Genomic DNA, 46304 nt, shown 5'->3' on the forward strand with positions numbered 1-46304 from the left:
CCGCCAGCCCCGCCGGCGGGCCGCCCCCGCTGGCCGGCCGCCGCGGTCCGTGATGTACTCCCCGTAATCCGGGGCGGAGGGCGGCGGGACGGGGATGGCCGGGCGCGTGACTCCGCCCCGCAACGTCATGCGGCAGCGGGACGGCGTTCGGCGCCGGCCGCCGTCCCGCCGCGGTCGGGGGTGCGGGGATGCAGCGTAGGAACCTGATGCTCGGCGGGGCGGCCATGGCCATGGCGGCGCCCGGCCTGTCCATGCCGGGGCTGGCGCAGCCGGCCGGGACGCGGGTGCTGAAATTCATCCCGCAATCCGATCTCGGCATCCTCGATCCCATCATCACCACGGCCTACGTCACCCGCCACCACGGCTTCATGGTGTTCGACACGCTGTTCGGCATGGACGGCAATTTCCGCATCTCGCCGCAGATGGCCGAAGGCCATGCGGTGGAGGCGGACGGGCTGCGCTGGACCATCACGCTGCGGCCGGGGCTGAAATTCCACGATGGCACGCCGGTGCTGGCGCGCGACTGCGTCGCCTCCATCCGCCGCTGGGCGCCGCGCCACCCGCTGGGGCAGGAACTGGTCGCGCGGCTGGAGGAGATGTCGGCGCCGGACGACCGCCGCATCCTGTTCCGCCTGAAGCGGCCCTATCCGCTGCTGGCGGAGGCGCTGGGCAGCCTGGTCACCCCCTGCTGCTTCATCATGCCGGAACGCCTGGCGCAGACCGACGGCGCGCGGCAGGTGCCGGAGATGGTCGGCAGCGGCCCCTTCCGCTTCAAGGCCGATGAACGCGTGCAGGGCAGCCGCTTCGTCTATGAACGCTTCGCCGACTATGTCCCGCGCGAGGCGGGCGAGGCGAGCTGGACCGCCGGGCCGAAGCGGGTGAATCTCGACCGCGTCGAGTGGATCGTCACGCCCGATGCCTCCACCGCCGCCGCCGCGCTGCAGAATGGCGAGATGGACTGGTGGGAGGTGCCGACATCGGACCTGCTGCCGCTGATCCGGCGCAACCGCAACCTGGTGCTGGACATGCCGAACCCGACCGGGCTGCTCGGCTGGGGGCGGTTCAACCACCTGCATCCGCCCTTCGACAACCCGCGCATCCGCCGGGCGCTGATGGGCGCGGTCAACCAGGCCGACTACATGACTGCCGTGACCGGCACCGACCGCAGCCTGTGGCGGGAGAATGTCGGCTTCTTCCCGCCGGAGACGCCGCTGGCGAGCGATGCGGGCCTCGAGGCGCTGCGCGGCCCGCGCGACTTCGACAAGGTGAAGCGGGAGATCGAGGCGGCCGGCTACAAGGGCGAGAAGGTGGTGCTGCTGGCGGCGACCGATTTCCCCACCCTCAACGCACTCGGCCAGGTCGGCAACGACATGCTGCGGCGGGCCGGGATGAATGTGGAGTTCGTGGCCACCGACTGGGGCAGCGTGATCGCCCGCCGCGCCAGCCGGGAACCGCCGGAGCGCGGCGGCTGGAGTATCTTCTTCACCTTCTGGACCGGTCTCGACAACATCAATCCCGGCGTGCACCAGCCGATGCGCGGCAATGGCCGCGACGGCTGGTGGGGCTGGGCGACGTCCGAGCGGCTGGAGGCGCTGCGGCAGCGCTGGTTCGACGCGCCCGACCTGGCGGCGCAGCAGGCGGCGGCGCGGGAGATGCAGCAGGTCGCCTTCGAGGAGGCGCCGACCCTGCCGCTCGGCCAGTATTTCCAGGCGACGGCCTATCGCCGCAGCCTGACGGAGGTGCCGAAGGGCATGCCGCTGTTCTGGAGCCTGAAGAAAGCCGCCTGAGAGCTTGCGGGGCCATGCCCGTTCGCGCCGACATCGCCCGCACCGAACGGGTGGCGCCGCCGGGCATGCCTTCGCAACTTCGATCGCTTCGCCGACTGCCTGGAGGCCGGGATGCTTCGACGTGACCTGATCGCCGGCGCCGCTGCGGCGGCCGCCTTGCCGCGTTCCACCATCGCGCAGGGCAGCGCCGCGCGGGTGCTGAAATTCGTGCCCCAGGCGAACCTCACCAGCCTGGACCCGATCTGGACCACGGCGAATGTCACGCGCAACCATGCCTGGATGGTCTATGACGTGCTCTACGCCATGGACCAGCAATTCCGGCCGCAGCCGCAGATGGCGGCCGGGCATGTGCTGGAGCAGGACGGCAGGCTCTGCACCATCACCCTGCGCGACGGCCTGCGCTTCCACGACGGCGAGCCGGTGCGGGGCGTGGATTGCGTCGTCTCGCTCGAGCGCTGGATGAAGCGCAGCAGCATGGGCCAGAAGCTGGCCGGCGTGCTGGAGGAGATCGCGGCGCCGGACGACCGGACCATCCGCCTGCGGCTGCGCCGGCCCTTCCCAAGGCTGTTCGAGGCGCTGGCGACGCCGGCCAACCCCGCCGCCTTCATCGTGCCGGCGCGGCTTGCCCGCACCGACGCCTTCCAGCAGATAAGGGAGGTGGTGGGCAGCGGCCCCTTCCGCTTCCTGCCGCGCGAATACAATTCCGGCAGCTTCATCGCCTATGAGCGCAACCCGGACTACCGCCCGGTGGAGCGCGGCGAACCCAGCCTGCTGGCCGGGCCGAAGACCGCCCATTTCGACCGGGTGGAATGGCACATCATCGTCGATGCCGCGACGGCGGCCGGCGCGCTGCAGACCGGCGAGATCGACTGGTACGAGCAGCCGCCGCCCGAGATCCAGCAGCTTCTGCGTCGCAACCGGCAGATCTCGGTGGAGCCGATCGACCGCCTCAAGAACCCGGCGCTGCTGCGCTTCAACCACCTGCACCCGCCCTTCAACGACAAGCGGATGCGCCAGGCGCTGCTGCCGGCAATCAACCAGGTGGATTTCATGCAGGCCATCGTCGGCACCGACCCTGCGTTGTACGAGACCATGGGCATCTTCACCCCCGGCACGCCCCTGGTGACGGAGGCGGGGATGGAGGTGCTGACCGGCCCGCGCAGCATCGACCGTGCCAAGGCGATGCTGAAGGAGGCCGGCTACGACAACCAGCTGATCCGGCTGATCGGTCCGACCGACATCCTGGCGCCGGCGGCGCTGACCCAGGTGGCGGGCGACATGTTCCGCCGGCTCGGCGTCAACCTTGACTTCGTGCTGACCGACTGGGGCAGCGTGGTGCAGCGCCGGGCAAGCCGCGAGCCGCTGGACCGCGGCGGCTGGAGCGTGTTCCTCACCGCCTCCGCCAGCTTCGAGTATGCCGACCCGGCCAACAATTTCCCTTTGCGCGGCAACGGGACGAATGGCTGGTTCGGCTGGCCGACGGTGCCGAAGCTGGAGGAATTGCGGGATGCCTGGTTCGACGCACCCGACCTGGAGGCGCAACGCCACATCGCGCGGGAGATCCAGGTCACGGCGCTGGACGAGCTGCCCTATATCCCGGTCGGCGCCTATACCTCGATGACGTCGCTGCGGCGGAACCTGCAGGGGCGGGTCCCGGGCTTCGCGCTGTTCTGGAACCTGCGGCGCGCATGATCGCCCGGCGCAGCCTGTTGGCCGCCGGCGCCGCACTGCTCGCCGCCCCGGCCTTCTCCCAGGCGCAGTCCCGCGTGCTGCGCTTCGTGCCGCAGGCCGATCTCGGCGGGCTGGACCCGATCGCGATCTCCTCCAACGTCATCCGCAACCATGGCTACATGGTCTACGACACGCTCTATGGCGTGGACCACCAGTTCCGGCCGCATCCGCAGATGGCGGCCGGGCACCTGGAGGAGGAGGATGGCCGCAGCGTGACGATCACGCTGCGCGAGGGCCTGAAATTCCACGATGGCGAGCGGGTGCGGGCGGAGGATTGCGTCGTCTCCCTGCGGCGCTGGATGCGGCGCAGCCCGATGGGCCAGGTGCTGGCCGCGCGCACGGAGGAGCTTGCGGCGCTGGACGACCGGCGCTTCCGCTTCCGCCTCAAGTCGCGCTTCCCGCTGCTGATCGACGCGCTTGCGGTGCCGTCCAACCCGCAGCCCTTCATCATGCCGGCGCGCATCGCCGCGACCGATCCCTTCCAGCAGATCCGCGACCCCACGGGCAGCGGCCCCTTCCGCTTCGTGACCAGCGAGTTCCGCCAGGGCGCCCGCGCGGTCTGGGAGCGCAACGCGGATTATGTGCCGACCCAGGCCGGCGGCAGCGGCCTGACCGCCGGGCCGAAAGTGGTGCATTTCGACCGGGTGGAGTGGTCGATCATCCCCGATGCCGGCACCGCCGCGGCGGCGCTGACGGCCGGCGAGGTGGACTGGTTCGAGCAGATGCCGGCCGAGATCCAGCAATTGCTCGGCCGCAACCGCACCCTGCTGCTGGAGCCGATCGACCCGCTGCCGCTGCCGGGGCAGTTCCGCTTCAACCACCGCCAGCCGCCCTTCGACAACCCGGCCATCCGCCGCGCCTTCCTGCACGCCATCAGCCAGGAGGATTTCATGACGGCGATCGTCGGACCCGACCCGGCGAAATACGTCACCGGCGTCGGCTTCTTCACCCCCGGCAGCCCCTATGCGAGCGACGAGGCGCTGGCGCCGCTGCAGGGCCCGCGCAGCATCGAGCGCGCGAAGCAGGCGCTGCGCGAGGCCGGCTACAGGGGCGAGACCATCCGGCTGCTGGGCACCACCGACATCGTCTCCACCACCGCCCAGGCGCAGGTCGCGGCCGACCTGCTGCGGCGGCTGGAGGTGAATGCGGATATCGTCCTGACCGACTGGGGCACGGTGGCGCAGCGGCGGATGAATCGCGGCCCGCTCGAGCAGGGCGGCTGGTCCTGCGCCTGCTTCGCCACCTCCGGCATGGATTTCATCAACCCGATCACGCATCTGCAACTGCGCTCGGATGGCGAGAGTGCCGCGCCCGGCTGGCCCGACCTGCCGGCGGTCGAGCGGCTGCGCGCCGAATGGCTGGAGGCGCCGGACCTCGCCGCGCAGCAGGCCATCGCGCGGCGCATCCAGGCGGCGGCGATGGAGGGGCTGCCCTACATCCCGACCGGCGCCTACTACTCCATCACCGCCCATCGCCGGACCCTGGTGGACCGGGTGAAGGGCTTCGCAATTTTCTGGGGCATCCGGAGGGCCTGATCCATGCAACGCCGCACGCTTCTGCAGGCCCCGCTGGCCACTGCCATCGCCGCCCCCGCCCTGGCGCAGGGCGGTGCTGCGCGCACGCTTCGCGTGGTGCCGCAGGCGAACCTGACCAGCCTCGACCCGGTCTGGACCACGGCCGTCGTCACCCGCAACCACGCCTTCCTGGTCTATGACCAGCTCTGCGCCCAGGATGCCCAGGGCGAGATCAAGCCGCAGATGGTGGAAGGCTGGGTGCGGGAGGAGGACGGGCTTGCCTGGACCTTCACCCTGCGCCCGGGCCTGCGCTTCCATGATGGCGAGCCGGTGCGGGCGCAGGATTGCGTCGCCAGCATCCGCCGCTGGGCGCGGCGCGATCCCTTCGCGCAGGTGCTCTGGCCTGCGGTCGCCGAGGTCGCGGCGCTGGACGACCGGCGCTTCCGCTTCCGGCTGCACAAGCCGGTGCCCCTGCTGCTGCTGGCCCTCGGCCAGACGCAATTCCCCTGCTTCGTCATGCCGGAGCGGATCGCCAATACCGATGCCTTCCAGCAGATCCGCGACGCCATCGGCAGCGGCCCCTTCCGCTTCGTCCCGGGCGAATGGAATCCCGGGCAGCGCGCGGTCTGGACGAAGTTCGACAACTACGTGCCCCGCCAGGAACCGGTGGATGGGCTGGCGGGCGGCCGGGTCCCGCGCCTCGACCGCGTCGAGTGGACCATCATCTCCGACCCCGCCACGGCGGCCAATGCCATGGTGACCGGGGAGCAGGACTACTGGGAATACCCGCTGCACGACCTGCTGCCGCTGCTGCGGCGGAACCGCGAGGTGGTGGTGCAGCAGCGCCTGCTGGACGGCACCTATGGCATCTGCCGGTTCAATCAATTGCAGCCGCCCTTCAACAACCTCGGCGTGCGGCGGGCCGTCGCCATGGCGGTGGACCAGCGCGACTATCTCCGCGCCGTCGCCGGCAACGAGCGCGATGGCTGGGAGGCCTGCGAGGGCGTCTTCACCTGCGGCACCGCCCTGGCGAACGAGGCGGGCAGCGAGATCCTGAAGACCCGCAACATCGACCGCGCCCGCGCCGCGCTGAAGGAGGCCGGCTATGCCGGGGAGAAGGTGGTGCTGGTCGCCCCCGGCGACTATCCGCAGATCAACGCCCTCTCGCTCGTCACCGCCGACCTGCTGACGCGCATGGGGATGAACCTGGAACTGGTCTCGACCGACTGGGGCACGCTGGTGCAGCGCCGGGTCAGCAAGGAACCGGTGGAGCGCGGCGGCTGGAGCATTATCCATACCACCTCCTCCGGCCAGTCCCTGGCGCTGCCGGTGTTCCACCTGTTCCTCAGGGCCAATGGCGACAATGCCTGGTTCGGCTGGCCGAATGACCCGGAGATCGAGCGGTTGCGCGCGGCCTGGATCGATTCGCCCGACCTGCCGACGCAGAAGCGGGTGGCGGAGGCGCTGAACCGCCGCGCGATGGAGGTGCTGCCCTACATCCCGCTCGGCTTCTACTGGCAGCCCTCGGCCTGGCGGCGGAACGTCACCGGCGCCTTCCGCGCCCCGGCCACGGTGTTCTGGAACATGGCCAAGGGGTGAACCAGCGGTTGCGGCGGGCGGCCCGGCACGGCTAGGGATCGCCCCCCGCCGGAGGATTATCGCATGCGCCGCCGCCACCTGCTGCACGCCGCCCCCGCTCTGCTCGCCGCGCCGCGCCTGGCCGGTGCGCAGGGCGCGCGCACCCTGCGCTTCGTGCCGCAGGGCAACCTGGCGAATGTCGACCCGATCTGGACCACCACTGTCATCGCCCGCAACCACGGGCTGATGGTCTATGACACGCTGTTCGGCCTGGGGCGTGACTTCCAGCCGAAGCCGCAGATGGCGGCGGGGCATGACGTCTCGGCCGACGGGCTGCGGCACACGATCTCGCTGCGCGCCGATCTCCGCTTCCACGATGGGGAGAAGGTGACGGCGCGGGACTGCATTGCCTCCATCGCGCGCTGGTCGAAGCGGGACGTACTGGGCCAGCGGCTGAACGCGCTGCTGGAGGAGATGCGCGCCCTCGCCGATGACCGCTTCGAGATCGTGCTCAAGCGGCCCTGGCCCGGCCTGGCCTGGGCGCTCGGCAAGCCCTCGGCCAATATCTGCGCCATCATGCCGGAACGGGTGGCGCAGACCGATCCCTTCCAGCAGATCACCGAGCATGTCGGCAGCGGTCCCTTCCGCTTCCGCGCCAGCCAATGGGTGCCGGGCAGCATCGCGGTCTATGAGCGCAGCGCGCATTACGTGCCGCGCGACGAGCCGGCGGATTTTTTGGCCGGCGGCAAGCAGGTGTTCTTCGACCGGGTGGAATGGCGGATCATGCCGGACCCGGCCACCGCCGCCGCCGCGCTGCAGAACAACGAGGTGGACTGGTGGGAGACGCCGCTGGCCGACCTGCTGCCGGTTCTGCGCCGCAACCGCGAGATCGCGATCGAGGTGGTGAACACCGCCGGCAACCTGGGCGTGCTGCGCTTCAACCATCTGCACCCGCCTTTCGACAAGCCCGAGATCCGCCGCGCCATCTTCCCGGCGATCGACCAGAAGACCTTCATGCAGGCGGCGCTGGGCGAGGATGCGGCGCTGTGGCAGGTGCCGGCGGGTGCCTTCACCCCCGGCACGCCGCTGGCCAATGATTCAGGGCTGGAGGCGCTGACCGGCCCGCGCGACCCGGAGGCGGCGAAGCGCGCGCTGCGCGCCGCCGGCTATGACGGTCGCAAGGTGGTGATGCTGGTGCCGACCGACTTCCCGACGCTGAACGGCATGTCGGAGGTGGCGGCGGATGCGCTGCGCAAGATCGGCATGAATATCGATGCCCAGGCGATGGATTGGGGCACGCTGGTGCAGCGCCGCGCGAAGAAGGATCCGCCGGAGCAGGGCGGCTGGAACCTTTTCGTGACGAGCTGGGAGGGGCTGGACGTCTCCGTCCCCGGCAGCCACCAGCCGCTGCGCGGCAACGGGCAGGATGGCTGGTTCGGCTGGTCCAGCAGCCCACGGCGGGAGGCGCTGCGGGAGGCCTGGTTCGCGGCCCCCGACCAGGCGGCCGAGAAGCGCATCGCGGCCGACCTGCAGCAGGCGCTGTGGGAGGAGGCGCCCTTCGTGCCGCTGGGCCTGCTGCGCCCGCCCATGGCCTATCGCCGCAGCCTGTCCAACATCGTGGTCGGCGGTCCGGCGCTGTTCTGGAATGTGAGGCGGGGCTGACCCGTGGGGGCCAGGGGCCTTGCGGCTCCTGGCGGCGGGAGCGCGAGGGGTCGGACGCAGGCGTCCGACGAGCCTTCCGCGCATGGCACGCGATGTGCAGAGCCAGCCTGGAGTTCGGGTCGGCCCCGGCCGGGGGTGCTGGCGCGCTGCCCAAGGCTGCGGCAGTCTGGCCCGAAATGGGGCGGGGCAGGGCCGCCCTGCGGCTGGGAGAGAAGACCACATGGATCGCAGGACTTTCCTGAGGGCCGGCACGGCGGCCGGGGGCACGGCGCTGCTGGGCGGCATGCCCGCGCCGGCCCTGTCGCAGGGCGCCGCCGCGCGCACGCTGCGCTTCGTGCCGCAGGCGAATCTGGCGAATTTCGACCCGATCTGGGGCACCCAGTATGTCGTGCGCAATGCCGCCATCCTGGTCTGGGACACGCTGTATGGCTTCGACGACCAGCTCCGCCCGCAGCGGCAGATGGTGGAGTCGGAGGAGGTCTCGCAGGACGGGCTGACTTGGACCTTCCGGCTGCGCAGCGGGCTGAAATTCCATGACGGCAGCCCGGTGCTGGCGAAGGACTGCGTCGCCAGCCTGACGCGCTGGTCGGCGCGCGACTCCATGGGGCTGATGCTGCGGGGCCTGCAGGAGGAACTGGTCGCGGTCGATGACCGCACCTTCCGCTGGGTCCTGAAGAAGTCCTTCCCGAAGATGCTCATGGCGCTCGGCAAGAACTCAACGCCCATGGCCTTCATCATGCCGGAGCGGATCGCCCGCACCGATCCCTTCCAGCAGATCAGCGACTATGTCGGCTCCGGCCCCATGCGTTTCGTGCGCAACGAATGGGTGCCGGGCGCCAAGGCGGTGTTCGAGCGCTTCGCGGACTATCAGCCGCGGCAGGAGCCGGGAAACTGGCTGGCCGGCGGCAAGCGCATGCTGGTCGACCGGATCGAATGGCTGGTGATGCCGGATCCCGCCACCGCCTCCGCCGCGCTGCAGAATGGCGAGGTGGACTGGTGGGAGAACCCCATCACCGATCTGGTGCCGCAGCTGCGCCGCAACCGCAACATCCGCGTCGATATCGCCGATCCGCTCGGCAATATCGGCACCTTCCGGATGAACCACACCACCACGCCCTTCAACAACGTGAAGGCGCGGCAGGCGGTGATGGCGGCGCTGAGCCAGGAAGACTACATGCGCGCCCTGGTGGGCGACGACAACAACCTGTGGAAGACCTTGGGCGGCTTCTTCACGCCGGGCACGCCGCTCTACACGGAGGCGGGCGGCGAAGCGCTGAAGGCCGGGCCGCGCATGGACCTGGCGAAGCGCCTGCTGGCCGAGAGCGGCTACAACGGCACGCCGGTGCCCTGCATCGTCGCCCAGGACCAGCCCATCACCAAGGCGCAGGGCGACGTCACCGCCGACCTGCTGAAGCGCATCGGCTTCAACGTGGATTTCGTCGCCACCGACTGGGGCACCACCGGCCAGCGCCGCGCCATGAAGAACCCGGTCGGGCAGGGCGGCTGGAGCATGTTCCACAGCTGGCATGCCGGCGCCGACTGCACGATCCCCGCGACGCAGATCCATCTGCGCGCGAATGGCGAGCGGGCCTGGTTCGGCTGGCCGGAGATCCCGGCGGTGGAGTCCGCGATCGCGGAATGGTTCAACGCCCCCGACCTCGCCGCCGAGAAGGCGGCGGCCGACAAGATCAACCGCGCCGCGGTCGAGAACGTCCTGTATGTCCCGACCGGCTTCTTCCTGACCTACCAGGCGTGGCGGTCCAACGTCTCCGGCATCGTGAAGGGGCCCTTCCCGGTGCCCTGGGGCGTGTCGAAGGCCTGAATGGCGGAGCCCTGACGCAATGTTCGCCTATGTCGTCCGCCGCGTGCTGGCCACCATCCCGGTGATGGCCATCGTCGCGCTCTTCGTCTTCTCACTGCTCTATCTCGCACCGGGCGACCCCGCCGCGGTGATCGCGGGCGACCAGGCGACGCCGCAGGATGTGGAGCGGATCCGGGCCTCGCTCGGCCTCGACCGCCCCTATCTCGTGCGCTTCGGCTCCTGGGTCTGGGACATCCTGCATGGCGACATGGGGGTGTCGATCTTCACCAACCTGCCGGTCACCACCATGATCCAGCAGCGGATCGAGCCGACGCTGTCGCTGATGATCCTGACGCTGATCCTGGCGGTCAGCATCGCGGTGCCGATGGGCGTGCTGGCGGCCTGGAAGCAGGGCACCATCATCGACCGCGCGGTGATGGCCTTCGCCGTGCTCGGCTTCTCCGTGCCGGTCTTCGTCGTCGGCTACCTGCTGGCCTATGTCTTCGCGCTGGAACTGGATTGGCTGCCGGTGCAGGGCTACACCGCCTTCAGCAACGGCTTCTTCCCCTGGCTGGAGAACCTGATCCTGCCGGCCATCGCCCTGGGCGGGGTCTATATCGCGCTGATCGCCCGCATCACGCGGGCGACCATGCTGGAGGTGCTGGGGCAGGACTACATCCGCACCGCCCGCGCCAAGGGCGCCGGGCAGGGCAGCATCCTGTTCCTGCATGCCCTGAAGAACGCCGCCGTGCCGATCGTGACCGTCATCGGCATCGGCATCGCGCTGCTGATCGGCGGCGCGGTGGTGACGGAAAGCGTCTTCGCCATCCCCGGCCTCGGCCGCCTGACCGTGGATGCGATCCTGCGGCGCGACTATCCGGTCATCCAGGGCGTCGTGCTGCTGTTCAGCTTCGTCTACGTGCTGGTGAACCTGCTGATCGACCTGGTCTACACCCTCTTCGACCCGAGGATCCGGTACTGATGTCCTCCGCGACCGTCCTCTCCCCAACCGCCGCGACGGCGCCCCAGGGCGTCGCGGTGGCCGCGCCGACGCCCGATGTCCTGCTGCCAGTGAAGGCGCGCAAGGGGTTCATCGGCTTCCTCCGCCGGCACCCGACGATGGCGATCGGCGGGTCCCTGCTGCTGCTGATGGTGCTGGTCGCCATCTTCGCGCCGCTGCTCTGGACCACCGACCCGACCGCGCTGGCCCCGGCGCGGCGGACGCGGGAGCCCTCGGCGATGTACTGGTTCGGCACCGACATGCTGGGCCGCGACGTCTATTCGCGCGTGCTCTACGGCGCGCGGGTCTCGCTGATCGTCGGCTTCTCGGTCGCCATCCTCGCCTCGGTCGTCGGCCTGACCATCGGCATGATCGCCGGCTATATCCGCCTGGCGGATTCCATCATCATGCGGGTGATGGACGGGCTGATGTCCATCCCGCCGATCCTGCTGGCCATCGCGCTGATGGCGCTGACCCGCGGCAGCGTGCAGAACGTGATCATCGCCATCACCATCGCGGAAATCCCGCGCGTCTCCCGCCTCGTCCGCGGCGTGGTGCTGAGCCTGCGGGAGCAGCCCTATGTGGAGGCGGCGGTGGCGGCGGGCACGCGCACGCCGATGATCATCTGGCGGCACATCCTGCCGAACACGCTGGCGCCCATCACCGTGCAGGCCACCTATATCTGCGCCGCGGCGATGATCACCGAGGCGATCCTGTCCTTCATCGGCGCCGGCACGCCGCCCATCATCCCGTCCTGGGGGAACATCATGGCGGAAGGCCGGGCGCTCTGGCAGGTGAAGCCCTACATCGTATTCTTCCCCGCCGTGTTTCTCTCCATCACCGTGCTCGCCGTGAACCTGCTCGGCGACGGCCTGCGCGACGCGCTCGACCCGCGCATGGCGAAGAGGATCTGACGCATGCCCCCGCTGCTCGAGGTCGAGAACCTGCAGACCCATTTCCGCACGCCGGACGGAGTGAACCGCGCCGTGGACGGCGTCTCCTTCCACGTCAATGCCGGGGAGACGCTGGCCGTGGTCGGGGAAAGCGGCTGCGGGAAATCCGTCACCGCCATGTCCATCCTCCGGCTGATCCCGGAGCCGCCGGGCAAGATCGCAGGGTCCATCCGGTTCCAGGGCCGGGACCTGCTGACCCTCTCGGACCGCGAGATGCGCGACATCCGCGGCAACGAGATCAGCATGATTTTCCAGGAGCCGATGACCAGCCTGAACCCGGTGCTGACCGTGGGGCGGCAGATCGGCGAGACGCTGCGGCTGCACCAGGGCCTCTCGGCCAAGCAGGCTGAGGCGAAGGCGGTGGAGATGCTGACCCTGGTCGGCATCCCGGAGCCGGCGCGGCGGGTGCGGGAGTATCCGCACCAGTTGTCGGGCGGGATGCGCCAGCGCGTGATGATCGCCATCGCCCTGGCCTGCAACCCGAAGCTGCTGATCGCGGATGAGCCGACCACCGCGCTCGACGTCACCATCCAGGCGCAGATCCTGGAGCTGATGCGCGACCTGAAGCGGACGGTCGGCGCCGCCATCGTCCTCATCACCCATGACCTCGGCGTGGTGGCCGAGGTCGCCGAGCGCGTCATCGTCATGTATGCCGGCAAAAAGGTGGAGGAGGCGGCGGTCAGCCCGCTCTTCCGCAACCCGAAGCACCCCTACACCCAGGGCCTGCTCGGCTCGATGCCGAAGCTCGGCTCCTCCTTGCATGGCGACGAAGGTCGGCTGGCCGAGATCCCCGGCCTCGTCCCCAGCCTGAAGCAGAAGATCCCCGGCTGCGTCTTCGCCAGCCGCTGCCCGCACACCACGGATCTCTGCCGCCAGGTGGCGCCGGCGCTGGAGGAGAAGGAACCCGGCCACGTCGCCGCCTGCCACTACGCCGTCAAGGAAGGGGCCATCGCGGCATGAGCACCCCGCCGATCCTCGAGGTCACCGACCTCAAGAAGCATTTCCCGCTACGCGGCGGGCTGCTGGGCGGCACCACCGGCTATGTCTATGCGGTGGACGGCGTGTCCTTCAGCATCGCCAAGGGCGAGACGCTGGCGCTGGTCGGCGAAAGCGGCTGCGGCAAGTCCACCGTGGGCAAGGCCGTGCTGCGGCTGTTCGACATCACCGACGGCCAGGTGGTGCTGGACGGGAAGCGGATCGACGACCTGTCCAGCAGCGCGCTGCGGCCGATGCGGCGCCGCGTGCAGGTGGTGTTCCAGGATCCCTTCTCCTCGCTCAACCCGCGCATGCGGGTGCGCGACATCCTGGCCGAGCCGATCCGCAATTTCGGCCTGGCCAAGGATGCGAAGGACCTGGAGGAGCGGGTCGCCAAGCTGATGGACACGGTGCGACTGCCGCGGGACGCGGTGAACCGCTGGCCGCACGAGTTCTCCGGCGGCCAGCGCCAGCGCATCGGCATCGCCCGGGCCCTGGCGGCCGATCCGGACCTGATCGTCTGCGACGAGGCGGTCTCGGCGCTCGACGTCTCGGTCAAGGCGCAGATCGTGAACCTGCTGCAGGACCTGCAGCGGGAACTAGGGCTGGCGCTGCTGTTCATCAGCCATGACCTGGCGATCGTCGAGCACATGACGCATCGCGTGGCGGTCATGTATCTCGGCAAGATCGTCGAGGTGGCGCCGAAGCGCAGCCTCTTCGCCGCGCCGAAGCACCCCTACACGGAAGCGCTGCTCTCCGCCGTCCCGGTGCCCATGCCAGGCATGGCACGGGAGCGGATCATCCTGAAGGGCGACGTGCCCAGCCCGATCCGCCCGCCCAGCGGCTGCCGCTTCCACACCCGCTGCCCCTATGCCTTCGACCGCTGCCGGTCGGAGGAGCCGAAGCTGACCCATGTGGCGACGGCGCTGGACGAGGGGCATGTCGCGGCCTGCCACCTGCACGACCGGCCGGCGGCGGAAAACCCGCTGGCGGTGGCCAAGGGCGCGGCGCTGGTCGCGGCCTGACGCCTTTGCCGCAGTTTGTCCAGGCTGGGCCGGAAGCGGCCGGCGCGCGCCCGGCCGCTTCCGCCGCACTACCCGCGGCGGCGGGCGCGACCGCCGGGCCGGATGCCCGGCCATGACCGGACCGGTGGTGGTGGTCGGGCGGGAACGGCGCGGGCCCGTCGGCCGCGCGGTGAAGGGCGTCTTCCTCAGCTTCCAGGTGCTCATGCTGCTCGGCGCCCTGGCGACCTGCACCCTGGTCGGCCCCTTCGTCGCCAATGCGGATCCGGAGGTCGCGCTGGGCGCCGGGCTGTTCGCGGCCCAGGCGCTCGGAACCATCTGGTTGCTCTGGCCGCTCGGCACGCTCGCCCTCGGGCTCCTGCTGCTGCTGACCCGCGGCCGGCGGCGGGTGGTGACGCTGCCGGCGCCCCCGGCTGGCGGGCTGACCTAACCCCCTCAGCCTTCGACCAAAAGGCCACGCTGCGGCGCTTGACGGAAGCCGGAGGCAGGGCGACCTTGAGCGCCGAGCGCGGCCCCGGGGGCCGGCCTATTGCTGGGGGAGACGCGGAATGCCGCAAGTCACGCTGACCGTGAACGGGACGTCGCACACGGTCGAGGTCGAGGGCCGCACCCTTCTCGTCGAGCTGCTGCGGGAGAAGCTGCGCCTGACCGGCACGCATGTCGGCTGCGACACCAGCCAGTGCGGCGCCTGCGTCGTGCATGTGGACGGGGACAGCGTGAAGTCCTGCACCATGCTGGCCGTGCAGGCCGATGGCGCGAAGATCACGACGATCGAGGGCCTGGCGAAGGCCGACGGCACGCTGCACCCGATGCAGGAAGCCTTCCGCGAGTATCATGCCCTGCAGTGCGGCTTCTGCACGCCCGGCATGGTGATGAGCGCGATCGACCTGGTGCAGAAGCACCCCGACGGCCTCTCCGAGAAGGAGATCCGCGAAGGGCTGGAAGGCAATCTCTGCCGCTGCACCGGCTACCACAACATCGTCAAGGCGATCGCCGCGGCGCAGGACGTGATGCACGGCCGGCGGGCGGAACTGGCGCCCGCCGCGGAATAGGCCGGCCCGGGGCTTCGGCCCCGGCCCCTTGAACCGAGAATGCGCGTGCCCGGGGCCGTGCGGGATGCCCGCCCCGGCAGGGCCACGCTGTGCCTGGGGAGGTACGCATGAATGTGGTGACGCCCTTCGAAGGGATCGGGGCCAGCGTGAAGCGCAAGGAGGACCTGCGCTTCCTGTCCGGCCGTGGCCAGTACACCGACGACATCAACCGGCCTGGCCAGACCTACGCCTATATCCTCCGCAGCCCGCATGCGCATGCGCGCATCACGGGCATCGACCTGGCCGCCGCGAAGGCCATGCCCGGCGTCGTCGCCATCTTCACCGGCGACGACATGCAGGGCATCGGCGGCCTGCCCTGCGGCTGGCAGATCCACAACAAGGACGGCTCGCCGATGGCGGAGCCGCCGCATCCCGTCCTCGCGCAGGGCAAGGTGCGGTTCGTCGGCGATGCGGTCGCGGTGGTGATCGCCGCGACGAAGGCGCAGGCGCGCGACGCGGCCGAGGCGATCGAGGTGGCCTACGAGGTGCTGCCGGCCGCCGCGACGGTGGAGGCCGCGATCGCCCCCGGCGCCGCGCCGGTGCATGACGGCATCGCCGGCAATGTCTGCTACGACTGGCATATCGGCGACCCCGCGGTGAATGCCGCGGCCTTCAAGACGGCCGACAAGGTCGTGGAGTTCGAGCTGGTCAACAACCGCCTGGTCCCCAACGCGATGGAGCCGCGGGCGGCGATCGGCGACTACGACCCGACCACGGGCGAGTACACGCTCTACACCACCAGCCAGAACCCGCATGTCATCCGGCTGCTGATGGGCGCCTTCGTGCTGCAGCTGCCGGAGCACAAGCTGCGCGTGGTCGCGCCCGATGTCGGTGGCGGGTTCGGCAGCAAGATCTTCCACTATGCCGAGGAGGCGATCGTCACCTGGGCGGCGGGCAAGATCGCCCGGCCGATCAAGTGGACCGCCGACCGCACCGAAAGCTTCATCACCGACGCGCATGGCCGCGACCACGTGACGAAGGCGCGGCTGGCGCTCGACAAGGACGGCAAGTTCCTCGCGCTGCATGTGCAGACGCTGGCGAATATGGGCGCCTACCTCTCCACCTTCGCCACCAGCGTGCCGACCTATCTGTACGCGACGCTGCTGGCCGGCGTGTACACCACGCCGACCGTCTATGCCGAGGTGAAGGCGGTGTTCACCAACACCGTGCCGGTGGATGCCTATCGCGGCGCCGGCCGGCCGGAGGCGACCTTCCTGCTCGAGCGGCTGGTCGATGTCGCCGCCATGGAGACGGGGATCGACAAGGTCGAGATCCGCCGCCGCAACTTCATCCCGGCCGATGCCTTCCCCTACCAGACGCCGGTCGCGCTGCAGTACGACAGCGGCGACTACCAGAGCACGCTGGACCAGGCGCTGGAGACCTCGGGCTGGGCCGGCTTCGAGGCGCGGCGCGCCGAGGCGAAGGGCCGCGGCAGGCTGCGCGGCATCGGGATCTCGACCTATATCGAGGCCTGCGGCATCGCGCCCTCCGCCGTCGTCGGCGCGCTCGGCGCCCGCGCCGGCCTCTATGAGGTGGGGACGATCCGCGTGCACCCGACCGGCAGCGTGACGGTGCTGACCGGCACGCACAGCCATGGCCAGGGGCATGAGACGACGCTGGCGCAGCTTGTGACGGACCGGCTGGGCGTGCCGCTGGCGCAGGTGGACATCGTCCATGGCGACACGGCGAAGATCCCCTTCGGCATGGGCACCTACGGGTCGCGCAGCCTCGCGGTCGGCGGCAGCGCCATGGTCAAGGCCATGGACAAGATCGTCGCCAAGGCCCGCCGCATCGCCGCCCACCTGATGGAAGCCTCGGTCGAGGACGTGGAGTTCGACCGCGGCACCTTCCGCGTCGCCGGCACCGACAAGACCAAGGCCTGGGGCGAGATCTGCCTGACCGCCTATGTCCCGCACAATTACCCGATCGAGGAGATCGAGCCGGGGCTGGAGGAGACCGCCTTCTACGACCCGAAGAACTTCACCTATCCGGGCGGCTGCCATATCTGCGAGGTCGAGATCGACCCCGACACCGGCAAGGTGGAGGTGGTGAACTTCACCGCGGTGGACGATGTCGGGCGGGTGATCAACCCGATGATCGTGGAAGGGCAGGTGCAGGGCGGCGTCGCCCAGGGCATCGGCCAGGCGCTGCTGGAGACGGCGGTCTATGACGAGAACGGCCAGCTCCTCTCGGCCAGCTTCATGGACTACCAGATGCCGCGGGCGGACGACCTGCCGCCCGTCAGCGTCGCCACCCACACCACGCTCTGCACCCACAACCCGCTGGGGGTGAAGGGCTGCGGGGAGGTGGGGGCCATCGGCTCGCCGCCCGCCGTCATCAATGCGGTGGTGGATGCCTTGAAGGACTACGGGGTGCGCCATATCGAGATGCCGGCAACGCCGGCCAAGATCTGGAACATCATCCATGGCGGGCATAGGATGGCCGCCGAGTAGCGAGAGAACGCACCGGCCGGACCGCCGGAGGGTGCCGGGGGAAACCCTTTCCCCGGCAGCCCGGAGGCAGCCCGGCCGGACCACGCAAGGAGGAACCCCATGTACGATTTCGCCTACCACAAGCCGACCTCGGTCGCGGATGCGGTGAAGATCCTGTCCTCCGACCCCGATGCGCGGCCGATCTCCGGCGGGCAGACGCTGCTGCCGGCGCTCAAGCACCGGCTGAACAAGCCCTCCGCCGTCGTCGACCTCTCCGGCATCGCGGAGCTGCGCGGCATCAAGCGGGATGGCGACAAGCTCGTCATCGGCGCCCTGGCGAGGCATGGCGAGGTCGCCAACAGCGCCGAGGTGAAGGCGGCCATCCCGGCCCTGGCGCAGATGGCCGGCACCATCGGCGACACCCAGGTGCGCAACCGCGGCACCATCGGCGGCAGCGTGTCCAACAACGACCCGGCGGCGGACTATCCCTCCGCGGTGCTCGGCCTGGGCGCCACCGTGGTGACGGACAAGCGCCGCATCGCCGCCGACGACTTCTTCCAGGGCATGTTCACCACGGCGCTCGAGCCGGGCGAGCTGCTGGTGGCGATCGAGTTCCCGATCCCGGAGAAGGCCGGCTACGCCAAGATGCGCAACCCCGCCAGCCGCTACGTCATGGCCGGCGTCTTCGTGGCGAAGACCAAGTCGGGCGTGCGCGTGGCGGTGAACGGCGCCGGGCCCTGCGTCTTCCGCCAGGCGGACATGGAAAAGGCGCTGACCGCCAGCTGGTCGGCCGATGCGGTCGCCGGCGTGAGGCAATCCGCGGATGGCCTGAACGGCGACATCCACGGCAGCGCCGAATACCGGGCGCATCTGGTCACCGTCATGGCCAAGCGCGCCGTCGCCGCCGCCGGCTGAACCCAACACAGCGATGTGGCAGGGCCGGCCGGGCGAAACCCCGGCCGGCCCTTCCTGTATGCGGGGCCTGCCGGGTGGATCCATTCCTCACCCGAGATGCAGCAGGCGAAGACCATGACCACCGAGGAAACCGCGCAGGGGCGCCGCCCGGACCCGCTGGAGGCCCGCGCCCGCGCCCTGGCGCTGGCGGCGGGGCTCGATCCCGATTCGCGCATCCCGCATGAGAGCAAGGAAGGCCGCACCATGCCGGCCTGGGTGCGGTTCCGCACCGCCGCCCGCACCGCGCGCCAGGCGGAGATCGCGGAGGATGCCCGCGGCGCCCTGGCGCCGCAGCCCGCGGCCTACCGGGACAGCCCGCTGACCGTCTTCGGCGCGCACGAGCAGGCAACGCTCGACCAGATGCGCAACTGCATGGCGGTGGGCCGTGCCGTCGCCGGGGTGGTCTGCGCCGACGGCCATCTCGGCTATGCCCAGCCGGTCGGCGGCGTTATCGCCTATGAAGGGCAGGTCAGCATCAGCGGCGTCGGCTTCGACATCGCCTGCGGCAACATGGCGGTGCGGCTGGACACGCCCTTCGCGGCCATCCGCGGCCGCCTGCCGGTGATCCTGTCCGACATCACCGGCGTCATCTCCTTCGGCGTCGGCCGCGCCAATGCCGAACGCGTGCAGCACCCGGTGCTGGACGACGACGCGGCCTGGCAGGCCTCCGGCATGGCGGATTACCGGCAGAAGGCGGCGGCGCAGCTCGGCACGGTCGGGTCCGGCAACCACTATGTCGACCTGTTCGAGGACGAGGCGGGCCTCACCTGGATCGGCGTGCATTTCGGCAGCCGCGGCCTGGGGCACACCAGCGCCACGCGCTACCTGAAGCTCGCCGGCGGCAAGGACGGCATGCATGTGCCGCCGGCGGTGGTGGAGGAGGAGGGCAAGCTCGGCCAGCGCTACCTCGCGGCGATGGATCTGGCCGGCCGCTACGCCTATGCCGGGCGCGAATGGGTGGTGGAGCGGGTCCGGCGCATCCTCGGCGGCGCCGTGACCGACAGCGTCCACAACCACCACAATTTCGCCTGGCGGGAACGGCATGGCGGCCGCGATCTCTGGGTGGTGCGGAAGGGTGCGACGCCGGCCTCCCCGGGCCAGCGCGGCTTCGTCGGCGGCTCCATGGGCGACGATGCCGTGATCTTGGAAGGCGTCGAGTCGCCCGCGGCCGCGGCGGCGCTCTACAGCACGGTGCATGGCGCCGGCTGCGTCTTCGGCCGGAAGGAGGCGATCCGCCGTTTCACCCGGCCGCAGATGGAGGCTTGGCTGCAGGAGCGCGGCGCGCTGCTGGCGGGCGGTGGGCTGGACGAGAGCCCGATGGCCTATCGCCGCCTGCCGGAAGTGCTGGCGCGGCACGAGGGCACCGTCCGCGTGCTGCACCGGCTGCGTCCGGTGGCGGTCGCCATGGCGGGGGAGGGGGAGTTCGATCCGTTCAAGGATTGAGGAGGCGCCGCCCACCCCCGGCGCCGCCCCCCAGGGGCCGCAGGCGCCCCGGGCCTCGCCCGAGGGGCCCGGGCGCGCGGGTTCGAAGCGCGCCCCGGGGGCTGGCGTCCCGGCCCCCCCGGTGCTATCCCGCCCGACGTCGGAGCGTAGCGCAGCCTGGTAGCGCATCAGTCTGGGGGACTGGGGGTCGTGGGTTCAAATCCCGCCGCTCCGACCATCCGGCCCGCCCGGGAAGGCCAGCCGGACCCGCAGGCCAGGGGCGTTCTCCTCCAGTGACAACCCGATCCCGTGCAGCTCCGCCACCGCTGAGACCAGCGCCAGGCCCAGCCCTGTCCCGGGCGTCGCGCGGGCGGCGTCCAGACGGTGGAAGCGCCGCAGCACGGCGCCGCGGCTTTCCGGCGGGATGCCCGGCCCGTCATCCGCCACCGCCAGAATCGCGGCCGGCGAGAGCGTCACCACGATCCGCCCGCCCGCCCTGCCATGCTTCACCGCATTGTCCAGCAGGTTGGACAGCATCTGGGTCACCAGGTCGCGGTCGCCCAGCACCGTGACGCCCGGGGCGATGTCCGTCTCCAGCCGCTGGCCACGCGCCTCGGCCGCGGGCGCATGCACCTCCGCCACGGTCTCCGCCACCGCCGAGAGGTCGAAGGGCGCGAAGGCGGCCCGCCGCGCGCCGCTCTCCACCTGGGCGATCCGCAGCAGCGCGGCGAAGATGTCCAGGAGCCGCTCGCATTCGGCGATGGCGCCTTCCGTCGCGGCCCGCCAGGCGGCCTCGTCCTGCGCGGTCCGCAGTGCCGCCTCCAGCCGCTGCCGCAGCCGGTTCAGCGGCGTCCGCAGGTCATGCGCGATGTCGTCGGTCACCTGCCGCAGGGTCGCCATCAGTCCCTGCAGGCGGTCGAGCGTGGTGTTGATCCGACCCGCCAGCTGGTCGAATTCGTCACGGCCCGCGCGGATCGGCAGGCGATGGCCGATCTCCCCCGCCTCCACCCGCGCCAGCGCCGCATCCATGGCCGCCGCACGCCGCGTCACGCCGCGGCCGACCAGCCCGCCGCCGACCAGCCCCAGCAGCAGCGCCGCCCCGCCGACCCAGCCGGCGGCCGAGAGCAGGAAGCCTTCCAGCTGCCGCACCGGCGCGACGTCCCGCCCCACCACCAGGAAGCCGCCGCCGGGCAGCGGCGTGCCGAGCGCCAGCGCCTCCGCCGCGACCCCGCCGCCGGCGACCTGCAGCCTTTCCCAGCCCGGGCTGCGGGGTGCCGTCGCCAGGTTGCCCGCCAGCCTTCGCCCGTCCGGCGCGGCCAGCAGGTAGAATTGCGTGCCGCTGCGGTCGGCACCCAGCCGCGCCTCGATGGACAGCGCGGCGGAAGGCGCGCCACCCAGCCGCGCCGATTGCAGCAGCACGCCGGTGTCGCGCTCCACCTCCTGCGCCAGTTGCCGCAGGGCGAAGCCGGTCGTCGCCCACCAGGCCACGGCCGAGAGCGCGACGGTCCCCAGCAGGGTCAGCGCCAGGTGCAGCAGGGTGATGCGGAAGGCGGTGGTGCGCCACCAGCCGGCGAGGTCAGTCGGGCGCACGGAGGCAGTAGCCGGCGCCGCGCATCGTATGGATCAGCGGCGGCGCGCCGTCGCGGTCCAGCTTGGCGCGGAGGCGGCTAATATGCGTCTCCACCACGCTGGTCTTGGGGTCGAAGTGGAAGTCCCAGACGCCTTCCAGCAGCATGGTGCGCGTCACCACCTGGCCGGCGCGACGCATGAGGTATTCCAGCAGGCGGAACTCGCGCGGCTGCAGGTCGATCCTCTGGCCGGCGCGCGTCACCACGCGCTTCAGCAGGTCCATCTCCAGGTCGGCGACGCGCAGCACGGTGGGCTCGGCGGAGAGCGGCGGGCGGCGCGCCAGGGCGTTCAGCCGTGCCATCAGCTCGGCGAAGGCGAAGGGCTTTCCGAGATAGTCGTCGGCGCCGGCCTCCAGCCCCTCCACCCGGTCGCCGACGCCCGCACGGGCCGTGAGGAACAGCGCCGGCGTCCGCACCCCCGCCGCGCGCAGCGCCCGCACCAGCCCGAGCCCGTCCAGCTTCGGCAGCATGCGGTCCACCACCAGCACGTCATAGGCGCCGTCGGTCGCCAGGAACAAACCCTCCCGCCCATCGGTCGCCTGGTCCACGGTGTGGCCGGCCTCGGTCAGGCCGCGGACGACATAGCCCGCCGTCTCGGCATCGTCCTCCACCACCAGGATCTTCACCGCGGCGCTCCGACCATACGGATTGGTATGCCTCGGGGCAGGGCGCGGGCAAGCGCCCGGGCCTTTCATGCGGCCATGCCACCCCACCGGGTGGCCCCGGCCAGGCCGGCGCGGGGCAGCAATGCCCCGGATCGCCGGCCCGTCCGCCACCGAGGTTCCTGGAGGCCCCACCATGCCCAACCCGACGCGCCGCACCCGGATCATCGCCGCCAGCGCCCTGGCGCTGGCCCTCGGCACCACCGCGCTCACCCCTGTCTGGCACGCCCAGGCCCAGGACCGGGCACAGTCGCAGCCGGCCGCCGCGCCGGCCGGCACCGCCATCGCCCTGCCGCGGCAGCCTGGCCCGGATTTCGCCGACCTCGCGGCCCGGGTCGCGCCCGCGGTCGTCCGCGTCTCCGTCACCGGCCATGCGCGCGCCCAGGCGGTGGACCTGCCGTCCGAGCTGCGCGGCACGCCCTTCGAGCGTTTCTTCCAGCAGCGCCAGCAGGCCGAGCGGCCGCACCGGACCATGGGCCAGGGCAGCGGCTTCATCATCGACCCCAGCGGCTATGTCGTGACCAACAACCATGTGGTGGGCGAGGCGGACAGCGTCCGCGTCGAGCTGGCCGATGGCCGCGACCTGCCGGCCAAGGTCGTCGGCACCGACCCGAAGACCGATATCGCCCTGCTGAAGATCGAGGCCGGGCGCGACCTGCCGACCGTCGGCTTCGGCGCCAGCGACCGCGTGCGGGTCGGCGAATGGGTGCTGGCCATGGGCAACCCCTTCGGCCTGGGCGGCACCGCGACCGCCGGCATCGTCTCGGCCCGCGGCCGGCAGATCGGCGCCGGGCCCTATGACGACTTCATCCAGACCGACGCCTCCATCAACCCCGGCAATTCCGGCGGCCCGCTGTTCAACGCTGCCGGCGAGGTGGTGGGGGTGAACTCGGCGATCTTCTCGCCGTCGGGCGGCAATATCGGCATCGGCTTCGCCATCCCGTCCTCCATGGTGCAGGGCATTGTCGCCCAGCTGAAGGACACCGGGCGCGTGGAGCGCGGCTGGCTGGGCGTGTCCATGCAGCGGCTGGACGCGGAGCTCGCCTCGGCGCTGTCCATCCAGGCGGAGAAGGGCGTGCTGATCGGCGGCGTGGAGCGCAATGGCCCGGCGGCCAAGGCGGGCGTGCAAGCGGGCGACGTCGTCACCGCGGTGGGCGACCGCGCCATCCGCCTGCCGCGCGACCTGGCGGAGGCGGTGGCCGGCGTGAAGCCCGGCCAGGCGGTGACGCTGCACCTGCTGCGCGACGGCAAGCCGGTGGAACAGCACGTCACCCTGGGGCAGATGCCCGACACGCGGGAGGCCCGCGCCGGCGGCGAGGAGCGGCAGTCCCAGGCCCGACTCGGCCTCGCCCTGGCGCCGAATCGCGGCGGGGAGGGTGCGGTGGTGGCCGAGGTGCAGCCCGACAGCATGGCGGCCGCGCAGGGGCTGCAGCCCGGCGACGTGATCCTGCGGGCCAACGGCCGCGACGTGAAGGCGCCGCGCGACGTGCTGGAAGCGGTGAACGCGGCGCGCAAGGACGGCAAGCAGGCGGTGGCGCTGCAGATCGAGCGCGATGGCGGGCGGGCCTTCGTGGCGCTGCCTCTGCGGGCGTCGTGATGCAGGGAGGGCTCTGCCCTCCCTGCACCCACCTGCCAAGGGCCGAATGGCCCTTGGAACCCTCGAGTCCGACGAAGGCCGGTCCAGGGGTCGCCTGCGCCCTGGCAGGGTGGGTTCGGGAGGGGCAGGGTCCCTCCCGATCCGTCAGGCGATCTGGCAGGCTTCCTCGAAGGGCAGGCGCGGCAGCTTGCCGTAGAGGCCTGCCGGGTCGCCATGGCCGAGGTTGCAGAGGAAGTTCGACTTGATGGTGGTGCCGGCGAAGAAGGCCTCGTCCACCTTCGCCTTGTCGAAGCCTGACATGGCGCCGACATCGATGCCGATGGCCCGAGCCGCCAGCATCAGGTAGGCGCCCTGCAGCGTGCCGTTGCGGAAGGCGGTTTCCTCGGCCAGGGCCGGGCTGCTGGTGAACCAGGACCGCGCATCGGCGTGCGGGAACAGGACGGGCAGCTTCTCGTAGAACTGCATGTCGGTGCCGATGATGACCGTCACCGGCGCCGCCATCGTCTTCTCCAGGTTGCCGGAGGAGAGGGCAGGGCGAAGCTTCTCCTTCCCCTCGGGCGACATGACGAAGACGAAGCGCGCCGGCGAGCAATTGGCCGAGGTCGGGCCCATCTTCAGGATGTCGTAAAGCTGGCGGATCTGCGCCTCCGTCACCCCCTCCGGCGTCCACTTGTTCTGGGTGCGCGCATTGAGGAACAGCGCGTCCAGGGCGGCCTGGTCGATCATCTCGGTCTCCGTCGCTCGTCCGGCATGCCGGCGCATCGTTGGTGGAGCAGGGTCACGCGTCCGGGCCCGGTGGCCTTCCCGCGATCCGCTCCAGTCCCGCCAGGACCTCGGCCACCGGCAGCACATCGGCGTACTTCACTGCCATATCGTAGAGGTTGGCGAAATGGGGGCTTTCGTGCCGGTCGGCCACCGCCTCCTCCGGTACCACCATCCGGAAGCCGCAGGACAGGCCGTCCACCACCGTCGCCCGCACGCAGCCGGAGGTGGAGCCCCCCGTCACTACCACCGTGTCCACCCGGTGGAAGGTCAGCAGCGACCGCAGGTTGGTCTCGAAGAAGGCGGAGGCCATGCGCTTGTTGATGAGGATGTCCGCCGGCGCGCGGTCCAGCCGCGGGTCCAGCGCGGCGCGCGGCGAGCCTTCCTTGATGTTCTGCAGGCTGTCCGGCGTGTCGGTCCGGGTGCCCCAGACGCCGCAATCCTCGCCCGAGGGCAGATAGGCGACATAGGTCCAGACCACCGGAAAGCCGCGCCCGCGGCAGAGCGCGGCCAGCGCATTCACATGCTCGACCTGCCGCGGGTCGGTCTCATAGGCGGTGACGTAGGTGTCCGGCTGGGTATAGGCGCATTGCAGGTCCACATTCACCAGCGCGGCGCGCCGGCCGAAGCCGAAGCGCGCCCGCGGCGGGGCCGCCTTGAGCGCGGCATAGAGCTGCCGCGCGGTCTTGCCGTCCTCGATCATGCGCCGTTCCCGAACCATTTTCCCGGCCAGCTTGGAGGCTGCCGGGCATGACCTTCATGGCCGGCGCGAACTTGCCGCGCCGACCCCGCGCGCGATGCCCGTGTCCGGCCGCCGGAGCGCCCGGACAGCGACATCAGGCGGCCAGGAACTCGTTCCACTTTTCGGTGTAGTAGTCTAGGTTCTTCGGCCGCGTGTTCCAGACATAGACCTTGGCCGCCCGCTGTTCGAGCGAGCCGCCGTCCCGCCCGACGCCGCCATAGACTTCCGCCACCAGGTTGGCCGGCAGGTAGTTGCCGTAGGTCTCGACCGTGGAGAAATAGCCGATCTCGCTCTGGCGGGCGCCGGCAAAGCCCTCCAGCCAGAAATTCAGCCATTCGTAGCAGACATCGAGGTTGCGGGTGCTGGCGGCGATGGACTGGCCGACGCACCAGGCGCGATAGCCTTCCTTGGCGACGGCGTAGCGCACGGGGATGCCCTTGCCCGCCACCTCCACCACCACCGGCCACCAGGCATCGGCGATCCACACCTCCTCCGACGCCATCAGGTTCACCAGCTCCCCATAGGCCCGCCAGAGCGCGCGGAAATGGCCTTCCTTCTTCTTCTCCTTCAGGAAGGCGACGACGGTGTCCACCTCCTTCTCCGTCAGCCCGGTCGGGTCGGTGCTGGCCGGCAGCAGGCCCAGCGCTTTCATCCCCAGCGCCGCGTCCAGCATACCCAGCCAGTCGATGCCGAACAGCGCCACCTTGCCGCGGTACTTGGGATTGAACAGCTCGCCCCAGGACAGCTCGTTGTTCTCGGCCTGCACATGCTTCGTGTTGTAGCCGATGCTGTCCATCTGGAAGAAGCAGGGCATGAAGGAGACCTGCGAGCGGCCCTCGTCCATGTACATCATGCGGCCGGGATTGGCGCCGAGGCCGAGCGGCGAGCCGGGCGTCGCCCGGCCTTCGCGCAGCAGCGGATGCAGCTTCGACCAGTTCGCAATGCGGGAGGTGTCGATCGGCTGGATCAGCTTCTCGCCCTGGGCGAAGGCGGCGAAGGGCGCGTCGATGGTCACGCAGTCCACCGGCGCGGTGCGCATGCGGTCCACCCGCGCCTGGGTGGAGGGGTTCACCCAGGGCCGCGGCGTGATGCTGGTGCGGCGGGCGAATTCGCGCAGGATCGGCTCCCGCATGTCGAAGCTGGCGCCGGCCAGGTTGATCACCCTGGCCTGCGCCCGGCCGAGGCTGGGGGCGAAGAGGCCCGTGGCCGCGGCGGCCCCGAGCAGATGGCGACGCTGGATCGTCATATGGGTGCTCCTCGAGGGTCAATGGCAGTCGAACCCGTGCCCGCGCAGCCGCCGGGGGGCGTCCTCGCGGGCACGAACTCTCAGGGTTGGCGGCCACGCAGCGATTGCCGCATGGCCCAGAAGGCGAAGGTGAAGATCCCGATGGCGACGAAGGAGAAGACGGTGGTCGCGGTACCGATGGCATAGAGTTCCGGCGTCAGCTGCCGGTCCAGCTGCGCCATCACCGCCAGCGGCAGGGTCAGGTCGGCGCCGGTGGTGAAGAGGCTGCGCGGGTATTCGTCGTAGGAGAGGGAGAAGCCGAACAGCCCGGCGCCGATCACGCCCGGCAACACGATGGGCAAGGTCACCCGCCGGAAGGTGGTCCAGCGGCTGGCGCCGAGGGTGAGCGCCGCTTCCTCCAACCGGCTGTCGAAGCGGTTGAACACCGCCAGCATGGTCAGGAAGCCGAAGGGAAGGGTGTAGGTGACGTGCAGCACGAAGGCGGTGCTGTCCCAGGCCGGATCCACGCCCAGCAGCCGCATCAGCAGCGCGAAGCCGAAGCCCACCAGGATGCCCGGCGCCATGATGCCGAGCAGCAGCAGGTAGAAGAACAGCCCGTTGCCGCGGAACCGTCCGCGCACCGCCTGCGCTGCCATGACGCTGAGCACGACCGTGGTCGCCGAGCAGGCGAGCGCCAGCACGAAGCTGCGCCCGAGCGGCGGCTTGAAGTCGTTCATGATGGAGGCATCCCACAGCTCCCGGTACCAGTGCAGGGACACGCCGTTCATCGGGAAGGTGGTGCCGCCCGTCGGCCCGCTGAAGGAAAGCAGGCCGAGGGTGAAGATCGGCAGCCACTGGTAGAGCAGGAAGAGCAGGGTGACGGTGCCCAGTACCCAGCCCGTCAGGCGCGAGCGGAATTTGTGGCCGAAGCGCTGCGCCTTGCGTCGCGCCGCGGGCCTTGCCTGCAGCAGGGTTCCGTCCGGCATCGCCTTCACGTCCCCAGCTTGCGGATATCGACGACGCGCAGCGCGAGCGCGACGCCGGCCAGCATGCAGACCATCAGCAGCACGGCCACCACGGCGGCGAAGCGGATCTGCGAGCCTTCGTAGAAATTCAGCACGAGGTTGCCGAGCAAGGCGTGCTTGTTGCCGCCGATGGTCGCCACCGTGGCGAAGTCCGACATGACGTTCAGGAACACCAGCACCTGGCCGATGACCACGCCCGGCAGCGTCAGCGGGAAGGTGATCCGGCGCCAGACCGTGAAAGGCGTCGCCTTCAGGGTCATCGCCGCTTCCCGCAGCGCGGGCTGGATGCTCGTCAGCATGTACACCACCGGCCCGGCCGCCAGCATGGTGTAGAGCGAGACCTGCGCCATGGTGACGCCGGTCATGGAGTAGAGGAAGGCCTCCACCGGCTTCGTGGTGAGGCCGAGGCCGATCAGCGCCTGGTTGATCACGCCGTTGACGCCGAGGAATGGCACCCAGGCGATGGCGCGGATCAGCGTGCTGGTCCAGAACGGGATGATGAAGGCTAGGAAGAGCGCCGTCCGCCAGCGCGCATTGCTGACCTTCATCGTCATGAAATACGCGATGCAGTAGCCGAGCGTGCCGGTGATCGCCATCAGCAGCAGCGCCTGGCCGAAGGTGGCGGCGACCAAACCCAGATAGGCCTGGTTGGAGAAGAAGCGCAGGTAGTTGTCGAAGGTCAGCGGGCTGGCGGTGGAGAAAGCGCGCCCGCCCCAGAAGGACACCCAGACCAGCAGTAAGGTCGGCACCACCACCGCTGCCAGCATCCAGAGCGCGGCGGGCGCGGCCAGCCAGTAGGCGGCGGGCGAGTTGGCGCGGATGGTGCTCATCCCTGCAGAACCGCGTCGTGCAGCACCGAATCCTCCGCCCGCCAGCCCAGGTCCACGGTCTGGCCGGGCAGGATGCGCGGGGCGAGGGCGCCGAACTGGTCGTATTTCAACACCTCGCCATCCGCCAGCTCCAGGATGTGGCGGCGGACGGCGCCGAAGAACTCCACCGCCGTGCAGCGAGCGGTGACGCGGTTGGGGAGGGTCGGGTCGGGTCGGTCGGCGATGCGCTCGGCGCGGACGGAGAAGGAGACGGCCGCGCCCGGCGCCGGCGCCGGCAGGTCGGCGAGGGGCACCAGGAATTCCCCGACCGGGCAGGCCACCCGCAGCACGCCGCCGGCTGCCGTGCCGGCCTCACCATGGAAGACGTTGTTGCCCTGAACGAAGCCGGCGACGAAGGGCGTGCGCGGGCGCGCCAGGATCTCCTCCGGTGTGCCCTGCTGCTCGATCTTCGCGTGGTTCATCACCACGACAAGGTCGCCGAGCGAGAAGGCCTCGTTCTGGTCATGCGTGACCCAGATGAAGCTGATGCCGCTGCGCTGCTGCAGCATCTTGAGCTCGAGCATCACCGTCTCGCGCAGCGAGTAGTCGAGCGCGCCGATCGGCTCGTCCAGCAGCAGGATGCGCGGCTCGGTGATCATGGCGCGGGCCAGCGCCACGCGCTGCTTCTGCCCGCCGGAGAGGCTGGCGGGCTTGCGCTCCGCCAGGGAGGTGATCTCGAAGGCCTTCAGCACCTCCGCGACGCGCTTGGCGATCTCGGCCTTCGGCTTGCCGAGCATCTCCAGCCCGAAGCCGACCTGCTTCGCCACCGTCATATGCGGGAAGAGCGCGAAGTCCTGGAACATCATGGCGATGTCGCGCTTCCAGGGCGGGTCGCCGGTGACCTCCTTCCCGCCGATCAGGATGTCGCCATCGTCGGGTTCCTCCAGCCCAGCGATGCAGCGCAGCGTGGTGGTCTTGCCGCAACCGGAGGGGCCGAGCAGGCAGACGAACTGCCCCTTGCCGACCTGCAGCGAGACATCGTCCACCGCGGTGAAGCTGCCATAGCGCTTTCGGATGCGCCGCAGCTCCAGGTCGAGTTGGCTGATCGTCACGGACCCGTCCGGCATGGCGGCCTCACGCCGCCAGGCGGAGATGCTGGCGGGACTTCATCAGCGGCTGGATCCGCTGGCCGAACTGCTCCATGCCGATCAGGAAGTCGTCGAAGGTCAGCATCACGCCGGCGAGGCCCGGCGTCTCCGCCAGCGCATCCAGCTGCTTCGCCACCGTCTCGTAGGACCCGATGAGGCGCAGCATGTTGGTCGGCACGCGGTCGGCGCGGACCATGCGGCCGACCGTGCTGTGCGCCTCCGCCTTCACATCGGCGGCCGCCTGGCTGTCGCGCCAGGCAAGCGCCTCCAGGTCGGTGCCGGCGACGTAGTGGTGCCATTTCGCCATGGCGGCCTCGTCGGTCTCGTCGGCGATGACCATCATCAGCAGCATGGCCTTGCAGGCGGCGCCGGCGGCCTGGTTGGCGGCGATCAGCCGGTCGGTGTGCTGCCGGACCTGGGAGATGTCGTTGATTCCGCCTGCCGAGATGAAATTGTAGTCGGCATATTCGGCGGCGAAGCGCATGCCCCGGTTGGATTGTCCGGCCGAGATGATGTCGATCTTGGCGCCGGGCTTCGGGCTGACCCGGCAATCCGTCATCCTGAAGAACTCGCCCTTGAAGTCGGACCGGCCGGTGGCCCAGAGGTCCTTCATCACCTGGACGTATTCGCCGCAGTAGTCGTAGCGCTTCTCGAAATGCCGCTCGCCCGGCCAGATGTCCATCTGCTCGTACTCGGCCTTCTGCCAGCCGGAGACGATGTTCACGCCGAAGCGGCCATGGCTGATGGAATCGATGGTCGTGGCCATGCGCGCCAGCACCGCGGGCGGGATGGTCAGCACGGCGACCGAGGCGAAGAGCTTGATGCGGGTGGTCACGGCCGCGAGGCCGGCCATGAGGGTGAAGCTCTCGAGGTTGTGGTCCCAGTACTCGCTCGGCCCGCCGAACCCGCGCAGCTTGATCATGGAGAGGGCGAATTCGAAGCCGTAGCGCTCGGCCTTCTGGGTCACCTCGCGGTTCAGGTCGAAGCTCGGCAGGTATTGCGGGCTGGTGGTGGAGATCAGCCAGCCATTGTTGCCGATCGGGAGGAAGATGCCGATGTCCATGAAGCCGCTCCGGTACCCGTCCGGGGAAGCATGTTGCACCGCGGCGTGCCGGACTGAATGGGCGGAATCAGGGCAAAAATGGCCGTTGGGTTAATGGATGCCGTACTTCCGGGCAGGTGCCAGGGCACCTGCCCGCATGGTGGTCAGCGCGGGGTGAAGCGCACGCCGTCCGGCAGGGTGCGGGCGAAGTCCCCCAGCAGCGCCCGCAATTCGGCGGCGGCAGCGGGATCGGTCGCGTAGAAGGTGACGTTGTCGCCGTTCGGCGCCACCCGCGGGCCGGAGAGCCACAGATTGCCGAGCGGCACCCAGCCCTCCGGGATGCCCTGGAACCACCAGGGATAGAGGATCGCCAGCTTGATGCCGCGCTTGCCCACCACCTGCTCCAGCCAGGCGGCGTCCTTCACCCGCTGCCGCAGCGCCTCGTTGGAGGCGAGGCCGTAGAGGTCCAGCACATAGTGCCGCGGGTCGATGCGATAGCTGACCCAGCCCAGGTCGTTCACCGCCACGTCGCGCTTCCAGTACTCGGCGACGAAGCGGTGCATCTGGAAATGCTGGTCCTGGATGTTCTGCGCGGCCCGCGGCGAGAGGATGTTCGCCGGCGCCTGGGCAAGGCCGAGGCCGAGCACCACCAGCGCGCCGGCGATCCGCCAGGGGCGTGCCGTGCCCACAAGCGCCACCAGCAGCACCAGGGCGCCGAACAGCGCGGCATAGACCTCGTAGCGGAAGAACCAGCCGAATTTCCCGACCACGGCATGCAGGCCGAGCGCCGCCACCGCGCCCAGCAGCGGCCAGCGGCGCACCGGCGGCGACCGCATCGCCAGGGCCAGCAGCAGCGCCGTCAGCGCCAGATAGGGCCAGCGCCGCGGATTCGTGGCCAGCGTCGCCAGGTTGCCGAGGATGCCGGCCAGCATCCCGCCCTCGGCCCCCGTCTTGGCCAGCACGGAATTGGGCAGCGGCGGCAGGCCCTGCGCCATCAGCCAGGCGCCGAAGCCCAGCGGCACCAGCAATGCGGCCGCCAGCAGCCCCGCCGCGGCGGCCCAGCGCCGCTGCCCCGACAGCGCGATCATCAGCGCGCCGACCAGCGCCAGGGCCTCGTAGCGCACCGCCGGCCCGATCGCCGCGGCGGCGAGGCACCAGAGCGGGATCGGCCGGCCGCGCATCGCCTCCGCCACGCCCCAGGCGCAGCCGGCGGCCAGCAGGACCTGCAGGTTGTGCTCCATGCCGGTGAAGGCCAGCGCCGCCAGGTTGCCGGCCAGCACCAGCAGCACCAGCAGCGCGGCCCGGGCCCAGACCTGTCCCGGCGACCAGGGCAGGAGGTCCACCATGCGCCCCAGCAGCACGCAGGTCGCGGCGCCGCAGGCCAGGTTGATCGCCAGCGGCAGCCAGACATGCCAGGCGGTCCCGACGCCCGGCAGCAGCAGGAAGGGCCATAGGATGGAGGAGGCGGGCGCCGTCACCTCGTCCAGGTTCATCCCGTAATGGCCGTGCGCGATCCGCTCGGCCAGCGCCAGATGGATGTAGGGATCGTCCAGCGTGTAGAAGATGGCGCCATGCGGCAGCGCCAGCATGGCCGCGCCGATGCCGAAGACGAGCAGCCCCCAGGCGCCGAGCGCGATGGCCCAGCCCGGCAGGGCGGTGGCGGCATGGGCGGGCGCGACCGCCGCGGGGGAGAGCGACATGGCGCCACACTTACGCGGGGCATGCTGCGCCTGCGAAGCCTGTCGCGCCCGAACTATGCGTGAATACCCGGCTGCGAAAGGATAACTATACGGTATCACCATTGCGTGCAGCCTCGGCCTAATGTCCCGAAGCCGGAATCCGCCGCCGCCGGCGGCGTCCTTCGGGTCGGGACGCCCACCTTCGCCGTCGGTGGCCTGCGGGTCCGGGGCCTCAGCCACCGGCTGCGGCGGACGCGGGCAGGACACCAGGCTGGCTGCCAGGCGGCGGCCGGCCGCGCCGGAACGGGACCGCCATGCCGCTGCTGCTCGCCTTCACGCCGCGCTTCATCACCCTGACGCTCTTCGCCCTGGGCACGGCCCTGAGCCTGCCGGCGCTGCTGCTCTGGCCCGGCCAGGCGGGCTGGCTGGCGCCGTTGCTGGCGCTCTGCGCCGGCTTCACCGCCCTCGGCCTGCGCGACCTGCTGCAGACGAAGCATGCCGTGCTGCGCAACTACCCCATCGCCGCGCATCTGCGCTTCCTGCTGGAGGAGATCCGGCCGGAGATGCGGCAGTATTTCTTCGAGGACGAGAAGACCGGCACGCCCTTCAGCCGCGACAAGCGCGCGGTGGTCTACCAGCGCGCCAAGATGGTGCTGGACAAGCGGCCCTTCGGCACCCAGTACGAGGTCTACGGGGCGGGCTTCGAATGGCTGCACCATTCGGTCGCGGCGGGCGTGCCAGGGAAGGCGCCCTTCCGCCTGATGATCGGCGGTCCGGACTGCGCGCGGCCCTACGACGCCTCGATCCTCAACATCTCGGCGATGAGCTTCGGCTCGCTCTCCCCCAATGCGGTGCGGGCGCTGAACCGTGGGGCGAAGCTCGGCGGCTTCGCGCATGACACGGGGGAGGGCGGGTTCAGCCCGCACCACCGCCAGGGCGGCGACATCGTCTGGGAGATCGGCAGCGGCTATTTCGGCGCCCGCAACCCGGATGGCAGCTTCTCCGCCGAACGCTTCGCCGAGACGGCCGCGCATCCGCAGATCCGGATGGTCGAACTCAAGCTGAGCCAGGGCGCCAAGCCCGGCCATGGCGGCGTGCTGCCGGCGGCGAAGGTGAGCCGCGAGATCGCCGAGACGCGCGGCGTGCCGATGGGGCAGGATTGCATCTCGCCCTCCCGCCACTCGGCCTTTTCCACGCCCGTCGAGATGATGCGCTTCGTCGCCGAGATGCGGCGGCTGTCGGGCGGCAAGCCGGCCGGGTTCAAGCTTTGCATCGGCCATCCCTGGGAATTCCTGGCGATCTGCAAGGCGATGCTGGAAACCGGCATCACGCCCGACTTCATCGTGGTCGATGGGGCGGAAGGCGGCACGGGCGCCGCGCCGCTGGAGTTCATGGACCATCTCGGCATGCCGCTGCGGGAAGGGCTGAGCTTCGCCCACAACGCCCTGCTGGGCGTCGGCCTGCGCGACCGCATCCGGCTGGGGGCCAGCGGCAAGATCGCCTCGGCCTTCGACATGGCCCGCGCCTTCGCCCTGGGCGCCGACTGGTGCAATGCGGCGCGCGGCTTCATGTTCGCGCTGGGCTGCATCCAGTCCCTGTCCTGCCACACGGATCGCTGCCCGACCGGCGTGGCGACGCAGGACCCGACCCGGGCCCGGGCGCTGGACGTGCCGGACAAGGCAACGCGGGTCGTCCAGTTCCATGAGGCGACGCTGGAGGCGCTGGCCGAGCTGGTGGCGGCCGCCGGACTCGAGCACCCCGGCCAGTTCCGGCTGGAGCATTTCCGCCGGCGCGTCTCGGCGCAGGATGTCCGCTGCTTCTCCGAGCTCTATCCACGGCTGGCGCCGGGCGCGCTGCTGCGGGGGGCCACCGACCCGCGCTTCACCCCCTACTGGGACATGGCGGATCCGCACAGCTTCCAGCCGCGGGGCCTGCTGGCGGCCTGAGGCTGCGGCGCGGCGGAAAGCCCCGCCGCGGGGCTTCCCGCCGGGCGCCGCTTGCGGCATCCCTGGTGGCGGAGGAAGCGCCATGGGTCCCGCCACCGCCATGAACCTGGGCCGGCTGCTGACGCAGACCGCCCGCCGAGTCCCCGGCCACCTCGCCCTGGTCTGGGGCGACCGGCAATGGACCTTCGCCGAGCTGGATGCCCGGGTGGACCGGCTCTGCGCCGCGCTGCGGGCGCGCGGCATCGGGAAGGGCGACCGCATCCTGGCGCATTCGCGCAACTCGAACGCCCTGTTCGAGGCGATGTGGGCGGCCTTCAAGCTGGGCGCGGTCTGGGTGCCCACCAATTTCCGCCTGACGCCGGCCGAGGTCGGCTACCTGGCCGAGACGTCCCGCGCCCGGGCCATGCTGCGGGACCGCGGCTTTTCGGGTCATGCCGATGCGGTGCAGGCGGCGGGGCATTGCGAGCTTGTCCTCGCCGTCGGCGACGCCCGGCCCAACGAGCTGGACTACGAGGCGGCGCTGGCCGAGGCCACGCCGCCGCCGGCCGACCACGAGGCCGATGTCGCCTATGGCGACCCGCTCTGGTTCTTCTTCACCTCCGGCACCACCGGACGGCCCAAGGCGGCGGTGCTGACGCATGGCCAGATGGGCTTCGTCGTCACCAACCACCTGGCCGACCTCTTCCCCGGCGTGACGGAGCGCGACGCCTCGCTGGTGGTGGCGCCGCTCTCGCACGGCGCCGGCATCCACCAGTTGGGCCAGGTGGCGCGCGGCGCCCGCAGCGTGCTGCTGCCGACCGAGCGCTTCGACGTGGAGGAAGCCTGGCGGCTGGTGGAGCAGCACCGGGTGACGAACATGTTCACCGTCCCCACCATCCTGACCGCGCTGGTGGAGCACCCGAGCGTGCACCGCCACGACCATTCCACGCTCAGGCACGTGATCTATGCCGGGGCGCCGATGTACCGCGCCGACCAGAAGCGGGCGCTGGAGATACTGGGGCCCTGCCTGGTGCAGTATTTCGGCCTGGGCGAGGTGACCGGCAACATCAGCGTGCTGCGGCCGGACCAGCACAGCGCCGAGGACGACGAGAGCTTCCCGATCGGTTCCTGCGGCAGCGCCCGCACCGGCATGGACATCGCCATCCTCGACGAGGCGGGGCACCGCCTGCCAGCCGGCGAGACCGGCGAGATCTGCGTCCGCGGCCCGGCGGTCTTCGCCGGCTATTTCGAGAATCCGGAGGCGAACGAGAAGGCCTTCCGCGGCGGCTGGTTCCACACCGGGGACCTCGGCCACCTGGATGCGCGCGGCTTCCTCTACGTCACCGGCCGTGCCTCCGACATGTACATCTCGGGCGGCTCGAACGTGTATCCGCGGGAGGTGGAGGAGGCGATCCTGACGCATCCGGCGGTGCTGGAATGCGCCGTGGTCGGCATGCCGCATCCGCGCTGGGGGGAAAGCGGGGTCGCGGCCGTCGTCCCCCGCCAAGGGCTGGCGGTGACGGAGGGCGAGGTGCTGGCGCATCTCAACGACCGCCTGGCGCGCTACAAGCAGCCGCTGCGCGTGGTGGTCTGGGACGCGCTGCCGAAATCCGGCTACGGCAAGATCCCGAAGCGCCTGGTGCAGGACCGGCTGCGGGAGGAGGGGGGCGGGTTCTGACGCACCCGCCCGCCGACGGAGGTCGGGCCGGGCGTGGTCCGGCACGCCGCAGCCCGCGGGCCCGGCGCGTCCGCCCCGTCGCCGGGGTCCCGCCTTGGCAGCCCGGCCAGCCCCGGCGCGGCGATGCCGGCTGCCCGCGGGCCCCGTATCCGCCCTGCATGGTGCGGCGCAGCATCGGGTGGTAAGCCATCCCATGCCCTCGCGCCCCTGGTTCCTGCCCCTGCTGCTCGGCGCCATGGCGGCCTTCGGGCCGCTGGCGACCGACATGTACCTGCCGGCCTTCCCGGCCATCGCCGCCGGCCTCCCGGCCGAGCCGGCGGCGGTGCAGGTGACGCTGGCGACCTATTTCGCCGGCACCGCCCTGGGCCAGCTCGCCTATGGCCCGCTGGCGGATCGCTTCGGGCGGCGGCCGGCGCTGCTGCTGGGGCTGCTGGTCTTCACCCTGGCCTCCATCGGCTGCGCCCTGACGGGCAGCGTGGAGACGCTGACCTGGCTGCGGCTCGGCCAGGGCCTGGGCGGCTGCGCCGGCATGGTGGTGGCGCGGGCGATCGTGCGGGATGTGACGACCGGCCACGATTCGATCCGGCTGATGGCGCAGTTGATGCTCGTGATGGGGCTGGCGCCGATCCTGGCCCCGTCCCTGGGCGGGCTGCTACTGGCGGTGGCGGACTGGCGGGCGATCTTCTGGGTGCTGGCGGGCTACAGCGCCGGCCTTGCCGTGCTGTGCTGGTTCGCCCTGCCGGAGACGCTGGAGCCTGAGCGGCGGCGCCGGGAGGGGCCGCTGGGCATCCTGCTGACTTATGCGCGGCTGCTGCGGCAGCGCGTCTTCCTCGGGCATGCGCTGGCCGGCGCGCTCTCCACCGCCGGGATGTTCGCCTATATCGCCGGCTCGCCCTTCGTCTTCATGGACCTCTTCGCGGTGCCGCCGGACCGCTACGCCCTGTTCTTCGGGATGAATGCGCTGGGGCTGATCGCGGTGGGGCAGGTGAATGCGCGGCTGGTCCGGCGGGTGCCGGCGGAGCGGGCGCTGGCCGTGGCCCAGGCGGTGATGCTGGCGGCGGGGCTGCTGCTGCTGGGCGCGGCGGCGACCGGGCTGGGCGGCTTCACGGCGCTGGTGGTGCTGATCTTCACCTTCGTCGCCTGCAACGGCGCGGTGATGCCGCTGGCGACGACGCTGGCCATGGCGTCGCAGGCACGGGCCGCTGGCAGCGCCTCCGCCGTCATCGGCACCCTGCAATTCGGGGTGGGGGCGGTAGCCGGCGCCCTGGTCGGCGCGCTGCACACCGGCACGGCCCTGCCCATGGCGGCGGTGATGGCCGGATGCGGCGTCCTGGCGCCGCTGGCCTCCCGCCTGACGAGAGCGGATCGCGGCGCGGCCTGACGCCGCGCGACCAGCGCGGCGGCGCTGCGGTCGGGCCATCCGCCCGGGACGCCGCATCGGCGCGAGGCCTGGCCCCCGGGACTCGCCCAGGGCCGCTGCGGCAGCCGGGGTGGGGCGCCTCGCCCGGTCGCTACCGCGGCTCGAGCACGGCCCTGCAGGCCGCCGGCATGACCGGGGCTGGCCCCGCGGCCCGCTTCGGCGGTTGCCTTGCCTCGGGCGTCAGCCACCAGTCCAGGCTGGCATCGCAGCCATCGCCGGGCGGCGGCGGCGCCTGCGGCCTGCAGTCGCCCTCGCCGGGCGGGCAGCGCAGGCGGAGATGCATGTGGCTGTCATGGCCCCGCCAGGGCCGCACGCGATGCAGCCAGGCGGCGCCGGCCGCGCCGCGGCAGAGCTCGCGCTTGATGGCATGGTTGACCAGCACGCGGTCCACGCCCGGCATCTCCGCCGCCAGGCGGATCAGCGCGGCGTGGCGCGGGGTCCAGCGCGTCGGATCGACGCCGCTCTCGTCCGGCAGGACCAGGGATGGCACCTGGATGTCCTCGCGCTGCGCCACGGTCAGGCGTGGCTTGGGCGACAGTTCCAGCCAGATGTCGGCATCCAGCCCGGCCTGGTGGCTGGCATGGCCATAGGGCATCGGCCCGCCGCGCGGCTGGCCGAGATCGCCGATCCACAGGATGGGCAAGCCCTGCACCTGGGCGCGGGCAGCGAGGTCCCGCAGCGTCTCCACCAGCGCCGGATGGCCCCAGTTGCGGTTGCGGGAGAGGCGCACCGCTTGCCAGCCGGGCCCGGTTTCGGGCAACGGCACGGCGCCGGCGATGCAGCCGAGGCCGGTGCCGCCATGGATGCGCGGCGGGCCGGGCAGGGGGCCCGGCACCGCCGCCCAGCGCGCCGCATCCTGCGCGCCGGCGGGCTGGACGGCGCACAGCGCCGCGAGCAGGGCGACCAGGGGCCGCCACCGCGATGCGGGCGCCGCGCCGGGCGGCGGGGCGCCCGCGCCGGTCAGAAGCGCCGCTCGAAGACGGTGACGACGTCGCCCGGCTGCACCAGCGCTTCCCGCGTCGCGCGGTATTCCGCCGGCCGCCCATCCGGACCGATGCGGGTGACGGAGACGTAGTCGCGGATCGCGCGGTAGTTGAAGCCGCCGGCGACCGCGACGGCGGTCAGCGCCGTCATGCCCGGCTGGTAGGGGAACTGGCCCGGCTTCTCCGCCATGCCGAGGACGAAGATCGGCCGGTAGCTGGTGACCTGCACGGCGACGCTCGGGTCGCGGAACAGGTTCTTCTGCTTCATCTCGCGCTCGATGCCGCGCTCGACCTCCTGCGTCGTGTGGCCGGAGGCCGCCACGGTGCCGACCAGCGGCAGCGCGATGGTGCCGGCGTCCGAGACGCGGAAATCGCCGGTCAGTCGCGGGTCATTGAACACGGTCACGCGAACCTGATCCTCCGGACCCAGACGATAGGCGGCCTGCGTCGCGTCGGGCAAGGGCGGCAGCCCGGCGCCCGGGCCGCCGCAGGCGGCAACCGCCAGCAGCGGCAGCGTCCAGATCAGGCGTCGTGCAATCATCGTCAGGCTTCCCTTCCCGTATCGCGCGTGATCGCGCGGGTTGAAGTCGCGTCGCCGAGGGTGGCGCGCGGATGCGGCACGCAACGGCTTTTCGCATCCGCCACGATGCTGCCCTGCCCCTGGGCCAGGACGCTGTCGCGCGAATACGGCGCGACCATGTCGCGCGTCCAGGCGGCGGCGGCGTCAGGCAAGGCAGTGCGGCGCGGCGGCGCGATCCTCATGCATCGTTGTGTGCCAGAGCCTTTGCCGGGAGCACATTCGCGTTTCCTTGCGCAGGTGGTTCATCACGCCGTTGTTTGACGGGCGCGGCGATGTTCGCCGCCGCGTTGATTGACCCGTCAACGACCCGGCGCGTATGCACCGACGCCTCGATCTGCGCTGCCGCGAAGGGACGACGCAACCAGCATGCTCGACAGACCGGTTGAGTCCAGGCCGCCATCCGAGAAGCGCCCGACGCTCCGGACCCCGGCCCCTATCGCTTCCCCGATCGAGCCGGAAGGCATGACGGTCGCGGCGCTGCTGGCGGCTCTCCGCCGGCGGCGCTGGGTGCTGATCCTCTGCGCGCTGCTGTTCCCGGTCGCGGCCTTCGTCGCGGCGAAGCAGCTGACGCCGCGCTACACCTCCAGCGCCACCGTGATGTTCGAGCCGACCGACTACGCGGCGCGCGAGCTGCAGAGCATCCTGCGCGACGAGACGACAACGGATGCGGTGCTGGCGAGCCAGATCGAGGTGATCCGCAGCCTGTCCGTCGCCCGCCGGCTGGTGCGGCAGTACAACCTGACCAACGACGACGAGTTCTTCTGGTGGGCCGGCGAGTCGAAGCGGGCCGAGAGCCTGCGCTACCGCTGGTCGGAGGCGCTGGCGCAGCGGCTGAACGCGATCTCGCCGAGCCTCGCGGAGCTGGTCGCGCCCGAGCCGATCCCGCCCCGCCCGCCGGAGGAGCGCGCGGAAATTGCCGCGGCCGAAGCGGTGCGCGACAAGATGAAGGTGGAGGTGGTGCGCAACTCCCGCGTGCTGACCATCAGCTTCACCTCGGAGAAGCCGCAGCTCGCGACCGACATCGCCAACACCGCGGCCGACCTCTACATCGCCGACCAGCTGGAGGCGAAGTTCAACGCGGTGCGCCGGGCCAATGACTGGCTGGACAGCCGCGTCGGCCAGCTGCGGCGCGAGCTCGGCCAGACCGAGAACCGCATCGCCGAGATCCGCTCCGCCTCCGGCCTCACCCGCGGCGTCAGCGCGGCGCTGTCGACCGAGCAGGTGAGCAAGATCAACACCGACCTGGTCGAGGCGCGGAACATGCTCGCCCAGGCGGAGGCGCGGCTGAATGCCGGGCGCGGCGGCGCCGGAGGCGGTGCCGACATGACGGCGCTCGGCTCCTCCAACCTGGTGCAGCAGCGCGCGGCGCGCGACCAGGCGCGGTCGGAGCTCGGCCGGCTCTCGGCGACGCTCGGTCCCAACCACCCGGATGTGCGGGCGGCGCAGTCGCGCCTGTCCGACCTCGAACGCTCCGTCGGCTCCGAGACGGGGCGGGTGGTGCAGGCGCTCGACGCCTCGGCGCGGGAGGCCCGGGCGCGGGTGCGCAGCCTCGAGGAATCGCTCCGGCTGCAGGAGGCCCGGGTCAACCAGAGCCAGAGCGCCGAGATCCAGGTCGCGGCCCTGGAGCGCGAGGCGGAGGCGAGCCGCACCCTGCTGCGCGCGGTGCTGGAGCGGTCGCAGCAGACCGTGGCCCAGACGGCGATCGAGAAGGCGGATGCGCGGGTGCTCTCGCCCGCCACCCTGCCGGGATCGCCGAGCTTCCCGAAGACCATGCTGATGGTGGTGGCCGCCGCCGTGCTCGGCACGCTTTTCGGCCTGCTGATCATCTGGTTCCTGGAACAGGCGGACAGCACGCTGCGGTCCGGCGACGAGATCCGCGCCGGGCTCGGCCTGCCCTGCCTGGCGCTGGTGCCCATGCTGCGGCGCGGCCTGCTCGGCCGCCACCGGGTGGAGGACTATGTGGTCCGCAAGCCGCTGAGCCCCTTCGCCGAGAGCATGCGGACGCTGCGCGCCGCGCTCTGGCTGGGCTCGGAGCCGCCGCGGGTCGTCGTCATCACCGCCGCCCGCCCGGGCGAGGGCAAGACCACCACCTCGGTCGCGCTGGCGCGCTCCGCCGCCATGAACGGGGAGCGGGTGCTGCTGATCGACTGCGACGTGCGGCAGCCCTCGCTCGGCCGGGTCTTCCGCTGCGAAGGGGCGCCGGGCGTGACCGACCTGCTGCTCGGGCAGGCGGTGCTGGAGCGGATCATCCGCCGCGACCACCTCTCCTCCCTGGACTACATCCCGGCCGGGGCGGCGGAGATCCATTCCCTCGGCCTGTTCATGTCGGAGGCGATGGCCGGGCTGCTGGACCGGGTGCGGCGGGACTACGACCTGATCGTGCTGGATGCCCCGCCGGCCCTGGCCATGGCCGATGCCCGGGTGGTGGCCCGGCTGGCCGATGCAACCTTGCTCTGCGTCCGCTGGCGCGATACCCCGCGTTCGGTTGTGCGTAACTCTCTTGGCCTACTGGAGGAGGCGCATGCCCGGGTGGTGGGCGCCGCGCTCACCCAGGTGGACGCCAAGGTGCATGGCCGGTCCGGCTATGCGGATGCCGAGGTCTATCACCCGCGGTATGGAGGCTATTTCCGGGAATAGGGGCACGGCATGCAGGGTCGGCGGTTTCTCGTCACGGGTGGCGCCGGGTATGTCGGCAGCCACCTGGTCCTGACCCTGGTGGAGCGTGGGGCCGAGGTCGTGGTCATCGACGACCTGCGGCAGGGGCACCGGGCAGCGGTGCCCCCCGGCGTCGCGCTGATCGAGGAGAGCATAGCCGACCGCCGGCGCCTCGCCGAGGTCTTCGCCGCCTGGCGCTTCGACGCGGTGTTCCACTTCGCCGCCCTCTCCCTGGTCGGGGAGAGCATGCGCGACCCGCTGCGCTACTGTTCTGAGAACCTGTCCACCAGCCTCGCGGTCGCGGATGCCGCGGTGAAGGCCGGCTGCCTGCGCTTCGTCCTGTCCTCCACCGCGGCGCTGTTCGGCAACCCGAAACAGGTGCCGATCCCCGAGGAAGCGGAGCTCGCCCCCACCAACGCCTATGGCGACAGCAAGCTGATGGTAGAGAAGGCGCTGGGCTGGGCCGACCAGGTGCATGGCCTGCGGTCCGCCTGCCTGCGCTACTTCAACGCCGCCGGCGCCGACCCGGCGGGCCGGATCGGCGAGGACCATGAGCCCGAGAGCCACCTGATCCCGCTGGCGATCGGCGCGGCGCTCGGCACCCGCCCGCCCCTGACCGTCTTCGGCACGGACTACCCGACGCCGGACGGCACATGCATCCGCGACTATGTCCATGTGCTGGACTTGGCCGATGCCCATGTCCGGGTGCTGGACCGGCTGGACGGACGCAGCGTGCGGTACAATGTCGGAAACGGCACCGGCTATTCGGTGAAGCAGGTGATCGAGGCGGTGGAGCGCGTCTCCGGCCGCGCCGTGCCGCACGGGTTCGGCCCGCGCCGCGCCGGCGACCCCTCGGTCCTGGTCGCCTCCTCGGCGAAGCTGCGGGCGGAGACCGGCTGGGCGCCGCGCTATGCCGCGCTGGACGACATCGTCCGTACCGCCTGGGCCTGGCATTCCGCCCATCCCCGAGGCTTCGCCGACCGCGGCTGAGCCGGGGACGTGACGCGGCCCCGTCGCCGCGTCGGGCAGTCCCGATGGCCGCATGGCGGCATCACGCGCCCGGTCGGTGCGCGGGCCGTGTGGCGGGCATCATCATCCGGCCGGCCCCAGTTTCGGGCCTGGCGGTACGCCAGCCCCGGCCCCCCGCCGGAAGGCGCACGGCGGGCCGGGGCTTAGCGACCGGCGCCGGCCGACCCAGGCCGCATCGCGGGCTCAGGCCCGGCCGTATCTCGCCAGGGTCGACGACATCCCCCCGGCCTCCCGCTGCCGCGGCCGCGGCGCCCTCTCGCGCATGTCGGCCCGGCCGCGCGCCATGGCGGCGGTGAAGAATGTGAACTGCATCAGCGCCGTGCTGGCGATCAGCGTGTTGTCGAAGCCGCTATGGAGCAGCGCCGCCACCAGCGCCGCCCGCAGCACCAGCCGCTCCGCCGGCGGGCATTTGCGCGCCCCGATCCAGATCCAGGCGATGATCGACAGGAAGATGGCGGCGCAGCCGACGATGCCGGCATCCACCGACAGCCGCAGGTATTCGTTGTGCGCGGCATTGCTGCCGAGCAGCCGGATCGTCGGGTCTTCCGGGTTCACGATCAGCTTGCCGGCGCCCAGGCCGAAGCCGAAGAAGGGGCGCGCCTTGATGGCGTCGATGAAGTAGGGCCAGATGATGTCGCGGCCGGAGGCATCGCCGGCCATCTCGGTGAAACGGCCCAGCGCATAGTAGATCGCCGGCCCCAGCATGATCAGGCCCGGGACCAGGCCGCCCATCACCATGTCCACCTTGCGCCGCAGCGGGAAGATGTCGCGGCCCGAGAGCAGGAAGACCAGGCCGAGGAAGATGCCGGTGGCGATCAGCGGCGCCCGCGCCTGGGTCAGCAGCAGGATGGCGAGGTCGAGTCCCGCGACCGCCAGCCAGATGGGGCGGAAGCCGCGCAGGTATTCCAGCGTGGCGGCGAAGACCGCGGTGACGCAGAAGCCGGCCAGGAAGGGCGGCGTGTGCAGGCCCTGGAAGCGGCCGCCCATGTCGAAGGTGGGCCAGAAGCCGATGGTGCCGGCGACGAAGCCGGCCAGCGCGCTGACGATGGGCAGGATGGCGGCGCCGCGGATCAGCAGTGTCCAGAAGCGCCTGGGCGCCACGGCGAAGGCCAGCACGAAGGGGGCGGCGGACCCGATGAAGCTGCGCAGCATGTCGCTGTTCGACGCCACCTGGCCGATCGGCAGGATCGCCAGGCTCAGCCCGGCGATCGCCGTCCAGGTGATGAACGGCCAATTGATCTCGCGCGAGACGCCGTAGCGCAGCAGCAGCAGGCCGGCGAGGGCGAAGGGAATGGTCTTGAGGCCGGCGGCGCCGAGCGAGCCGCCGATGCCGGCCGAGGCTTCGAGCTGGATGTCGAGGCCGAAGGCGAGGCTGGCGACATAGACGGCCGCCAGCGCCCGCGGGAACTGGTAGAGCGCGAGCGCGCCGAGGCCGAGCACGATCACGGGAACGAGTTGCAGCATGCGCAGGGGCATCGCGACCGCGCCCAGCAGCAGGAAGGCCGCGCCGAGCAGCGCGATGAGGCGCTGCGTCGCGGGCGAGAGAGCGATGTTCATGCAACGGTGTTGTCCCATATCGCCCGGACCTGGGCCAAATCAGGGTTGTGTCAGGCAGGATGGCGGGAGGGATGATGGCGGCGACAGCCAGGCCAGCGACGGACGCGGCGGCGCGGCATGCGGGGCTCACCCGGTTGCGCTTCTTCCTGATCGGCTGGGTGGTGCTCTACCACCTCAACCTGCCCCTGCATGTCGCGGATGGCTGGCCCTGGGCCGGGCCGCTGCTCTGGCACGGCTATCTCGGCGTGGACGGCTTCTTCCTGCTCTCGGGCTTCGCGCTCTGGCTCGGCTACGGCACGCGGCCGCCGCGCGGCGCCGCCGGCATCGGGCGCTTCCTGCTGCGGCGCGTCGCCAAGATCTGGCCGCTGCACCTCGCCGCGCTGCTGGCGCTGGCGCTGCTGGTCGCCGTCATCACGGCGCTCGGCGTGCCGATCAACGACCCGGACCGCTTCGCCGCGCGCGACTTCGTGCTGCAGATGCTGCTGCTGAACGGCTGGGAGACGACGGAGCGCTTCAGCTGGAACTACCCGTCCTGGGCGCTGTCGGTGGAATGGGCCGGCTACCTCGCCTTTCCCGCGCTGCTCGCCGGCCTGCTGCGGCTGCCGCGCAGCCTGGCGGCGCTGGTGCCGGTGCTGGGCTTCGCCGGGCTCTGGCTGCTGGCGCAGCATCCGCCGAACAACAGCCTGAACCACACGCTGCATCTCGGACTGGTGCGGTTCGGGCTGGAATTCGCCATCGGCCTCGGTCTCGGCAGGCTGGCGACCGAAGGACGGATGCCGCGGGCGCTGCCCTGGCTGGCGGCCGCGGCGCTGCCGGCGGGGCTGTGGCTGTGGCAGGACGCGCTGGCGGTGCTGGGGCTGGCGGGGGTGATGCTGGCGGTCTGGCAGGCCGGGCTGCGCGCCACCGCGCCGGCCCGGCCGGGCCTGCTGCTGCGGCTGGGGGAGGCGTCCTTCGGCATCTATCTCGGCTGGGTCTTCGTCGAAGTCGGCGTGGTCGGGGCCATCCGGCTGCTGCAGCCGGGCTTTGCCGGCAGCCTGGCGATCATGGCGGCCGGCTTCGTCGCCACGCTGGCGGTGGGCTGGTGCGCCTGGCGCTGGGTGGAGGTGCCGGCGCATCGCTGGATCCTGGCCCGCACATCCGGCGCGGGGGCCTTGCCGCGCCCGGGCCATGCCGGCCCGCCGCAACGCCCTGGCCGGCCGAAGGCGGCCTGGAAGCCGGGGGTCTAGGCCGCGGCTTCGCGCGCCCCACTGGGCCGCAAGCCGCACCGCGACGTGATCCCGGTGGCGGCATCCTGCCACCCGGGGATCCGCCCTGGCGCCGGCTGGGTCTGGGTACGGCGCCATCCGCCATCCGCCATCCGCCATCCGCCAGTCGTCGGGCGCGGCAATGCATCGGCCTCGGCTCGCTGTCGGCCCGGGCCGCGGGCCGGGGGGGCGCCTCCTGCCCGTACCGGGCCGCCGGTGGCCCTCGTGCTGACCCGGCAGGCAAGGCCTACCGCCTCCGCGGCCGGCCCCGGACCGGATCGCGGAAGGGGGTGAGGGCCGCCACGACGGGCCAGGCTCGCCCGGGCACCCGCAACACTTGGCGCGTGGCGCCGGGCATGGACGGTCATCCGCCGTCCTCGGGCGGTCTCAGGCCGGCACGGCTTCCGGATCGCCCGGCGCGGTCTCCAGACCCGGGCCCGGCAGGGTGACGATGCGGTGGCCGGCGGCATCCGGGCGCAGCAGGATGGCGCCCTGCGCCTCGATGAAGCCGAGCACGCGCCGGGCACGGGTCAGCGACCGGCTGCCGCAGGCTTCAGCGATGGTTGCATCATTGGGGCAGGGGGCGCCTTCCAGCGCCGCCCGCGCCAGCAGCAGGTACACGGCCTGCAGGTCTTCCGGCAGGGAATCGGCCTGCGCCGCCACCGCCGGCCAGGCCGGCAGCACCTCGGTCGCCGCACTGATGCCGGCGCGGGCCAGGGCCAGCAGGCGGCGGAAGCCGGCAAGGTCCGGCGGCCGGCCGGGCAGCATCCCGATCCGGCAGCGCAGGTTGAACTCCTGCTGCAGGATGGCGACGGGGCGGTAGGCGGCCTCCGGCTCCGCCAGCAGGCCAGCCAGAACGGCAAGCTGGGCATGGCGCCGCTCGGCCTCCTGCTCGGCCGAGGGCGGCGGCAGGGCGGCCGGCGCCGCTGGGCGGGCGGCGGCAAGCTGCGCCAGGATGTCGGGCGGCGGCGCGGCGGGCGTGCGGCGCGGGC

36 protein-coding genes, 1 tRNA gene and 1 pseudogene are annotated in these 46304 nt (G+C 71.3%); 23 read left to right on the forward strand and 15 right to left on the reverse strand.

The window, feature by feature from the left end; all coding sequences use genetic code 11:
- Positions 1–188: 188 nt before the first annotated feature.
- From E2C05_RS06835 to E2C05_RS06910, 16 genes are all read left to right on the forward strand, one after another.
- A complete protein-coding gene (locus E2C05_RS06835) occupies positions 189–1787 on the forward strand; it encodes an ABC transporter substrate-binding protein (protein WP_133218865.1) in 1599 nt (532 codons plus the stop codon).
- Between the two features lie 111 nt (positions 1788–1898).
- Positions 1899–3479, forward strand: coding sequence for an ABC transporter substrate-binding protein (locus E2C05_RS06840; RefSeq protein ID WP_133218866.1), 1581 nt, complete (start codon positions 1899–1901; stop codon positions 3477–3479).
- A complete protein-coding gene (locus E2C05_RS06845) occupies positions 3476–5053 on the forward strand; it encodes an ABC transporter substrate-binding protein (RefSeq protein WP_133218867.1) in 1578 nt (525 codons plus the stop codon). Before E2C05_RS06840 ends, E2C05_RS06845 begins: the two co-directional genes overlap by 4 nt.
- Before the next feature lie 3 nt (positions 5054–5056).
- Positions 5057–6631, forward strand: a complete 1575-nt coding sequence (locus E2C05_RS06850) for an ABC transporter substrate-binding protein (RefSeq protein WP_133218868.1) — start codon at positions 5057–5059, stop codon at positions 6629–6631.
- Positions 6632–6694: 63 nt separating this feature from the next.
- Positions 6695–8272, forward strand: coding sequence for an ABC transporter substrate-binding protein (locus tag E2C05_RS06855; protein WP_133218869.1), 1578 nt, complete (start codon positions 6695–6697; stop codon positions 8270–8272).
- A gap of 220 nt (positions 8273–8492) precedes the next feature.
- The gene (locus E2C05_RS06860; RefSeq protein WP_133218870.1) at positions 8493–10094 is read left to right on the forward strand and encodes an ABC transporter substrate-binding protein; all 1602 of its coding nucleotides are present in this window, start codon (positions 8493–8495) and stop codon (positions 10092–10094) included.
- A 19-nt stretch (positions 10095–10113) separates the two neighbouring features.
- On the forward strand, positions 10114–11055 hold the full coding sequence (locus tag E2C05_RS06865) for an ABC transporter permease (protein WP_133218871.1): 942 nt from the start codon (positions 10114–10116) through the stop codon (positions 11053–11055).
- A complete protein-coding gene (locus E2C05_RS06870; RefSeq protein WP_133218872.1) occupies positions 11055–11987 on the forward strand; it encodes an ABC transporter permease in 933 nt (310 codons plus the stop codon). The genes E2C05_RS06865 and E2C05_RS06870 overlap by 1 nt, the downstream gene beginning before the upstream one ends.
- Positions 11988–11990: 3 nt before the next feature.
- Positions 11991–12986, forward strand: a complete 996-nt coding sequence (locus E2C05_RS06875; RefSeq protein WP_133218873.1) for an ABC transporter ATP-binding protein — start codon at positions 11991–11993, stop codon at positions 12984–12986.
- A complete protein-coding gene (locus tag E2C05_RS06880) occupies positions 12983–14026 on the forward strand; it encodes an ABC transporter ATP-binding protein (RefSeq protein ID WP_133218874.1) in 1044 nt (347 codons plus the stop codon). Before E2C05_RS06875 ends, E2C05_RS06880 begins: the two co-directional genes overlap by 4 nt.
- A gap of 112 nt (positions 14027–14138) precedes the next feature.
- The gene (locus tag E2C05_RS06885) at positions 14139–14453 is read left to right on the forward strand and encodes a hypothetical protein (protein WP_133218875.1); all 315 of its coding nucleotides are present in this window, start codon (positions 14139–14141) and stop codon (positions 14451–14453) included.
- A gap of 118 nt (positions 14454–14571) precedes the next feature.
- Positions 14572–15075, forward strand: a complete 504-nt coding sequence (locus tag E2C05_RS06890) for a (2Fe-2S)-binding protein (RefSeq protein ID WP_133218876.1) — start codon at positions 14572–14574, stop codon at positions 15073–15075.
- Between the two features lie 107 nt (positions 15076–15182).
- Entirely contained in the window at positions 15183–17567 is a 2385-nt protein-coding gene (locus tag E2C05_RS06895; protein WP_133218877.1) for a xanthine dehydrogenase family protein molybdopterin-binding subunit, read from the forward strand.
- Positions 17568–17666: 99 nt separating this feature from the next.
- Positions 17667–18461 carry an FAD binding domain-containing protein gene (locus tag E2C05_RS06900; protein ID WP_133218878.1) on the forward strand — a complete coding sequence of 265 codons (795 nt, stop codon included), beginning with the start codon at positions 17667–17669 and terminating at the stop codon, positions 18459–18461.
- Between the two features lie 96 nt (positions 18462–18557).
- Positions 18558–19943: an RtcB family protein gene (locus E2C05_RS06905; RefSeq protein WP_205082748.1), complete on the forward strand. Its 1386-nt coding sequence runs from the start codon at positions 18558–18560 to the stop codon at positions 19941–19943.
- 140 nt (positions 19944–20083) lie between these two features.
- Positions 20084–20160: transfer RNA gene (locus E2C05_RS06910), tRNA-Pro, on the forward strand.
- On the opposite strand, the gene E2C05_RS06915 is transcribed toward E2C05_RS06910, so the two are convergent.
- Both E2C05_RS06915 and E2C05_RS06920 read right to left on the reverse strand, forming a co-directional pair.
- On the reverse strand, positions 20139–21512 hold the full coding sequence (locus tag E2C05_RS06915) for a sensor histidine kinase (protein ID WP_133218879.1): 1374 nt from the start codon (positions 21510–21512) through the stop codon (positions 20139–20141). The genes E2C05_RS06910 and E2C05_RS06915 overlap by 22 nt on opposite strands.
- A complete protein-coding gene (locus E2C05_RS06920; RefSeq protein ID WP_133218880.1) occupies positions 21499–22176 on the reverse strand; it encodes a winged helix-turn-helix domain-containing protein in 678 nt (225 codons plus the stop codon). Before E2C05_RS06920 ends, E2C05_RS06915 begins: the two co-directional genes overlap by 14 nt.
- A gap of 172 nt (positions 22177–22348) precedes the next feature.
- Here E2C05_RS06920 and E2C05_RS06925 point away from each other — a divergent pair, with 172 nt between their 5' ends.
- The gene (locus tag E2C05_RS06925; RefSeq protein ID WP_133218881.1) at positions 22349–23809 is read left to right on the forward strand and encodes a DegQ family serine endoprotease; all 1461 of its coding nucleotides are present in this window, start codon (positions 22349–22351) and stop codon (positions 23807–23809) included.
- A 144-nt stretch (positions 23810–23953) separates the two neighbouring features.
- Here E2C05_RS06925 and E2C05_RS06930 read toward each other — a convergent pair whose 3' ends face one another.
- From E2C05_RS06930 to E2C05_RS06965, 8 genes are all read right to left on the reverse strand, one after another.
- Positions 23954–24535 (reverse strand): malonic semialdehyde reductase, encoded by a 582-nt coding sequence (locus E2C05_RS06930; RefSeq protein WP_200305533.1) that lies wholly within the window; start codon positions 24533–24535, stop codon positions 23954–23956.
- 52 nt (positions 24536–24587) lie between these two features.
- Positions 24588–25274, reverse strand: a complete 687-nt coding sequence (locus E2C05_RS06935) for an isochorismatase family protein (protein WP_133218883.1) — start codon at positions 25272–25274, stop codon at positions 24588–24590.
- A gap of 133 nt (positions 25275–25407) precedes the next feature.
- Entirely contained in the window at positions 25408–26559 is a 1152-nt protein-coding gene (locus E2C05_RS06940; protein WP_133218884.1) for an ABC transporter substrate-binding protein, read from the reverse strand.
- 80 nt (positions 26560–26639) lie between these two features.
- A complete protein-coding gene (locus E2C05_RS06945) occupies positions 26640–27524 on the reverse strand; it encodes an ABC transporter permease (RefSeq protein ID WP_133218885.1) in 885 nt (294 codons plus the stop codon).
- A 5-nt stretch (positions 27525–27529) separates the two neighbouring features.
- Entirely contained in the window at positions 27530–28393 is an 864-nt protein-coding gene (locus E2C05_RS06950; protein WP_133218886.1) for an ABC transporter permease, read from the reverse strand.
- Positions 28390–29499: an ABC transporter ATP-binding protein gene (locus tag E2C05_RS06955; RefSeq protein ID WP_133218887.1), complete on the reverse strand. Its 1110-nt coding sequence runs from the start codon at positions 29497–29499 to the stop codon at positions 28390–28392. The genes E2C05_RS06950 and E2C05_RS06955 overlap by 4 nt, the downstream gene beginning before the upstream one ends.
- Before the next feature lie 7 nt (positions 29500–29506).
- Complete coding sequence (rutA, locus tag E2C05_RS06960) at positions 29507–30583, reverse strand: pyrimidine utilization protein A (protein ID WP_133218888.1); 1077 nt, start codon at positions 30581–30583, stop codon at positions 29507–29509.
- A 143-nt stretch (positions 30584–30726) separates the two neighbouring features.
- Positions 30727–32262: a hypothetical protein gene (locus tag E2C05_RS06965; RefSeq protein WP_133218889.1), complete on the reverse strand. Its 1536-nt coding sequence runs from the start codon at positions 32260–32262 to the stop codon at positions 30727–30729.
- Between the two features lie 293 nt (positions 32263–32555).
- Here E2C05_RS06965 and E2C05_RS06970 point away from each other — a divergent pair, with 293 nt between their 5' ends.
- The 3 genes from E2C05_RS06970 to E2C05_RS06980 all read left to right on the forward strand — a co-directional run bounded on the left by E2C05_RS06970 (position 32556) and on the right by E2C05_RS06980 (position 37225).
- Positions 32556–34187: an FMN-binding glutamate synthase family protein gene (locus E2C05_RS06970; protein WP_133218890.1), complete on the forward strand. Its 1632-nt coding sequence runs from the start codon at positions 32556–32558 to the stop codon at positions 34185–34187.
- A gap of 82 nt (positions 34188–34269) precedes the next feature.
- Complete coding sequence (locus E2C05_RS06975; RefSeq protein WP_133218891.1) at positions 34270–35844, forward strand: acyl-CoA synthetase; 1575 nt, start codon at positions 34270–34272, stop codon at positions 35842–35844.
- Between the two features lie 193 nt (positions 35845–36037).
- The gene (locus E2C05_RS06980) at positions 36038–37225 is read left to right on the forward strand and encodes a Bcr/CflA family multidrug efflux MFS transporter (protein ID WP_133218892.1); all 1188 of its coding nucleotides are present in this window, start codon (positions 36038–36040) and stop codon (positions 37223–37225) included.
- Positions 37226–37355: 130 nt separating this feature from the next.
- Here the strand turns inward: E2C05_RS06980 and mepA are convergent, their stop codons facing one another.
- From mepA to E2C05_RS06995, 3 genes are all read right to left on the reverse strand, one after another.
- Positions 37356–38099 (reverse strand): penicillin-insensitive murein endopeptidase, encoded by a 744-nt coding sequence (gene mepA, locus E2C05_RS06985; protein ID WP_240046622.1) that lies wholly within the window; start codon positions 38097–38099, stop codon positions 37356–37358.
- A 125-nt stretch (positions 38100–38224) separates the two neighbouring features.
- Positions 38225–38788, reverse strand: a complete 564-nt coding sequence (locus tag E2C05_RS06990; protein ID WP_133218894.1) for a polysaccharide biosynthesis/export family protein — start codon at positions 38786–38788, stop codon at positions 38225–38227.
- A gap of 2 nt (positions 38789–38790) precedes the next feature.
- Positions 38791–39009 (reverse strand): hypothetical protein, encoded by a 219-nt coding sequence (locus tag E2C05_RS06995; protein ID WP_133218895.1) that lies wholly within the window; start codon positions 39007–39009, stop codon positions 38791–38793.
- 280 nt (positions 39010–39289) lie between these two features.
- Between E2C05_RS06995 and E2C05_RS07000 the strand changes: the two genes are divergently transcribed.
- Positions 39290–41464 (forward strand): GumC family protein, encoded by a 2175-nt coding sequence (locus E2C05_RS07000; protein WP_158291985.1) that lies wholly within the window; start codon positions 39290–39292, stop codon positions 41462–41464.
- A gap of 9 nt (positions 41465–41473) precedes the next feature.
- Positions 41474–42472: a UDP-glucose 4-epimerase GalE gene (gene galE / locus E2C05_RS07005; RefSeq protein ID WP_133218897.1), complete on the forward strand. Its 999-nt coding sequence runs from the start codon at positions 41474–41476 to the stop codon at positions 42470–42472.
- A gap of 222 nt (positions 42473–42694) precedes the next feature.
- On the opposite strand, the gene E2C05_RS07010 is transcribed toward galE, so the two are convergent.
- Entirely contained in the window at positions 42695–44068 is a 1374-nt protein-coding gene (locus E2C05_RS07010) for an O-antigen ligase family protein (protein WP_133218898.1), read from the reverse strand.
- A 74-nt stretch (positions 44069–44142) separates the two neighbouring features.
- Between E2C05_RS07010 and E2C05_RS07015 the strand changes: the two genes are divergently transcribed.
- The gene (locus tag E2C05_RS07015; protein ID WP_205082751.1) at positions 44143–45294 is read left to right on the forward strand and encodes an acyltransferase family protein; all 1152 of its coding nucleotides are present in this window, start codon (positions 44143–44145) and stop codon (positions 45292–45294) included.
- Between the two features lie 405 nt (positions 45295–45699).
- On the opposite strand, the pseudogene E2C05_RS32850 reads toward E2C05_RS07015, so the two are convergent.
- Positions 45700–46304 (reverse strand): annotated as a pseudogene (locus E2C05_RS32850) (ATP-binding protein); the annotation flags it as partial.

Origin of the sequence: Paracraurococcus ruber (assembly GCF_004353985.1) — a bacterium.
GTDB classification, from domain to species: Bacteria; Pseudomonadota; Alphaproteobacteria; order Acetobacterales; family Acetobacteraceae; genus Paracraurococcus; species Paracraurococcus ruber.

Coding starts and splice junctions, on each gene's coding strand:
- E2C05_RS06940 (WP_133218884.1), bottom strand. CDS start 26,559: ATGACGATCCAGCGTCGCCATCTGCTCGGGGCCGCCGCGGCCACGGGC.
- E2C05_RS06990 (WP_133218894.1), bottom strand. CDS start 38,788: ATGATTGCACGACGCCTGATCTGGACGCTGCCGCTGCTGGCGGTTGCC.
- E2C05_RS06835 (WP_133218865.1), top strand. CDS start 189: ATGCAGCGTAGGAACCTGATGCTCGGCGGGGCGGCCATGGCCATGGCG.
- E2C05_RS06935 (WP_133218883.1), bottom strand. CDS start 25,274: ATGATCGAGGACGGCAAGACCGCGCGGCAGCTCTATGCCGCGCTCAAG.
- E2C05_RS06865 (WP_133218871.1), top strand. CDS start 10,114: ATGTTCGCCTATGTCGTCCGCCGCGTGCTGGCCACCATCCCGGTGATG.
- E2C05_RS06900 (WP_133218878.1), top strand. CDS start 17,667: ATGTACGATTTCGCCTACCACAAGCCGACCTCGGTCGCGGATGCGGTG.
- E2C05_RS06880 (WP_133218874.1), top strand. CDS start 12,983: ATGAGCACCCCGCCGATCCTCGAGGTCACCGACCTCAAGAAGCATTTC.
- E2C05_RS06930 (WP_200305533.1), bottom strand. CDS start 24,535: ATGATCGACCAGGCCGCCCTGGACGCGCTGTTCCTCAATGCGCGCACC.
- E2C05_RS06870 (WP_133218872.1), top strand. CDS start 11,055: ATGTCCTCCGCGACCGTCCTCTCCCCAACCGCCGCGACGGCGCCCCAG.
- E2C05_RS06890 (WP_133218876.1), top strand. CDS start 14,572: ATGCCGCAAGTCACGCTGACCGTGAACGGGACGTCGCACACGGTCGAG.
- E2C05_RS07015 (WP_205082751.1), top strand. CDS start 44,143: ATGGCGGCGACAGCCAGGCCAGCGACGGACGCGGCGGCGCGGCATGCG.
- E2C05_RS06955 (WP_133218887.1), bottom strand. CDS start 29,499: ATGCCGGACGGGTCCGTGACGATCAGCCAACTCGACCTGGAGCTGCGG.
- E2C05_RS06875 (WP_133218873.1), top strand. CDS start 11,991: ATGCCCCCGCTGCTCGAGGTCGAGAACCTGCAGACCCATTTCCGCACG.
- E2C05_RS07000 (WP_158291985.1), top strand. CDS start 39,290: ATGACGGTCGCGGCGCTGCTGGCGGCTCTCCGCCGGCGGCGCTGGGTG.
- E2C05_RS06840 (WP_133218866.1), top strand. CDS start 1,899: ATGCTTCGACGTGACCTGATCGCCGGCGCCGCTGCGGCGGCCGCCTTG.
- E2C05_RS07010 (WP_133218898.1), bottom strand. CDS start 44,068: ATGAACATCGCTCTCTCGCCCGCGACGCAGCGCCTCATCGCGCTGCTC.
- E2C05_RS06965 (WP_133218889.1), bottom strand. CDS start 32,262: ATGTCGCTCTCCCCCGCGGCGGTCGCGCCCGCCCATGCCGCCACCGCC.
- galE (WP_133218897.1), top strand. CDS start 41,474: ATGCAGGGTCGGCGGTTTCTCGTCACGGGTGGCGCCGGGTATGTCGGC.
- E2C05_RS06975 (WP_133218891.1), top strand. CDS start 34,270: ATGGGTCCCGCCACCGCCATGAACCTGGGCCGGCTGCTGACGCAGACC.
- E2C05_RS06970 (WP_133218890.1), top strand. CDS start 32,556: ATGCCGCTGCTGCTCGCCTTCACGCCGCGCTTCATCACCCTGACGCTC.
- E2C05_RS06925 (WP_133218881.1), top strand. CDS start 22,349: ATGCCCAACCCGACGCGCCGCACCCGGATCATCGCCGCCAGCGCCCTG.
- E2C05_RS06895 (WP_133218877.1), top strand. CDS start 15,183: ATGAATGTGGTGACGCCCTTCGAAGGGATCGGGGCCAGCGTGAAGCGC.
- E2C05_RS06980 (WP_133218892.1), top strand. CDS start 36,038: ATGCCCTCGCGCCCCTGGTTCCTGCCCCTGCTGCTCGGCGCCATGGCG.
- E2C05_RS06945 (WP_133218885.1), bottom strand. CDS start 27,524: ATGCCGGACGGAACCCTGCTGCAGGCAAGGCCCGCGGCGCGACGCAAG.
- E2C05_RS06950 (WP_133218886.1), bottom strand. CDS start 28,393: ATGAGCACCATCCGCGCCAACTCGCCCGCCGCCTACTGGCTGGCCGCG.
- rutA (WP_133218888.1), bottom strand. CDS start 30,583: ATGGACATCGGCATCTTCCTCCCGATCGGCAACAATGGCTGGCTGATC.
- E2C05_RS06860 (WP_133218870.1), top strand. CDS start 8,493: ATGGATCGCAGGACTTTCCTGAGGGCCGGCACGGCGGCCGGGGGCACG.
- E2C05_RS06850 (WP_133218868.1), top strand. CDS start 5,057: ATGCAACGCCGCACGCTTCTGCAGGCCCCGCTGGCCACTGCCATCGCC.
- E2C05_RS06905 (WP_205082748.1), top strand. CDS start 18,558: ATGCAGCAGGCGAAGACCATGACCACCGAGGAAACCGCGCAGGGGCGC.
- E2C05_RS06885 (WP_133218875.1), top strand. CDS start 14,139: ATGACCGGACCGGTGGTGGTGGTCGGGCGGGAACGGCGCGGGCCCGTC.
- E2C05_RS06995 (WP_133218895.1), bottom strand. CDS start 39,009: ATGAGGATCGCGCCGCCGCGCCGCACTGCCTTGCCTGACGCCGCCGCC.
- E2C05_RS06845 (WP_133218867.1), top strand. CDS start 3,476: ATGATCGCCCGGCGCAGCCTGTTGGCCGCCGGCGCCGCACTGCTCGCC.
- E2C05_RS06855 (WP_133218869.1), top strand. CDS start 6,695: ATGCGCCGCCGCCACCTGCTGCACGCCGCCCCCGCTCTGCTCGCCGCG.